57 protein-coding genes and 1 riboswitch (1 of these 58 only partly in view) are annotated in these 55,536 nt (G+C 67.1%); of the genes, 33 read left to right on the forward strand and 24 right to left on the reverse strand.

What is annotated here, in order from left to right; genetic code table 11:
• A partial coding sequence (locus F816_RS0109560) for a transposase family protein (RefSeq protein ID WP_019594547.1) occupies window positions 1-228 on the reverse strand: 228 nt, incomplete at its 3' end.
• A gap of 138 nt (window positions 229-366) precedes the next feature.
• A complete protein-coding gene (locus F816_RS0109565) occupies window positions 367-897 on the reverse strand; it encodes a DsrE family protein (protein WP_018937458.1) in 531 nt (176 codons plus the stop codon).
• 158 nt (window positions 898-1,055) lie between these two features.
• Between F816_RS0109565 and rpsT the strand changes: the two genes are divergently transcribed.
• Window positions 1,056-1,325 (forward strand): 30S ribosomal protein S20, encoded by a 270-nt coding sequence (gene rpsT / locus F816_RS0109570; RefSeq protein ID WP_019612252.1) that lies wholly within the window; start codon window positions 1,056-1,058, stop codon window positions 1,323-1,325.
• Between the two features lie 167 nt (window positions 1,326-1,492).
• Here rpsT and ggt read toward each other — a convergent pair whose 3' ends face one another.
• Genes ggt through coaD form a run of 3 tightly spaced genes read right to left on the reverse strand, consistent with a single transcriptional unit; the run spans window position 1,493 to window position 3,984 of the window.
• Window positions 1,493-3,202 (reverse strand): gamma-glutamyltransferase, encoded by a 1,710-nt coding sequence (gene ggt, locus F816_RS0109575; RefSeq protein ID WP_019594548.1) that lies wholly within the window; start codon window positions 3,200-3,202, stop codon window positions 1,493-1,495.
• An 8-nt stretch (window positions 3,203-3,210) separates the two neighbouring features.
• Window positions 3,211-3,462, reverse strand: a complete 252-nt coding sequence (locus F816_RS0109580; RefSeq protein WP_018145021.1) for a YfhL family 4Fe-4S dicluster ferredoxin — start codon at window positions 3,460-3,462, stop codon at window positions 3,211-3,213.
• Between the two features lie 33 nt (window positions 3,463-3,495).
• Window positions 3,496-3,984: a pantetheine-phosphate adenylyltransferase gene (gene coaD / locus F816_RS0109585; RefSeq protein WP_019594549.1), complete on the reverse strand. Its 489-nt coding sequence runs from the start codon at window positions 3,982-3,984 to the stop codon at window positions 3,496-3,498.
• A gap of 103 nt (window positions 3,985-4,087) precedes the next feature.
• On the opposite strand from coaD, the gene F816_RS0109590 reads away from it, so the two are divergent.
• Entirely contained in the window at window positions 4,088-4,315 is a 228-nt protein-coding gene (locus F816_RS0109590; protein WP_019594550.1) for a hypothetical protein, read from the forward strand.
• 96 nt (window positions 4,316-4,411) lie between these two features.
• Here F816_RS0109590 and F816_RS0109595 read toward each other — a convergent pair whose 3' ends face one another.
• From F816_RS0109595 to F816_RS0109605, 3 genes are all read right to left on the reverse strand, one after another.
• Complete coding sequence (locus F816_RS0109595) at window positions 4,412-5,422, reverse strand: PA2778 family cysteine peptidase (RefSeq protein WP_019594551.1); 1,011 nt, start codon at window positions 5,420-5,422, stop codon at window positions 4,412-4,414.
• A 12-nt stretch (window positions 5,423-5,434) separates the two neighbouring features.
• Window positions 5,435-5,848: a PA2779 family protein gene (locus tag F816_RS0109600; RefSeq protein WP_019594552.1), complete on the reverse strand. Its 414-nt coding sequence runs from the start codon at window positions 5,846-5,848 to the stop codon at window positions 5,435-5,437.
• A gap of 104 nt (window positions 5,849-5,952) precedes the next feature.
• Complete coding sequence (locus F816_RS0109605; protein ID WP_019594553.1) at window positions 5,953-6,390, reverse strand: hypothetical protein; 438 nt, start codon at window positions 6,388-6,390, stop codon at window positions 5,953-5,955.
• 153 nt (window positions 6,391-6,543) lie between these two features.
• Between F816_RS0109605 and F816_RS0109610 the strand changes: the two genes are divergently transcribed.
• Both F816_RS0109610 and merB read left to right on the forward strand, forming a co-directional pair.
• Window positions 6,544-6,768, forward strand: coding sequence for a GDCCVxC domain-containing (seleno)protein (locus tag F816_RS0109610; protein WP_019594554.1), 225 nt, complete (start codon window positions 6,544-6,546; stop codon window positions 6,766-6,768).
• Window positions 6,765-7,400, forward strand: a complete 636-nt coding sequence (gene merB, locus F816_RS0109615) for an organomercurial lyase (RefSeq protein ID WP_019594555.1) — start codon at window positions 6,765-6,767, stop codon at window positions 7,398-7,400. Before F816_RS0109610 ends, merB begins: the two co-directional genes overlap by 4 nt.
• Here merB and F816_RS0109620 read toward each other — a convergent pair.
• Entirely contained in the window at window positions 7,397-8,662 is a 1,266-nt protein-coding gene (locus F816_RS0109620) for a 6-phosphofructokinase (protein ID WP_018168850.1), read from the reverse strand. The genes merB and F816_RS0109620 overlap by 4 nt on opposite strands.
• A 206-nt stretch (window positions 8,663-8,868) precedes the next feature.
• Here F816_RS0109620 and F816_RS0109625 point away from each other — a divergent pair, with 206 nt between their 5' ends.
• Together F816_RS0109625 and chrA are read left to right on the forward strand one after the other, a co-directional pair.
• A complete protein-coding gene (locus tag F816_RS0109625) occupies window positions 8,869-9,882 on the forward strand; it encodes a class 1 fructose-bisphosphatase (RefSeq protein WP_019594556.1) in 1,014 nt (337 codons plus the stop codon).
• Window positions 9,883-10,029: 147 nt separating this feature from the next.
• A complete protein-coding gene (gene chrA / locus F816_RS0109630) occupies window positions 10,030-11,373 on the forward strand; it encodes a chromate efflux transporter (RefSeq protein WP_019594557.1) in 1,344 nt (447 codons plus the stop codon).
• Window positions 11,374-11,422: 49 nt separating this feature from the next.
• Here the strand turns inward: chrA and F816_RS0109635 are convergent, their stop codons facing one another.
• Window positions 11,423-12,418 (reverse strand): 2-hydroxyacid dehydrogenase, encoded by a 996-nt coding sequence (locus tag F816_RS0109635; protein ID WP_019594558.1) that lies wholly within the window; start codon window positions 12,416-12,418, stop codon window positions 11,423-11,425.
• 160 nt (window positions 12,419-12,578) lie between these two features.
• Here F816_RS0109635 and F816_RS0109640 point away from each other — a divergent pair, with 160 nt between their 5' ends.
• Genes F816_RS0109640 through F816_RS0109660 form a run of 5 tightly spaced genes read left to right on the forward strand, consistent with a single transcriptional unit; the run spans window position 12,579 to window position 17,115 of the window.
• A complete protein-coding gene (locus F816_RS0109640; RefSeq protein WP_019594559.1) occupies window positions 12,579-13,691 on the forward strand; it encodes a sulfite reductase subunit A in 1,113 nt (370 codons plus the stop codon).
• Complete coding sequence (locus F816_RS0109645; protein WP_019594560.1) at window positions 13,688-14,161, forward strand: cyclic nucleotide-binding domain-containing protein; 474 nt, start codon at window positions 13,688-13,690, stop codon at window positions 14,159-14,161. The genes F816_RS0109640 and F816_RS0109645 overlap by 4 nt, the downstream gene beginning before the upstream one ends.
• On the forward strand, window positions 14,151-15,011 hold the full coding sequence (locus tag F816_RS0109650; protein ID WP_019594561.1) for an FAD/NAD(P)-binding protein: 861 nt from the start codon (window positions 14,151-14,153) through the stop codon (window positions 15,009-15,011). Before F816_RS0109645 ends, F816_RS0109650 begins: the two co-directional genes overlap by 11 nt.
• Window positions 15,008-15,820: an oxidoreductase gene (locus tag F816_RS0109655; protein WP_019594562.1), complete on the forward strand. Its 813-nt coding sequence runs from the start codon at window positions 15,008-15,010 to the stop codon at window positions 15,818-15,820. Before F816_RS0109650 ends, F816_RS0109655 begins: the two co-directional genes overlap by 4 nt.
• Window positions 15,817-17,115, forward strand: a complete 1,299-nt coding sequence (locus tag F816_RS0109660) for a Ni/Fe hydrogenase subunit alpha (RefSeq protein ID WP_019594563.1) — start codon at window positions 15,817-15,819, stop codon at window positions 17,113-17,115. The genes F816_RS0109655 and F816_RS0109660 overlap by 4 nt, the downstream gene beginning before the upstream one ends.
• 36 nt (window positions 17,116-17,151) lie before the next feature.
• On the opposite strand, the gene F816_RS0109665 is transcribed toward F816_RS0109660, so the two are convergent.
• Together F816_RS0109665 and F816_RS0109670 are read right to left on the reverse strand one after the other, a co-directional pair.
• The gene (locus F816_RS0109665; RefSeq protein WP_019594564.1) at window positions 17,152-17,466 is read right to left on the reverse strand and encodes a hypothetical protein; all 315 of its coding nucleotides are present in this window, start codon (window positions 17,464-17,466) and stop codon (window positions 17,152-17,154) included.
• A gap of 6 nt (window positions 17,467-17,472) precedes the next feature.
• On the reverse strand, window positions 17,473-17,706 hold the full coding sequence (locus F816_RS0109670; protein ID WP_019594565.1) for an addiction module protein: 234 nt from the start codon (window positions 17,704-17,706) through the stop codon (window positions 17,473-17,475).
• Between the two features lie 152 nt (window positions 17,707-17,858).
• Between F816_RS0109670 and F816_RS0109675 the strand changes: the two genes are divergently transcribed.
• Together F816_RS0109675 and F816_RS14585 are read left to right on the forward strand one after the other, a co-directional pair.
• Entirely contained in the window at window positions 17,859-18,335 is a 477-nt protein-coding gene (locus tag F816_RS0109675; RefSeq protein WP_019594566.1) for a hydrogenase maturation protease, read from the forward strand.
• A 120-nt stretch (window positions 18,336-18,455) separates the two neighbouring features.
• Window positions 18,456-18,602 carry a chemotaxis protein CheB gene (locus F816_RS14585; protein ID WP_255349502.1) on the forward strand — a complete coding sequence of 49 codons (147 nt, stop codon included), beginning with the start codon at window positions 18,456-18,458 and terminating at the stop codon, window positions 18,600-18,602.
• A 27-nt stretch (window positions 18,603-18,629) separates the two neighbouring features.
• Here the strand turns inward: F816_RS14585 and gdhA are convergent, their stop codons facing one another.
• Window positions 18,630-19,979 (reverse strand): NADP-specific glutamate dehydrogenase, encoded by a 1,350-nt coding sequence (gene gdhA, locus F816_RS0109680; RefSeq protein WP_019594567.1) that lies wholly within the window; start codon window positions 19,977-19,979, stop codon window positions 18,630-18,632.
• 270 nt (window positions 19,980-20,249) lie between these two features.
• On the opposite strand from gdhA, the gene F816_RS0109685 reads away from it, so the two are divergent.
• Entirely contained in the window at window positions 20,250-21,383 is a 1,134-nt protein-coding gene (locus F816_RS0109685) for an acyl-CoA desaturase (RefSeq protein ID WP_038085739.1), read from the forward strand.
• Between the two features lie 33 nt (window positions 21,384-21,416).
• Here F816_RS0109685 and F816_RS0109690 read toward each other — a convergent pair whose 3' ends face one another.
• The 3 genes from F816_RS0109690 to F816_RS0109700 form a co-directional block, all read right to left on the reverse strand.
• Window positions 21,417-21,734, reverse strand: a complete 318-nt coding sequence (locus F816_RS0109690; protein ID WP_018948258.1) for a response regulator transcription factor — start codon at window positions 21,732-21,734, stop codon at window positions 21,417-21,419.
• A 100-nt stretch (window positions 21,735-21,834) separates the two neighbouring features.
• Window positions 21,835-22,356, reverse strand: coding sequence for a copper chaperone PCu(A)C (locus tag F816_RS0109695; RefSeq protein WP_018948259.1), 522 nt, complete (start codon window positions 22,354-22,356; stop codon window positions 21,835-21,837).
• A gap of 53 nt (window positions 22,357-22,409) precedes the next feature.
• Window positions 22,410-24,392: a TonB-dependent copper receptor gene (locus F816_RS0109700; protein WP_018948260.1), complete on the reverse strand. Its 1,983-nt coding sequence runs from the start codon at window positions 24,390-24,392 to the stop codon at window positions 22,410-22,412.
• Between the two features lie 333 nt (window positions 24,393-24,725).
• Between F816_RS0109700 and F816_RS0109705 the strand changes: the two genes are divergently transcribed.
• The 7 genes from F816_RS0109705 (at window position 24,726) to hypE (ending at window position 31,070) form a co-directional block, all read left to right on the forward strand.
• Window positions 24,726-25,658, forward strand: a complete 933-nt coding sequence (locus F816_RS0109705) for a sigma-54-dependent Fis family transcriptional regulator (protein WP_026289117.1) — start codon at window positions 24,726-24,728, stop codon at window positions 25,656-25,658.
• 146 nt (window positions 25,659-25,804) lie between these two features.
• Window positions 25,805-26,098, forward strand: coding sequence for a DUF3024 domain-containing protein (locus tag F816_RS0109710; protein ID WP_019594570.1), 294 nt, complete (start codon window positions 25,805-25,807; stop codon window positions 26,096-26,098).
• A gap of 60 nt (window positions 26,099-26,158) precedes the next feature.
• Complete coding sequence (locus F816_RS0109715) at window positions 26,159-26,419, forward strand: hydrogenase maturation nickel metallochaperone HypA (RefSeq protein ID WP_019594571.1); 261 nt, start codon at window positions 26,159-26,161, stop codon at window positions 26,417-26,419.
• On the forward strand, window positions 26,416-28,725 hold the full coding sequence (gene hypF, locus F816_RS0109720; RefSeq protein ID WP_019594572.1) for a carbamoyltransferase HypF: 2,310 nt from the start codon (window positions 26,416-26,418) through the stop codon (window positions 28,723-28,725). The genes F816_RS0109715 and hypF overlap by 4 nt, the downstream gene beginning before the upstream one ends.
• A gap of 4 nt (window positions 28,726-28,729) precedes the next feature.
• On the forward strand, window positions 28,730-28,984 hold the full coding sequence (locus F816_RS0109725; RefSeq protein ID WP_019594573.1) for a HypC/HybG/HupF family hydrogenase formation chaperone: 255 nt from the start codon (window positions 28,730-28,732) through the stop codon (window positions 28,982-28,984).
• Window positions 28,981-30,069, forward strand: coding sequence for a hydrogenase formation protein HypD (hypD, locus tag F816_RS0109730; protein ID WP_019594574.1), 1,089 nt, complete (start codon window positions 28,981-28,983; stop codon window positions 30,067-30,069). Before F816_RS0109725 ends, hypD begins: the two co-directional genes overlap by 4 nt.
• Entirely contained in the window at window positions 30,066-31,070 is a 1,005-nt protein-coding gene (gene hypE / locus F816_RS0109735) for a hydrogenase expression/formation protein HypE (RefSeq protein ID WP_019594575.1), read from the forward strand. The genes hypD and hypE overlap by 4 nt, the downstream gene beginning before the upstream one ends.
• 70 nt (window positions 31,071-31,140) lie before the next feature.
• Here the strand turns inward: hypE and F816_RS0109740 are convergent, their stop codons facing one another.
• Window positions 31,141-32,760: a methyl-accepting chemotaxis protein gene (locus F816_RS0109740; RefSeq protein WP_019594576.1), complete on the reverse strand. Its 1,620-nt coding sequence runs from the start codon at window positions 32,758-32,760 to the stop codon at window positions 31,141-31,143.
• Window positions 32,761-33,037: 277 nt separating this feature from the next.
• On the opposite strand from F816_RS0109740, the gene F816_RS0109745 reads away from it, so the two are divergent.
• Entirely contained in the window at window positions 33,038-35,551 is a 2,514-nt protein-coding gene (locus F816_RS0109745; RefSeq protein WP_019594577.1) for an EAL domain-containing protein, read from the forward strand.
• Window positions 35,552-35,601: 50 nt separating this feature from the next.
• Here F816_RS0109745 and F816_RS0109750 read toward each other — a convergent pair whose 3' ends face one another.
• Entirely contained in the window at window positions 35,602-36,681 is a 1,080-nt protein-coding gene (locus F816_RS0109750; RefSeq protein ID WP_019594578.1) for a diguanylate cyclase, read from the reverse strand.
• Between the two features lie 527 nt (window positions 36,682-37,208).
• Entirely contained in the window at window positions 37,209-37,715 is a 507-nt protein-coding gene (locus F816_RS0109755; protein ID WP_038085742.1) for a GNAT family N-acetyltransferase, read from the reverse strand.
• Between the two features lie 170 nt (window positions 37,716-37,885).
• Between F816_RS0109755 and F816_RS0109760 the strand changes: the two genes are divergently transcribed.
• The 3 genes from F816_RS0109760 (at window position 37,886) to F816_RS0109770 (ending at window position 40,870) form a co-directional block, all read left to right on the forward strand.
• Window positions 37,886-38,836, forward strand: coding sequence for a PDC sensor domain-containing protein (locus F816_RS0109760; protein ID WP_019594580.1), 951 nt, complete (start codon window positions 37,886-37,888; stop codon window positions 38,834-38,836).
• Window positions 38,837-38,930: 94 nt separating this feature from the next.
• The gene (locus tag F816_RS0109765) at window positions 38,931-39,767 is read left to right on the forward strand and encodes a PP2C family serine/threonine-protein phosphatase (RefSeq protein WP_026333223.1); all 837 of its coding nucleotides are present in this window, start codon (window positions 38,931-38,933) and stop codon (window positions 39,765-39,767) included.
• 47 nt (window positions 39,768-39,814) lie between these two features.
• Window positions 39,815-40,870 (forward strand): LysM domain-containing protein, encoded by a 1,056-nt coding sequence (locus F816_RS0109770; protein WP_019594582.1) that lies wholly within the window; start codon window positions 39,815-39,817, stop codon window positions 40,868-40,870.
• Here the strand turns inward: F816_RS0109770 and F816_RS0109775 are convergent.
• Window positions 40,867-42,588, reverse strand: coding sequence for a serine/threonine-protein kinase (locus F816_RS0109775; protein ID WP_019594583.1), 1,722 nt, complete (start codon window positions 42,586-42,588; stop codon window positions 40,867-40,869). The genes F816_RS0109770 and F816_RS0109775 overlap by 4 nt on opposite strands.
• A 20-nt stretch (window positions 42,589-42,608) precedes the next feature.
• Complete coding sequence (locus F816_RS0109780; RefSeq protein WP_019594584.1) at window positions 42,609-43,091, reverse strand: FHA domain-containing protein; 483 nt, start codon at window positions 43,089-43,091, stop codon at window positions 42,609-42,611.
• 212 nt (window positions 43,092-43,303) lie between these two features.
• Between F816_RS0109780 and F816_RS0109785 the strand changes: the two genes are divergently transcribed.
• A complete protein-coding gene (locus F816_RS0109785; protein ID WP_019594585.1) occupies window positions 43,304-43,675 on the forward strand; it encodes a DUF5362 family protein in 372 nt (123 codons plus the stop codon).
• 111 nt (window positions 43,676-43,786) lie between these two features.
• Complete coding sequence (locus F816_RS0109790) at window positions 43,787-44,884, forward strand: diguanylate cyclase (protein ID WP_019594586.1); 1,098 nt, start codon at window positions 43,787-43,789, stop codon at window positions 44,882-44,884.
• A 148-nt stretch (window positions 44,885-45,032) separates the two neighbouring features.
• Here F816_RS0109790 and thiC read toward each other — a convergent pair whose 3' ends face one another.
• The gene (thiC, locus tag F816_RS0109795) at window positions 45,033-46,922 is read right to left on the reverse strand and encodes a phosphomethylpyrimidine synthase ThiC (RefSeq protein ID WP_019594587.1); all 1,890 of its coding nucleotides are present in this window, start codon (window positions 46,920-46,922) and stop codon (window positions 45,033-45,035) included.
• A gap of 81 nt (window positions 46,923-47,003) precedes the next feature.
• A riboswitch (TPP riboswitch) is annotated at window positions 47,004-47,101 on the reverse strand.
• Between the two features lie 101 nt (window positions 47,102-47,202).
• Here thiC and F816_RS0109800 point away from each other — a divergent pair.
• Window positions 47,203-47,883 (forward strand): TIGR00153 family protein, encoded by a 681-nt coding sequence (locus tag F816_RS0109800; RefSeq protein ID WP_019594588.1) that lies wholly within the window; start codon window positions 47,203-47,205, stop codon window positions 47,881-47,883.
• 34 nt (window positions 47,884-47,917) lie between these two features.
• Window positions 47,918-49,171 (forward strand): inorganic phosphate transporter, encoded by a 1,254-nt coding sequence (locus F816_RS0109805; RefSeq protein ID WP_019594589.1) that lies wholly within the window; start codon window positions 47,918-47,920, stop codon window positions 49,169-49,171.
• A 69-nt stretch (window positions 49,172-49,240) separates the two neighbouring features.
• Here the strand turns inward: F816_RS0109805 and F816_RS0109810 are convergent, their stop codons facing one another.
• Complete coding sequence (locus F816_RS0109810; protein ID WP_019594590.1) at window positions 49,241-50,749, reverse strand: YdiU family protein; 1,509 nt, start codon at window positions 50,747-50,749, stop codon at window positions 49,241-49,243.
• A 144-nt stretch (window positions 50,750-50,893) separates the two neighbouring features.
• Between F816_RS0109810 and F816_RS0109815 the strand changes: the two genes are divergently transcribed.
• On the forward strand, window positions 50,894-51,397 hold the full coding sequence (locus tag F816_RS0109815) for a hypothetical protein (protein WP_018649594.1): 504 nt from the start codon (window positions 50,894-50,896) through the stop codon (window positions 51,395-51,397).
• A gap of 64 nt (window positions 51,398-51,461) precedes the next feature.
• On the opposite strand, the gene argH is transcribed toward F816_RS0109815, so the two are convergent.
• Window positions 51,462-52,910, reverse strand: a complete 1,449-nt coding sequence (gene argH / locus F816_RS0109820) for an argininosuccinate lyase (RefSeq protein ID WP_019594591.1) — start codon at window positions 52,908-52,910, stop codon at window positions 51,462-51,464.
• A gap of 114 nt (window positions 52,911-53,024) precedes the next feature.
• Here argH and F816_RS0109825 point away from each other — a divergent pair, with 114 nt between their 5' ends.
• The 3 genes from F816_RS0109825 to hemC all read left to right on the forward strand — a co-directional run.
• The gene (locus F816_RS0109825; RefSeq protein WP_019594592.1) at window positions 53,025-54,056 is read left to right on the forward strand and encodes a sensor histidine kinase; all 1,032 of its coding nucleotides are present in this window, start codon (window positions 53,025-53,027) and stop codon (window positions 54,054-54,056) included.
• Window positions 54,053-54,775 (forward strand): LytTR family DNA-binding domain-containing protein, encoded by a 723-nt coding sequence (locus tag F816_RS0109830; protein ID WP_019594593.1) that lies wholly within the window; start codon window positions 54,053-54,055, stop codon window positions 54,773-54,775. Before F816_RS0109825 ends, F816_RS0109830 begins: the two co-directional genes overlap by 4 nt.
• Before the next feature lie 104 nt (window positions 54,776-54,879).
• On the forward strand, window positions 54,880-55,536 hold the 5' portion of the coding sequence (gene hemC / locus F816_RS0109835) for a hydroxymethylbilane synthase (RefSeq protein ID WP_081622691.1). The gene runs 288 nt beyond the window's last position; only the first 657 of its 945 coding nucleotides appear in the window; the start codon lies at window positions 54,880-54,882; the stop codon falls past the right edge of the window.

The following is a 55,536-nucleotide window of genomic DNA, read 5'->3' on the forward strand; positions in this document are numbered from 1 at the left end:
CACCATCAGTACCACCCGGTACTCAAACAGAGGAAGATCCCGCACCCGCCGCAGCGTCGTCTCGTGCACCTGCCGGGTCCGATGACCGCAGCGTTCGCAGTGCATCCACTGCCGCGTCGGCTTCAGGTGCAGCTCCAGCGTGCCGCCGGCCTCCTCCGGCCAAACTGCACGCTCCAGCCGATAGCCTTCCCAGCCGCCCAGCTTCTGCAACGTCTTCTTGTCCAGCATCGCTCTCTCCCGTGTCCTTCCTGGCTCCACGTGAGACTACGATGCCCTTCAGCGGTCGAACACCTCCCCGGTATCCTTCGATGAACCACAAAAAAGCCCCGCCGAAGCGGGGCTTGTGGTCACCGGCACGAAGGCCGATCACTCGATCTTGATGTAGGCGAAGCCTTCCTCGTTCTGCAGCTCGGCCACGCGCACCACACCCGAGGGCACGAAGTTGACGTGATCGTAGATCAGGTCCTCGTCCAGACCGATCTGCGAACGGGTGATCTCGCACAGCTCGAGCTTCACGCCGTGGGTGCTGGCGAGGCTCATCAGGCGCCCACGCAGGGTGTCGCGCTCTTCCTTGAGCTCCTCGTCGGCCTCGAACGGGGTATCGGCCAGGTCGTCATCGGTCAGAAAGCGGATGCCGTGCGCCACGAACACGATGCGCACGTCGGCATCGATAAACTCGTTCTGGTAATGGGTCATCATGTTGTTGATACTGGTCAGCATCGCAGAGAAGCGGCGCGGGTCGGCAAAGTCGGCGTGATAGACGACCTTGGCCTCCGGCTCGAAGGCCTTGGCCTGCGGCATGAAGGCAATGCTGGCCAGCAGGAGCGCCGCGAACAGCAGGGCCATGCCCGATGCTGTCGCCGGTGCGGCCCGAAGGGTCTGGTTAAATCGATTCATCCTGTTCTCCTTTGAATGGCTTTCTTACTTCTACAGTAGACGCATGCACGGCCCCAGGTCATCCCCATCACGCGCACGACCCGGTTGACGCTGGAGTGCCCCGGGGGTATGCTCTGCCGCCTTTCCAGAACCTAGCGATTTAACGCGAGGGAAGTACTTTGGCAAATATTGCTTCTGCCCGTAAGCGGGCCCGTCAGGCGGTCAAGAACCGCGCCCACAACATGGGGCTGCGCTCCCGTTTCCGTACGGCCATGAAGGCCGTGCTGAAGCCGCTGCACAAGGGCGATGCCCAGGCGGCCGCCGAGGCCTACAAAGAGGCCGTTCCGGTGATCGACAAGACCGTGAGCAAGGGCCTGATTCACCGCAACAAGGCGGCTCGCCACAAGAGCCGCCTGAACGCCCGCATCCGCGATCTGGCCCAGGGCTAAGCCCCCGGGTTCCGGGCCGGCAGTGCCGGCCCGGCGGTTGCAGTGAATCGAAAAAAGCCGCGCCCCGATCTCGGGGCGCGGCTTTTTGTGTGGGCGCAATTCGTGAAGGCCAGGGATGCACTGATCCATTCGCGCGCGCCCCTGCGCGCGCTTTCACCAGCGTGTCTTCAGGGCTGGAACACCCGCGCCTCGCCCTCGCCGCGCGGATCGGAAGCCGCCTCCAGGCGACCCGCCCCGCGCTCCCACAGGATGGCGTGCATGTCACCGAACGGGCGCACCTGCGGCACCAGCTGATGCCCACGCGAGACCAGCTCGCCACGCAGTTCGGCATCGAACGCCCCGGTCTCGTGTTCCACCCGATCGGGCAAATACTGGTGGTGGTAGCGAGGCGCCGCGACGACCTCCTCGATGGATTGCCCCTCGAGCACGCCGAACACGCCGTGCAGGACCATGGTAATGATGCGGCTGCCACCCGGCGTGCCCAGGATCGCCACGCGATCCTCGGTCTCGACGAAGGTCGGGCTCATGCTCGACAGCGGGCGGCGCTGCGGCGCGATGGCATTGGCCTCGAAACCGACCAGGCCATAGGCGTTGGGCGCGCCCGGCTTGGCCGAGAAGTCGTCCATCTCGTTGTTCAACAACACGCCCGTCCCGGGCACCACGTAGCCGGATCCGAACGGATAGTTCAGCGTCAGCGTGGCCGCGACCCGGTTGCCCTCGGCGTCGATCACGGAAAAGTGCGTCGTCTCGCGACTCTCGGCCGCGGCCGAGCCCGGAACCTCGGCCTGCGGCTCCACCGACAGCGGCAGGTAGCGGCTGGGGGTGGCCGTGTCGGGATGGATGGTGGCGCGCAGACCGGCTGCGTAGTCGCGTGACAGCAGCCGCTCCAGCGGCATAGCCACATGGTCCGGATCGCCCAGATACTCGGCGCGATCACGATAGGCGCGGCGCATCGCCTCGATGGTCAGGTGGACGCGCATGTCCGGCGCCAGCGCCTCGAGGTCGTAGAACGCCAGGATGTTCAGGATCTGGCCGAGCGCGACCCCGCCGGAGGATGGCGGCGAGGCGGTGGTGATCGTGGCGCCAAGATAGTCCAGACGCACGGGGTCGCGCTCAACGACCGCGTACCCCGCTAGGTCGTCCAGGGTCCAGATACCGCCGGCCTCGCGCACGCCGGCGACCAGGCGCTCGGCCAGGTCGCCGGTATAGAAACCGCCACGGCCTTCGTCCGCCAGGCGCCGAAGGGTCACAGCGAGATCCGGCTGGCGCAGGGTCGCGCCTTCGTCCGGCAGGCGCCCCGCCTCAAGGTAAATCTCTCGTGCATCAGCCCCGTCGCGCAGGGCCTGATGGCGAAAGCCCGCCATCTGCAGGTAGCGGCCGCTGACCGGAACACCGTCCTCGGCCAGACGGATCGCCGGGGCCAGGCTGTCGGCCAGCGAAAGGCGTCCGTATTCCCGCGCCAAGTGATCCATGCCGGCGGGCATGCCGGGGATGCCGGCGGCAAGCACGCCATCCAGCGACAAGCCGTCGATCACCTCGCCGTCGGCATCCAGATACATGTCGCGGTCGGCCGCGGCCGGGGCGGTCTCGCGGGCATCGAGCATCACGCTGCGGTCGGAGGATGCCTCGTACAGCAGGAAGAACCCGCCGCCCCCGAGCCCGGAGCCGTAGGGCTCGGCTACACCCAGGGCGGCGGTAATCGCGACGGCGGCATCGAAGGCGTTGCCGCCGTCGCGCAGCACGGCTTCGCCCGCCTCGGTGGCGGCCGGATGCGCGCTCGCCACTGCGTGCTGCCCCGGCCCGGCCAGCGCCAGCGGCGCCGCCAGCGACAGGGTGACGAGGACCGCGCAGTGCAGTAGCGGGCGGTGCCAATCCATGTCGCGGCCTACTTCGCGGCCATCAGGGCGTCGTACTTGGCCGTCAACTGCTCGCGGGTCTCCTTGTGATCGGGATCCAGCGGGATGCAGTCCACCGGGCAGACCTGCTGGCACTGCGGCTCGTCGAAATGGCCGACACATTCGGTGCACAGCGTGGGGTCGATCTCGTAGATCTCGTCCCCCGGGTAGATGGCCTCATTCGGGCACTCGGGCTCGCAGACATCGCAGTTGATGCATTCGTCGGTGATCATCAGGGCCATGGGCCGTTCCTCGTATCCAGTGGCGGGGCCCGGCTAGCGTGCTGCGCCGTTTTGTTCGGCCAACATGCGCGCCACACCGGGGCTAACGAATTTTGAGACGTCGCCGCCCAGTCGGGCGATTTCCCGTACCAGACTGGAGGAGACGAAGCTGTACTCCTCCGCTGGTGTCAGAAACAGCGTTTCGACCTCCGGCGCTAGCTGCCGGTTCATCGCTGCGAGCTGGAATTCATGTTCAAAGTCGGACACCGCGCGCAATCCGCGCAGGATCACGTTGGCCTGCTGCGCATGAACAAAGTGCGCGAGCAGGACATCGAAGCCCTGCACCTCCACGCCGGGGATATCACCTACCGCCTGTTTGGCCAGGGCCACGCGGGTCTCCAGCGGGAAGGCTGGGCCCTTGTTGGGACTGGCGGCCACCGCGACTACCACGCGATCGAACAACCGTGCCGCACGGCGCACGATGTCCGTGTGACCGTGGGTGATCGGGTCGAAGGTGCCAGGATAGATGGCAGTAACGGACATGGGCGAAAGGCCGGTCGGGAAAGCCCCCATTAGACCGCAAGCACCGCGAACAGACAAAATGCCTTTCGCGCACGCCGCGCCCGCATCAAACAAGGACTGCCCGATGAGTGACGACTACCGCCCCCCGCTCGCCGACTACTGGGACCAGCTCGAGTCCCGCTACGGTGGCGGCTTCAACTTCCATCAGATCTCGCGCGACGAACTGGCGCAATTGGTGGAGCACCTGCGTCAAGCGGTAAAGAATGACCCGCAGGTCACGGACGTGGAGAAGCAAAACCTGGGCCTGGTGCTCAAGCACGCCGAACAGACCCTGGAAAAACGCTCGGCCTGAGTAACAGAGGGCTTTCATTGCGAGCGCAGCGCGGCAATTAACACCCTGCACATCGCCACGTCGCTTCGCGACTCACGATGCCGGAGCCACGTGGTCCTACGGCGTACGTGCCTCGACCGCCACGGCACAGGGCGGCAGGGCTCGACACTCGGCGCCGCCGTCCGGAGCCTTCGCCGCAGCGCCCAGGGTGCGCGCATACGCTCCCGGTCCCGCCAGACCGGCCGCACAGCTCGCGGCCTCGCGTGCCTGCTCACCGCACTCGCGAGCGGTCAGCACGTGCGCGAGGTTGTTCCAGCCCTCGTGGCGGGCCGGATCGCGCTCGATCAGCGCCCGCAGGGCATTCTCCGCCGCCGGCAGATCGCCCTGGGCAAAGGCCACGTTGGCGCGACCCACGTAGGGGATCGGTTCATCGGGCCAGCGATCCATGGCGGTTTCGTAGCCCGTGGCCGCCGCCGCAAAGCGCCCGGTCTGTTCCAGTTCGTTGACCGCACGCAGCCAGCGCAGCGGCTGGGCGGTGGCCGGCAGGGTATCGGGGGGCATCACAAGGAAGGCCCAGCGCTCACCCCGCGCCCAGGTGCGCTCGAAGCGGGCAAAGGAATTCACGTGGCGCTGGATCGGGCCGCTGCGCAGGAAGATCTCCCGGTCCTCCAGGTCGTATCCGATCACCACCGCAAAGTGCCATTCCGGGATCAGGGCCACCCCGAGGTTCTGGAACACCACCACCGGGTTGCCCGCCGCCACCTCGCGCAGGATCGCCTCCAGTTGGGGCTCGATACGGTAGGCCACCTGGTCGCGCGCGCGCACCGCCGCGCGCATCTCGGTCTGCAGGCTGCCCGCGCGGGCGGGGATATAAACCTCCTCGATCAGATCATCCAGCGCGGCATCGATACCCCGGGCATTCAACGCCGTGGCCAGCGCGGCGGGGCCGCACTGGTATTGCTCCTGGGGAAAGAACGGCGTGTCAGCCAGTTCGACGCGCGCCGGCAGGTCGGTCGGACGCTCGCTCGCCAGACCCGCGCTCTGCGGCGCGGTGGCACAACCGGTCAGCCAGAGGAGCGCGGCGAGCGCGAGAAACCCCGAGACTCGCCGCGTCGAGATGAACCCCATGCAGGGCGTGGCTTAGCGGGCCGGCCCGACAAACGAGAAGATGTCGGTCACACCCACTGCATCCAGGATCACGAACACCACGAACACGATGGCGACCACACCCAGGACGCTGGCCGCGCCGGCCGGGTCGGTCTCCATGTGCGCCTCCAGCTGCGCCAGTTCGTCGTCGGTCAGGCGGGCCACACGCTGCTCGGCACGCTCGGGATCAACCCCCATCTCGACCAGCTGCGCGCGAACCTCGGCGTCATTGAGCTGTTCCAGCAACTGGGCGCGGGTGTCGTCCGCGCTGGCCTGCTGGATCATGCTGCCGGTATCCAGCATGCCGACATCGGCGAATGCCGGGGTGGCGGGCAGCAGGGTCAGGGCCAGCGCGACCAGCAGGGCCGCGGGTGCGGACAGAACTCGACGGACCGAATGAACGCTCATGGGCAGACTCCTTGAAATCGGTGAACAGTTGTTTGAAGTGTAGCCCGCCAGAACCGCGAATTGACCGGCCGCACACGAAAATCGCGGCCGGTTTCACACGTCTGTCAGTTTGCCTCGGGGGCGTCGACCACCTTGATCTCGTACTCCAGGACCTCGACACCACGTGCCCAGGCCCCGCCGCACACGGAGTCGTCGCGCGTGCGTTCCTGGGTCTCGCCCGGCCCCAGCGTGCGCCACACGCGGGTCGTCGTGCGCACGTCGTCTTCCAGCTCTCCGGGGCAGTTGTAGGCGGTCTTGGTGACGCGGACTTCCAGCCAGTCATCCGTGTTGTTGGTCGCGCGCCACTGTCCGCGCACGTTGGCGCAGCCGTATTCGTGCATGCGGTATTCGAAGGCCACCTCGTCCGGCGAACCGTCCGCCGGGGCGAAGTAAGCGCCCTGGGCCGCGACCTGGCCGGGCGCGACAAACGCGGCGGCCAGCACACTGGCAGCGGTCAGGGCGAGGGTGCGATTGAGAATGCGCGAGTACATGATTTCCTCCATCCGGGATCCGGTTGTGGGCCCGTCTTGCGCGGGCTTGGCAGAGAATAGACGCTGACCAGACAGCGCTTGTGCCGATTCCTGTTGTCTGGCGGGGTTTTTCCTCGCCAGCCCCGGTCGTTGGCTCCCATCCTCGCAAACCGAGCTGAAACGCATATGAACGAGATCGTGCCCGATTCGACCCTGACCTGCCCGGAATGCGGGCACCAGAAGAAGGAAACGATGCCCACCGACGCCTGCCAGTGGTTCTACGAATGCACCGGCTGCGGGGCCCTGCTGCGGCCACTTCCAGGGGACTGCTGCGTGTTCTGCTCCTACGGCACCGTGCCCTGTCCGCCCATTCAGCAGGAGGGCCCGGGCGGCTGCTGCTCCGCGTCATGAGGCCGGCGCTCGTGACCGCCGCCCTGGGACGCCTGCGCGGCGACTTCCCGCTGGAACAGCGCCTGCGCGATGCCCCCGAAGCCGTGCGCGCCACCTATCTCGAAGTCCTGGAACACTGGCGCCAGCACGGACGGTCACCAGAGGCCCGGGAGCTGGATATCCGCGCGCTGGAGCGACTGGCCGCGCTGGATGCCGTGGCGCATCAGGCCCAGGGTCTGGGCTGCTATCCGTACAGCGCCGCACCGGGCAGCATCACGGTCAGCGTCGCCGATGGCAGCCCGGTCGCCGCGATGTGCGCCGTCGATGCCCTAGCCATCCCGATGCTAAGCGGTGCACATAGCCGGATCGAGGCGGCTTGCAGCCACTGTGGCGCCGCGCTCAGCCTGGAATCCGGGCCCACTGCGGTTGCGGATACGGCCTCCGTGTGGGTGCATTACCGGCCGCGCCGCGCGGACAACACCCCGTGCTGCGCCAGTCTTTGTGACGGCATCACCTTCGTCTGTGCGCGTTGTGCGCCGGCCGAACATGCGGACTATCTGCGCGTCGACGAGGCGGACAGGGTCGCCCGGCAGTTCTTCGCCTTCCAGCGGGCCTGGCTGGACGCCGACGCCCACTCGCCCGGAAAGGACTAGTCGGTCTTGACCTCGAACGGAGGGCAACGCTTGGGCAGCAATTCGCCCCGGATGCGCGGGTAGCAGGGCAGGCCCTGGTCGAACGGCGGGGCGTCCTCGCCCTGGATCAGCGGGCGCAGGTAATCGCGCGCGGCCTGGGTGATGCCGTAGCCGTCCGGGGTGATGTACTCGCGCGGCATGCCCTGCTCGACGTCGGCCACGGTCTCCAGCGGGGTAAAACCGATACTCCAGCGGTAGGGATCGTTGGAATCGCGGCGGATGATCGGCATGAAGGCATCCTCGCCGGCCACCACGCCCTCCACCGCCGCACGGCCACAGGCATAGGCCTGCTCCACGTCCACCTTCGACGCGATATGCCGCGCGGAGCGCTGGATATAGTCGACCACCGCCCAGTGCAGCTTGTGTCCGGTCTGTTCGCGAATCAGCTCGGCCAGGCGCGGGGCGGCGCCGCCCAGCTGGGTGTAGGCGTACACATCATGGCTTTGCGCCACCGAGAACAGGGTGCCATCCGGGTTTTTCAGACCCTCGGAGACGACCACCACACAGTAGCCGTGACGCTCGATCGTCCGGTTCAGGTGCTCGAGAAAGTCGTCCTGGTCAAACAGGGTCTCGGCGAACAGAATCAGCATCGGCGGCTGGCCGTCAAACTCCTGTGCCAGCGCGGCGGCAGCCGCCAGCCAGCCGGCATGCCGCCCCATCACCTCCAGCACGAACACCTTGGTGGAACTGGTGTGCATGGATTCGACATCCAGGCTGGCCTCGCGCACGACCGTGGCGATGAACTTGGCGGCGGAGCCGAACCCGGGGCTGGAGTCGGTCACGGCGAGGTCGTTGTCGATCGTCTTGGGTACCCCGATCGCCTTGATCGGGAAGCCCATGCGATCCCCCATCCGGGCGATCTTCAGTGCGGTGTCCATGGAACCACCGCCGCCGTTGTAGAAGAAGGTGCCGATGTCATGGGCGCGGAAGACCTCGACCAGGCGTTCGTACTGCTCCGGGTCCTGGTCGGGATCGCCCAGGTCGAAGCGGCAGGAACCGAACGCCCCGCCGGGGGTATGACGCAGGGCCGCCAGGGTCAGCGGGTCCTCCTGATCCAGGTCAATGATCTCCTCGCGCAGGACGCCAAGAATGCCGTCGCGCGCCGCATAGATCTTCCCAAAATGGGCCGGATGCGCGCGTACCGCCTCGATCACCCCCCAGGCGCTGGCGTTGATGACGGCGGTAACCCCGCCGGATTGGGCGTACAGCGCGTTTTGCGGCATGCGAGTCTCCTGTTTCGGTTCGATCCCGGATGCCATGCAGACACAGTGCCAGGCTAAAGGATGCGGCGGATCGGCCCATCCGGGTGCTTTTGCTACACTATGCCGGTTAAGACACCCGGCGCACCGGGGCCGTTCGCCCCGTCATGGTGCTCACGCACCTCGATTGCGCGGTGTCACCCGATTCACAACAGCATCAGGATTGCATCATGCATATCGGCACGACTTTGACCAACTACATTATCGAAACCCAGCGCGGTATCCAGGGCGCGACCGGCGAATTCACCGGCCTGCTGAACGATATCTCGGTGGCCTGCAAGAAGATCTCCGACCTCGTCGACAAGGGTGACCTGGTCGGCGTTCTCGGCTCCGCCGGCTCCGAGAACGTGCAGGGCGAGACGCAAAAGAAGCTCGACATCATCACCAACGAGGTGTTCATCGAGGCCCTGGGCCACAACGGCCACGCCGCCGGCCTCGCCTCCGAGGAGATGGACGAGATCTGCGAGATGCCGGCTGGCGCCCCGCGCGGTCATTACCTGGTCCTGTTCGACCCGCTGGACGGCTCCTCCAACATCGACGTGAACGTCTCCGTCGGCACGATCTTCTCCATCCTGAAGGCGCCGGAAGGCGTCTCTGATCCGAAGACCGAGGACTTCCTGCAGCCGGGCACCAAGCAGATCGCCGCCGGCTACTGCCTGTACGGTCCGTCCACCATGATGGTGCTGACCACCGGGAAGGGCGTGCAGATGTTCACCCTGGACAAGGACTTCGGCGAGTTCCTGCTGACCAAGGACAGCGTGCAGATCCCGGAAGACACCGAGGAATTCGCGATCAACATGTCCAACAGCCGCTTCTGGGAAGCCCCGGTCAAGCGCTACATCGACGAATGCCTGGCCGGCAAGGAAGGCGCTCGCGACAAGGACTTCAACATGCGCTGGGTGGCCTCCATGGTCGCCGAGGTGCACCGCATCCTGTCGCGCGGCGGCGTGTTCATGTACCCGATGGACTCCAAGATGCAGGCCAAGGGCACCGCCGGCAAGCTGCGCCTGATGTACGAGGCCAACCCGATGAGCTTCATCATCGAGCAGGCGGGCGGCGTCTCCACCACCGGTCGCGAGCGCATCATGGATATCAGCCCCACGGGCATTCACCAGCGCGTGCCGGTGGTCCTGGGCGCGAAGAACGAAGTGGAGCGGATCACCCGCTACCACAACGAGGGCTAACAACGCCTCGCGCATCGGACACCCCGATGCGGTCCCAAAGGCCCGGTCCCGCAAGGCGCCGGGCCTTTTTGTTGCAATCTTTGTTGCAATCAGGACGACGCGGATGGGCTCGGACGCGCGTGGCCCAACCCGAACGGACGTTAATGAATGACGCAACCCACAGATAAACGACCAGACGCCCCAACCCGGGGCGAGGCCTTTCGTTACTGGCTCAAGCTCGGCTTCATTTCGTTCGGGGGTGCCGCCGGGCAGATCGGGATGATGCACGAGGAGCTGGTGGAACGACGTCGCTGGGTCTCCGAGAACCGCTTCCTGCATGCGCTGAACTACGCGATGGTCCTGCCCGGCCCGGAGGCGCAGCAGCTGGCGACCTATCTCGGCTGGCTCCTGCACGGCACCTTCGGCGGCCTGATGGCCGGGCTGCTGTTCATCCTGCCCTCGCTGGTCCTGATCACCGGGCTGTCCTGGGTGTACCTGGCCTTTGGCGACGTGCCGGCGGTGGAGGCGGTGTTCTACGGCATCAAACCCGCGGTAATCGCGATCATCGTCTATGCCGGGTGGCGCATTGGCGGACGCGTGCTGAACAACGGCCTGCTATGGCTGATGGCCGTTGCGGCGTTCCTGGCGATCTTTGTGCTCAACATCCCGTTCCCGTACATCATCATCGCCGCGGGGCTGTTCGGCTGGCTGGGCAGCCGCGTCTGGCCGGAGCGCTTCCGAAGCGGCGAATCGCACAGCGCCAGCAGCCACAAGGCCATGGGGCCGGCCGTGGTGGACGACGACACCCCACCCGCGCCCTGGATGCAGTTTCGCTGGTCGCGGGTGATCCGCTTCCTCTTAGTCGGCCTGGGCCTGTGGGCCGCGGTGTTCGGTCTGCTGCTCGCGGTATTTGGGTGGGACGCCACGCTGACCCGCATGGGGCAGTTCTTTACCCAGACCGCCCTGGTGACTTTCGGCGGCGCTTACGCGGTACTGCCGTACGTGTACCAGGGCGGGGTGGAGACCTACGGCTGGCTGAGCCCGACCCAGATGATCGACGGGCTGGCACTGGGTGAGGCGACGCCGGGGCCGCTGATCATGGTCGTCACCTTCGTCGGCTTCATCGGCGGCTGGACCCAGGCCTTCCTCGGCCCGGATCAGGTCCTGCTGGCCGCCTTGCTCGGGGCGCTGGTCGCGACGTTCTTCACCTTCCTGCCGTCGTTCCTGTTCATCCTGATCGGCGCGCCCCTGGTCGAGCGTACCCGGGGCGATCTGCACTTCACCGGCCCATTGACCGGGATCACCGCCGCCGTCGTCGGCGTGATCGTGAACCTGGCCGTGTTCTTCACCTGGCACGTCCTCTGGCCCGCCGGTTTCGACGGCGCCTTCGAGTGGTTCTCCGCCCTGCTGGGGATCGCCGCCTTCATTGCCCTGGCCCGTTTCCGGATGGGCGTCATCCCTCTGATCCTCGTGTGCGCCGCTCTCGGCGCCGGGTATCAACTGCTACTGTAGAGGGCCGACACCCGTATCGCGCGGGGCCTGCCACGCGCCGACGGAGGCGTCACACAATCCGCCCCTCCGGCTGTGCTTCCGGGTCCCGGTACAGTGCGGTCAGGTTGGCAACCGTAGTGTCGGCGATGTTGCCCAGGGCCTCGCGGGTCAGGAAGGCCTGGTGGCCGGTGACCAGCACATCGTCGCGCTGCATCAGTCGCGCCAGGCGCCGATCCGGCAGGCCCGACAGCGACCAGTCACGGAAGAACAGCCCCGCCTCGTCCTCGTAAACATCAAGCGCAAACCCGCCCAGCTGACCCGACTCCAGCGCGGCCTCGGCGGCGTCGGTATCCACTAGCGCACCACGAGCGGTATTGATCAGCACTGCCCCGTGCGGCAGCAGTGCCAGGCGCTCGGCGTTGATCAGGTGGTGGTTGTCGCGGGTCATCGGGCAACTGAGGCTCACAACCTGCGACGCCTCCAGCAGGGGCTCCAGTTCCAGATACGTCACACCGGCCGCCTGCAGATCTGCATTCGGGTAGGGGTCATGCGCCAGCACGCGGCAGCCGAAGCCCAGCATGATGCGCGCAAAGGCCTGCCCGATGCGCCCGGTACCGACGACCCCGACCGTGCGCCCGACCAGATCGAAGCCAGTCAGGTGATCCAGCCGGAAGTCGCCGCGTCGAGTGCGATCCCAGGCGCGGTGGGTCTTGCGGTTCAGGGTCATCAACAAGGCCACTGCGTGCTCGGCAATCGCGTTCGGCGAATAGGCCGGGACCCGGGCCACGCGGATACCCAGGCGTTGGGCGTGCTCCACATCCAGGTTGTCGTACCCAGAACAGCGCAGGGCGATCACCTGAATGCCATGACTTGCCAGCGCATCGAGCACCGGCCCATGCAGATCGTCATTGGTAAACACACACACTGCCCGCGCCCCCGCGGCCTGGTGGGCGGTTTCGGCAGTCAACCGCTCGGTAAACAGGCGCGGCGTCATGCCCGCGGCCTCGAGCGCCGGAACCAGGCATTCTCGGTCGTGTTGCTGAGTGCTGAATACGGCAACCTGCATGACCCTGTCCCCAAGCGAAGTGGAATTTGAGGATAACGCAGGCAACCCGGGTTCGGTGGTCCCGGGGCGGTGGATCACCTGTCACGCTTGGCGCACTATGGGAAACGTCCCCGTCCGGAATCGGATTGTGCCCCGGCGGGACTGACGTCCGGGAGTTCCGATGGAAGTGATCGCACCACAAGCCGTGGATACGCTGATCCGTCTGCTGGCCGGGGACGGCTACGAGGTGGTCGGACCGACGCGGCGCGACGGCGCGATTGTCTACGACCGGGTGGGCGGTCTCGAGGACCTGCCGGTGGGCTGGACCGACGAGCAGGCCCCCGGGCACTACCGCCTGCGCGAACGCGACGACGACGCGCTGTTCGGCTACGTGGTCGGGCCGCATTCCTGGAAGAAGTACCTGTTCCCGCCCGAGGAGACCCTGTTCCGGCTGACCCGCCAGCCGGACGGCAGCTTCGTGACCGAGCCCGGCACCTCCGGCGCGCCGCGCCGTGCCTTCATCGGCATGCGCGCCTGCGAGCTGGCGGCGATCGACGTGCAGGACCGGGTATTCCTCGGCCAGGCGGTGCAGGACCGCGGCTATGCCGCCCGCCGACGGGACCTGTTCATGGTCGCGGTCAGCTGCGCCGAACCGGGCGGAACCTGCTTCTGCGCCTCCATGGATACCGGCCCGCGCGCGCGCGCGGGCTTCGACCTGGCGCTGACCGAGGTGATCGACGCCACCCAGCACTTTCTGGTCGCCGAGGCGGGATCCGAGGCGGGTCGCGCGATGCTCGACCGGCTCGATCCGCGCCCGGCCAGCGATGCCGAGCAGGCCGCCGCCGAGCGGGTGTGGGCCGAGGCACCGAAAAAGATGGGCCGGCAGATGCCGGCGGATGCCCGCGAGGTGCTGAACCGGGCCTTCGAACACCCGCGCTGGGAGGAGACCGCCGAGCGCTGCCTGTCCTGCTCCAACTGCACCCTGGTCTGCCCTACCTGCTTCTGTTCGCAGGTCGAGGAGGTCCCGGATCTTGAAGGCCAGCGCACCGAGCGCGTGCGGCGCTGGGATTCCTGCTTCAACCAGGAACACTCGCACCTGGTCGGCGGGCCACACCGCGAGTCCGTGGCCGCGCGCTATCGCCAGTGGATCACCCACAAGCTGGCCACCTGGCATGACCAGTTCGGCACCTCCGGCTGTGTCGGCTGCGGGCGCTGCATCACCTGGTGCCCGGTGGGGATCGACATCACCGAGGAAGTCACCGCGGTGCGCCGCGACCCGGAGGGCCGGGGATGAACGAGCTGCTGGCCATTATCGAGAAACAGCCCTTCTTCGAGGATATGGCGCCGGAGCACCGGCGCCTGCTGGCGGCTTGCGCGGCGAAGTGCAGCTATACGGCCGGCACCCGACTGCTGCGCGACCACGAGCCGACCGAGACCTTCTGGCTGATCCGCGAGGGCCAGGTCGCGCTGGAGAGCCCGCTGCGGGAAGGCACCGTGGCGTTCCAGACCGTCGGGCCCGGGGACATCCTCGGCTGGTCCTGGCTGCTGCCTCCGTACCGCGCCAGCTACGACGCGCGGGCGGTGACCGACATCCATACCCTGCGCTTCGATGCCGGCGTGCTGCGCGACCGCATGGAGGCCGACCCGGCGTTCGGCTACGTGCTGATGAAGCACTTCGCCGCGCTGATCGTACAGCGCCTGCAGGCGGCGCGGTTGCAGGCGCTGGATATCTACAGCCACGGAGGGCCCGGCCATGGCGCCTGACGCTGTCGCAACCCTGCCGGATCAGGCAATGGCACCAGAACCATGGCGCATCCACTCGGTACGCCGCGACGTGGCCAGCAACGAGGTCTTCAGCTGGACGCTGTACCCCGAGCCGGGGGTGGAGCCCGGCGCCATGCCTGCGCCCGGGCAATTCAACATGCTCTACCTCTTCGGCGTGGGCGAGGTGCCGATCTCGGTCTCCGCGATCACCGACGGCGGCGGCATCGTGCACACCATCCGCGCGGTGGGCAGCGTGACCCGCGCGATGCAGGATCTTGAGACCGGCACGGTGGTCGGCCTGCGCGGGCCGTTCGGCACGGCCTGGCCGCTGGAGCAGGCGCGCGGGCGCGACCTGGTCCTGGTGGCCGGCGGCATCGGCCTGGCGCCGCTGCGGCCGGTGATCCACGCGGCGCTCCAGAGGCGTTCGGAGTTCGGGCGCGTGGTGGTCTGCTACGGCGCGCGCTCGCCCGGCGACATGATCTTCCGCGACGAGCTGGACGCTTGGACCGAGCGCGATGATGTGGATCTGCGCATCACCGTGGATCGCGGCACCGCCGCCTGGCGCGGCGATGTCGGCGTGGTCACCCAGCTGGTGGATCGTGGCGGCTTCGACCGGCGCAACACCCTGGCGATGACCTGCGGCCCGGAGGTGATGATGCGCTTCACCGCGTCCGCGCTGGAGCGCCGCGGCCTGAAGCCGGAGGACATCTATGTCTCCATGGAGCGCAGCATGCGCTGTGCGGTGGGCTTTTGTGGCCACTGCCAGATCGGGGCGCATTTCGTCTGCCGCGACGGCCCCGTGTTCCCCTACCCGGTGATGGAGCCGGCCTTCCGGGTACGCGAGCTATGAGTCGGGAAAAGCCCACCCTGGCGGTGTTCAAGTTCGCCTCCTGCGACGGCTGCCAGCTCAGCCTGCTGGACTGCGAGGACGAGCTCCTGGCGGTCACCGACCGCCTGCGGATCGCGCATTTCCCCGAGGCCTCCAGCCAGCGGATCGACGGCCCGTGGGACCTGACCCTGGTCGAGGGCTCGATCACCACGCCGGAAGCGGCCGAACAAATCCGCGAGATCCGCCGCGCATCGAAGTTCCTCGTGACCATCGGCGCCTGCGCGACCACCGGCGGCATCCAGGCCCTGCGCAACTTCGCGGATGTCGAGGAATTCACCCGCCAGGTCTACGCCCACCCGGAATACATCCAGACCCTGGCCACCTCGGATGCCATCAGCCAGCACGTGCCGGTGGACTTCGAGCTGCGCGGCTGCCCGATCGACAAGTACCAGTTGCTGGAGGTCATCAGCGCCTTCCTCTACGGTCGGCGCCCGCAGGTCTCCAGCGCCAGCGTCTGCGAGGAGTGCAAGCGGGCGGGACAGGTCTGCGTGATGGTCGCCCATGGCACGCCCTGTCTCGGCCCGGTCACCCACGCCGGCTGCGGCGCGTTGTGCCCCGGGTGCAACCGCGGCTGCTATGGCTGCTTCGGGCCGAAAGAGACGCCCAACGCACCGGGCCTGTCCGGCCAGCTGGAGACGCTGGGGATGGATCGCGCCACGCGCGTGCGCTTCTATCGCACCTTCAACGCCGGCGCCGACGCCTTCCGCGAGGAGAGCGAACGTCAGGAGAGCGGCGCGGCACCGCCCGAAGAATCAGGAAACCGGACATGAGCGAGACCCGCACCATCGAAGTCGACTACCTCGCCCGCGTGGAGGGCGAAGGCGCGATGTACGTGCGCACCGAGGGCGACCGCGTGGAGGAGGTGAAGCTGTCGATCTTCGAGGCGCCGCGCTTCTTCGAGGGCTTCCTGCGCGGGCGGGACTTCCGCGAGGCTCCGGACATCACCGCGCGCATCTGCGGCATCTGCCCGATCGCCTACCAGATGGGTGCCTCGCTGGCGATGGAGGACATCTGCGGCATCACTGTGGACGGCGTGCTGCAGGACCTGCGGCGGCTGGCCTACTGCGGCGAGTGGATCGAGAGCCACGCCCTGCACGTGTTCATGCTCCACCTGCCGGATTTCCTCGGCTATCCGGATGCGATTACCGCCGCGAAGGACCACCCGGATATGGTGCGCAACGGCCTGCGAATCAAGAAGATCGGCAACTCGATCCTGCGCCTGCTGGGCGGGCGCGAGATCCACCCAGTGAACCTGCGCGTCGGCGGCTTCTACCGCGCGCCGTCGCCGGCCGCGGTCGCCGGGCTGCGCGAGGACCTGTCCTGGGGCCTGGAAACCTCCTGCGAGGTGGCCGACTTCCTCGCCACCCTCGACTACCCGAACCTGGAGCGCGACTACGAGTTCGTGTCGCTCGTCCACCCGGACGAATACCCGATCACCCACGGACGCCTGGGCTCCAGCAGCGGCCTGGACGCGGCCATCCGCGACTACGACGACATCTTCACCGAGGAGCACGTCGCCCACTCCAACGCCCTGCACAGCCACCGTTCGGACTCCGGCGAACCGGTGTTCATGGGCCCGCTGGCGCGCTTCGCGCTGAACCGCGAACGCCTCACCCCGCGCGCCGCCGAGCTGGCCGAACGCGCCGGGCTGGGCGCCGCCTGCCGCAACCCCTTCCGCAGTATCCAGGTGCGCATGATCGAGATCGTCCTCGCCTTCGAGGAGGCCCTGCGCCTGGTCGAAGGTTACCGCGCCGCACCGGCCGAGCCGGCCCTGCCGGTCACCCCGCGCGCCGGCACCGGCTTTGGCGCCACCGAGGCCCCGCGCGGCATCTGCTACCACCGCTACACCATCGACGACGCGGGCCTGATCACCGACGCCAAGATCGTCCCGCCCACCTCGGTCAACCAGCCCACCATCGAGGCCGACCTGCGCGAACTGGTCCAGAACAACCTCGACCTGCCGGACGACGAACTGCGCCACCACTGCGAAGTCGCCATCCGCAACTACGACCCCTGCATCTCCTGCGCCACCCACTTCCTCGACCTCACCGTCGACCGAAAGTGAACGCCGCTTGCGAGAACCGAAGGAGCAGCACGATGGCTATCGTTGCAGTCGAGCGCGCCAGTAGCCGGGGCGGCACGCATGATGTGCAAATGCCAGAACGATGATGCGACGGGAAGTGCGAAGGAAGACGATGTCGAACGGAAAGCGGCGCAACCCCAGCCGGCGCACGCCTTTCCGGCCCAGGCGGCCAGGCATGGGACTGCCGGAGACCCAACCTTCTTCCAGCAGCTCCAGGCCCGCGTTCAGCGCCTCGCGAAACGGCCACCCGAGCCCGGGCAGTTCATGTTCGTACCAGTCGGTCGCCGCTTCCGCTTCATCTGCCGCGGCGGAGACGATCTCCAGTGTGGGCATCCATGCTCATCCAGTGCGGTCCCGCAAACGCCGATTCAATTCCTCACGCGAGAGGGTCCTCTCATCCCCGCTCTCGACCTCTGCAAGGCGGCGGGAAATCTCCTGCACCCATGCCGAGGCGGCCTCCTTGTCCGGTGAACCATCCAGGGTTTCCACCAGGTCATGCACCAGCCGTGCACGCTCCGATTCCGGGAGCGCACGAGCCTGGTCCAGTATTTTTTCAAAGTCGACGGCCGCCATATCCATCACCAACCACTTGGCAGGGTGCCCTTCAGATTACGCCTGTACCTGTTGCTGTTCCAGCCAGCCCCATGCCCGGGTAGGTGGCCGATGAGAATCGCCACGGTCATCGACGATTCACGCCAGTGGACGATCCCACGGAAGCATCCCCAGTGACTGCCACCAAGGGCCCTCTCGTCATCGGCATCGGGAACCCCTGGCGCGGCGACGACGGCGTCGGCCACGCCGTCGTCGCCGCACTCGCCGGCACGCCAGGCCTCACAACCGCCGCCTGCAGCGGCGAACCCGCCGAGCTCATGGAGCTGTGGCAGGGCCACGACCCCGTCATCCTGGTCGACGCCATCGTCACCGGCGCCGCCCCCGGCACCCTCCACCGCCTGGACGCCCGCGACCCACTGCCGCGCGGCGCCCGCTACTCCTCGCACGGCATCGGCCTCGCCGAGGCCGTCGAACTCGCCCGCGCGCTCGACGCCTTTCCGCCCACCCTTATCGTCCACGGAATCGAGCCCGCACACCTGGAAGACGGTACCGGACTCTCGCCGCAAGCCATCGACGCCATCCCAAAATCCGCCCGCCGAATCCTCGACGACCTCACACTAGCGATGCCCCCGGACCGCTGTGCCCGGTAACGGCTTCCACACATTTGCAGATTCGGGGTCGTAGCTCGCCTTTCCCATTCAGCGAGGCGAGACGGAGAAGGTAAAAACTGACCCCGTTCGCGCTTCGCGTGCCCCTTTTTGCGATTGCAGATGGTCATCGTCTTTGGGGCATCCGCTGGGGGGATGGCTGCATTAAAGACTCTGGTCGCGCAACTTCCGAAGGGTTTTGGGGCACCCATTTTCATAGTCAATCACATGAGCGCGGACAACTCCGGAGAAGCTCTGGTCGACGTGTAGCTCCAGGCGAATCCGGCGTCGGTAGGCTCAAATGTGGCCCAAGGCCTCCATGGCGCGTGCGACCTTCACGAAGCCGGCGATGTTGGCGCCGACGGTGTAGTTGCCAGGAGAGCCATATTCCTCGGCGGTTTCGTGGCAGGTGCGGTGGATGTTGGCCATGATCTCCTGCAGGCGCGCCTCGGTGTATTCGAAGGTCCAGGAGTCCCGGCTCGCGTTCTGCTGCATCTCCAGCGCACTGGTTGCCACGCCGCCGGCATTCGCGGCCTTCCCGGGGCCAAAGGCGATCCCGGCCTCGCGGAAGGTCTGGATACCCTCCGGGGTAACCGGCATGTTGGCGCCCTCGGCGACCGCGATGCAGCCGTTTTCGACCAGGGCCTTGGCGTCCTTTCCGGTCAGTTCGTTCTGAGTGGCACACGGCAGGGCCACATCGCAGGGGATCTCCCAGATACTGCCATTCTCGCTGTACTTTGCGCCCTTCTTGCGTTCCGCGTAGGCACTGATCGGGCCGCGCTCGCGTTCCTTGATCTGGCGCACCAGGTCCAGGTCGAGCCCGTCCTCGTCGAGGATAACCCCGCGGGAGTCGGAACAGGCGATCACCCGGGCGCCCAGCTGCTGGGCCTTCTCGGTGGCATGAATCGCCACGTTGCCGGCGCCGGAGATGATCACGCGTTTACCCTCCAGCGAGTCGTTGCGGGCCTTGAGCATCTCCTGGGTAAAAAAGACCGCTCCGTAGCCAGTGGCCTCGGTACGGGCGCGGCTGCCGCCCCAGTCCAGCCCCTTGCCGGTGAACACGCCGGACTCGAAGCGGTTGGTGATGCGCTTGTACTGGCCGAACAGGTAGCCGACCTCGCGCTGGCCAACGCCGATGTCGCCCGCGGGCACATCGGTGTACTCGCCGAGGTGGCGGTACATCTCGGTCATCATGCTCTGGCAGAACCGCATGATCTCGGAATCGGAGCGCCCCTTCGGATCAAAGTCGCTGCCGCCCTTGCCGCCGCCGATCGGCAGGCCGGTCAGGGCGTTCTTGAACACCTGCGAGAAGCCGAGGAACTTGATGATGCCGAGGTACACCGAGGGGTGGAAACGCATACCCCCCTTGTACGGCCCCAGGGCGCTGTTGAACTGGACGCGGAAGGCCCGGTTGATGTGCAGCTCGCCCTTGTCGTCCTGCCAGGGGACGCGGAAGATGATCTGCCGCTCGGGCTCGCAGATGCGCTGGATGATCTTGAGTTCGGCGAACTCCGGGTACTTCACCAGTACCGGCCCCAGCGTGTCCAGCACGCCATGGACGGACTGATGGAATTCCGTCTCCCCGGCGTTGCGGTGCAGCACTTCCTGGTAAATGGGTTCGAGCTTCTCGTCGAGGCTTCCGTTCATGGATCGCATCCTGATGGTCTGATTCGGACGCATTTAGGCATGCGGGTGCCGAGAAGACAATCCCGATCGCCCCATGATGGTGCATTCCGTCACCGACCGTGCAGCACCGGAAGGGAGCCAGGGAGCAGCGCCTCCGATGGAAACCATCGACCGGCAACGCTCTGGGGCCGACCGTCCGGAACGAGGGCACTTTTACTCGCCGGTCGCGGTCTCATCTGCTATGAATAGGTGAGCATCTTCGCTCGCCCCGGTCGCCTGCAGGTCTCCACCATGTCCGAACGTGCCCCCCCGATTGCCTGGACGCCGGCCGTTTTCTTTGCATTGACCAACCTGGCCGCGGTCACGCTGGTGCCGTGGTGGTGGCTCACCCAGGGCTTCAGCGGCGCGGCCTGGCTGTTTTTTGGCCTGTTCCTGGTGCTAAGCGGCCTGGGCATCACGGTGGGTTATCACCGGCTCTGGGCGCACCGCACCTTCAAGGCGCGGGGGCCATTGCGCGTTCTGCTGGCGCTGAGCAGTGCCCTGGCGCTGCAGAACAGCATCTACAACTGGGGCGCGCGGCATCGCGTGCATCATCGCTACGTGGATGATGTGGAACGCGACCCGCATTCCATCAAGCGCGGTTTCTGGCATGCCCACATGGGCTGGATGCTGCGCAACTGGCCCACCAGCGAGCCCGACTATTCGCGGGTGAAGGACCTGGCGAAGGACCCGGTGGTGATGTGGCAACACCGGCATTACTGGACCCTGGCATGGGGACTGAACCTGGGCCTGCCTCTGCTGCTGGGGCTGGCATTCGGGGATGTGATCGGCATGCTGCTACTGGCCGGCATTCTGCGCATGGTGCTCAGCCACCACTTCACGTTCTTCATCAACTCCCTGGCGCATTGGTGGGGCCGTCGTCCCTACAGTGACGACAGCACCGCCGTGGACAACGGACTAGTCGCCCTGCTCACCTGGGGCGAGGGGTACCACAACTTCCACCACGCCTTTCAGGCGGACTACCGCAACGGGGTGCGCTGGTGGCAGTACGACCCCTCGAAGTGGCTGATCAACCTTTTTGCCTGGACGGGACTGGTGTATGACCGGCGCTGGACACCGCGCTTCAAGATCATGCGCGCACGGCTGCACACCGAGTTTCGCCGGCTGCTCAATGCCGACCAGGCCGAGCCAGCGCACGACTCCTGGCGCGCAACCGTGGAGCGGGAGTATCAGCGTTTCCGCGATACCGTGAACCAGTGGCAGAAGGTGCAGGCGCGCAAGATGCGGGCCGGGCGCGAGGCCATGAACGATCGCTGGGTGCGCACGGAACTGCGCACCCAGTTCAAGGAGCTGGAGTATCGCCTCAAGATGCAGCGCCGCCGCCTGCGCGCCCTGTCGGCCTCTCGTCGCGCGACCACGGCGTGAACGCGGGCCCCGGATTGCGGGGCCGGAGCGCCTTCAGGCGCGATCACCCCCCAGCTTGGCTGCGACCCGGTCGGCCACCTTGCCACGGACCACGACCTCGTCGGCGCCCGCCTGGCGCGACGCCTTGAGCATCGCCCCTTCCACGTGCGGGCCAAAGGCGAGAATCTTTGCGTCCGGGTAGCGCTCGCGCCAGGTCGACACCGCTTCCACGCCACGACTGCCGAGGTCGACTACCACCAGGTCGGACTGCTCCGGCGCCTGACTGCTAGAAACCGATGCGCCGGCCGAACGCCAGCGCGACTCCAGCCGCACGCGGGTCATCAGGTCGGGGGTGTCGAGGTGGATATGCATAGTCGGACCCGGGCACGAAGCGAAGGCGTGGAACGAACACACTTTAGCCCCTCTCTGGCTCAGCGTCAGTCATTCGAGCGCCGAGAACACACCCGCCATGTCAGTGTTGATGATGCCCGCCTGCTGCGGGACGCTCCGCCCGCCGCACCACGGCCTGAAGATGCAGGTCGCGAAGGCCCTCCAGCTTCAGGCGGATCGGCACCTGCTGTCCTTGTTCGAGCGGCTCCAACAGATCGATCAGCATCACATGCAAACTGCCGGGCTGCAGCTCCACACGATCGTTGGCGGGAATGGTGATTGATGGAACCTCGCGCATGCGCATGACGCCGTGCTCGTCCTCGACGTGGTCGTGCAACTCGGTGACCGCAGCCACCGGCGACTCAGCGGAAACGATCTCGATGTCGCGATCGGTGGTGTTGCGCAGGGTCAGATAGGCCGCAGTACTCGGCATCATCGGCGGCATCAGCCGCACCCACGGCTGGCCCTCGAGTTTGATGCCGTCCGGGCAGTCGCAGGCAGCATGCTCTGCAGCGTCATGGGTCGGCTCGGAAGCCACCGGGGTTGCCGCGCACAACAGGCCCACAAGCGCCAGTCCGCTCAGCGTTCGGTACAGAGGGATCATCGTTTTTCTCCTTGGGTAAGGCCGGACCAGCCGGAGCCGCGTCCGGCGATCGATCAAAATTCCACGGTCCACTTCGCCCAGAGGGTGCGGCCTGGCTCGTTGATCGGCTGGGTGCTGGCTCCGAGATCGGCCGTACCGCGCTGGATGTGTTCGCTGTAAGTGCGATCGAACAGGTTGTCCACACCCAGCATCACCCGCGATCCGGAGGACACCTCCATGCCAGCGTACATCGCGGCGGTGGCAAAACCGGGGGTTTCTTCCTGGTCGAGGCTGTAGATGGTTCCATGGCCGGGATGAATCCGGTCCTGACGTGCGACACCTCGTACCTGGGCCCCGGCAAAGCGCCCGCCGGACTGGTACTCCAGGGCCAGGGTCATTTCAGCCGGCGGCGTCTGCGCGAGGGGCACACCATCGGTATCGTTGCTGGAGCGAACCCAGGCGGCACTGGCGCGCGCCGTCCAACGTGAGTTCATGGCCCAGGCAAGATCCATCTCGGCGCCATAGGTGGTGGCGTCCACGTTGCGCGCAGCCGGGGCCTCGTTGGCGATCAGGATGTAGTCGTCGTACTGGCCGTAGAACACGGCAACCGAGCCGGTCAGATCTCCGTGATGAACCTGCAAACCCGCATCCAGCTGGGTCAGATTCTCGGTGTCGAGGTCGAACACGCGGCGACGTTCCCAGAAATCGGCAGCACGCTCGGCGCGCCCGAGACCAATGTGCCAGCTTATCGGGGCCGCGTGGAGATCCTCCTCGTAGCGCAGAAACCCGCTGGTCTGGTGTGTACGGTCGTGTTCCCCGGGCCCGGCGCCGCCGAAGCCATCGGCGTCCTGTGCGTCGGCCCGCGACCGGTCGACACGCAGCCCCGTGACCAGGCGCTGGGAGTCCGAGAATGGGTACTCCAGTTCCGCGAACACGCCGGTATCGCGGAATCGGGCGGTATCCTGGCGCGGGACATCGCGCCAGACGAAAGCGTCCATTCCCATCAGGCGATTGCCCCGGTGCCGGTTGCGCTGGTGCTCGATTCCGGCGTGTAGCAGCATATCTCCCGGCAGGGCGAAATCGGCGGCGATGCGCGCGCCGGTAGTCACGCGATCGGGGTAGCTGACCATTGGCATGTTCGGCGGCTCGCGCAAGCTATAGTTGTCCATCACATGGTCGATCTCGTTGTAGAACACCCGGGCCTCGACCTGATCCAACCACGGCGTGATGCGCTCGCGCGTCAGCGCTAGGCTGTAGCCGGTTCGCTCGAACTGCGTGCCGTCCATGCCGCGGTCGTCGTAGGCCGCCTCAGCATCCGAGCGGTCGAGGGTGAGTTCCACCAGGGTGTCGGCATCCGGCCGCCAGCCGAGGATCCCGGTGCCGCTCCAGCGCGAGTACTGCGAGTGCACCGTGTTGCCGTCGCCGTCCTTGTAATCGGCCTGGTCGGACAGGGTGCCGATGCCGCGGATGAAGCCCTGCTCGCTGCCAGTGGCAACATCGGTGATCAGGTCGAAACGGTCGAAGCGCCCGACGGTGATCCCGGCAAAACCGGTCACACCGCCGTCGGCATCGAACACCGGGGCATCCCGCTCGAAACGCACCGTGCCGGCGGGATTGGCGCCATACCGCACGGTCTGGGGACCCTTGCGCACCTCAATGCGGTCGAAGGCCTGCGGATAGGCGTAGGCGGTGGGCGGATCCATGCGTCCGCCGCAGCCGCCAAGGATTAGGTCATCGTCCAGCAGGATGGCCAGCCGCGAGCCACCCAGACCGCGCAACTCCGGATCGCCGCTGGTGCCACCCTTGCGGCTGACCGCGAAGCCGGGGATGGACGCTAGGTACGAACCTCCATCGTGTGCCGGCAACGGCAGGCGTGGCTGGCGTGGGTCGGTGGTGACCACGCCGGGCCCTTCCATTGCCGGTGCGGTGATCACCACCGGCGGCAGAAGGACGGCCGCTGGTTCGGACGTCCCATCAGCCAACGACGCACTGGGCCACATGGGTACACTGGCCCCAAGTACCATAGCCAGTGCGCGACGCAGCGTTACATTCAGCATTACTACCTCTCCCTTGTCGTGATATCGAAGGCATCAGAGCAAGGGCCAGGCCAAACCGGTCAAGCGGCGGGCCATCGAATGCAGCGCTATGAATTGGCATGATTTTTTGGCGAACGGGTAACCGCAGGGGCTATAACCGGGTTCACCCGCGTGTGGCATTTGCCACAGGGCATGGGTTATATCGCACATGTGCCAGCGATCTGGTTTGTCAGTACTCGCGGGGTTAGGCAGGCTATATTGAAGGCAATCCACAGGAACTGCCGGCCAAGGCGGCTGGCTGAATAGGTACGGACGGTGGGGATAGAAACCAGATCCGATCAGACGGGCGCTGAAATCATCGGCAATTCCCCGGAACTGCAGGCCGTGCTGCGCCAGGTCAGCATGGTGGCGGCCACCGATGCCACCGTGTTGGTGCTCGGCGAAAGTGGTACCGGCAAGGAGCGACTGGCGCGGCGCATTCATGCACAGAGCCGACGGCCGGACGGGCCGCTGGTAACGTTGAACTGTGCGGCCCTGCCCGCAGAACTGGTCGAATCGGAGCTGTTCGGCCACCGGCGCGGGGCCTTTACCGGTGCCAACTCCCACCAGACCGGGCTGGTACAGCAAGCGGCTGGGGGCACGTTATTCCTCGACGAGATCGCCGAGCTGCCGGCTGGGGCGCAGGCCAAGCTGCTGCGGTTCCTAGAGGCCGGGGAATGCCAACCCCTGGGCGCGGGGACGACCGAACACGTGGACGTGCGCGTGATCGCCGCCACCCATCAGGACCTGCATGCGTGGGTCGGTGCCGGACAGTTTCGCGCTGATCTCTATTACCGCCTGCAGGTGGTGCCACTGGAGATGCCGCCGCTGCGCCTGCGCCAGGGCGATATCCCGCTGCTCACCGAGCACTTTCGCAACACGCTGGCCGCCCACCATGGACTGACGCCGCCGACCTTTGCCCCAGCGCTGCGCAGGTGGCTGGCCCAGTGGCCATGGCCGGGCAATGTCCGCGAGCTGAAGAACCTAGTGGAGCGCTGCGTGATCTTCATGCCGGGCCAGCAGGTGGCGCCGGGCGACATCCCGGACCACTGGATGCAGCTACCCCCGGGTCAGGCGGGCGGGCCGTGGATTATCCCTCCGGACGGCCTGAGTCTGGAACGGGTGGAGATGGAACTGATCCGCCAGGCACTGGAACAGACTCGCGGCAATCGCTCGCGCGCCGCGCGCCTGCTGGGCCTGACCCGCGACACCCTGCTGTACCGTATGAAGAAACACGCCATCAGCTAGGGAGACATGGACCGGTGTCCACGCCCACGCTGGTGCCCCGTTTGTTCCGAGACAATGTGTTTCCCTGGGTGACTTGATGTTCGGGAGTCATGGATGCCATTAAGTGAGTTCGAACGAAAGCGGATAGAAAAGCCGTCGACGCCGTCGTGGAACGCCGCAGGCCTCCCGCGCATCTCCGGGATCAGGTCGATCTTGCCTATCGCATCGAGGGTCAGAGCGTGCTGCTGTTCGAGCGGTGGCCTGCCTGGGACGACTCGGGGCATACGCTGGAGATACCTATTGCCAAGACCACACTGGTCAAAAAATCGGGCGCCTGGAAGATCTTCTGGCTGCGATCGGATCTCGCCTGGCACCGCCATGATCCGAAACCGGAAGCCTCGTCGCTGGATGAGGCCCTGAAGATCATCGGCGCGGACGACCACGCCTGCTTCTTCGGGTAGCACCACGGACGCCGGTGAGACCGGCAACCGGGACCACGACGAGTCCCCGGAGGAGGATGCATGCACGAGTTTTCGCTGATGGCCGATCTGATGCGCAAGATCGAGCAGGTGGCGGCCGACAACAACGCCCGGCGCGTGACCCGCGTACGGGTATGGCTGGGCGCGTTGTCGCATATCACGCCCGAGCATTTCCGCGAGCACTTCGAGGACGGCATCCGCGGCACCGTCGCCGAGGGGGCCGAGCTGGAGGTGGAGACCTCGGACGACGAGGCCCACCCCGAGGCCCAGCAGATCCTGCTGCGGAGCCTGGACGTGGCGTGAGCGCCGCCGCGACACGCGCCCCGTCGCCTGCGCGCTGGCACCTGGTGGTCACCGGCCGGGTTCAGGGCGTTGGCTTCCGGCCGTTTGTCGCGGAGCGGGCCCGGCGGCTCGGCATCACCGGCTCGGTGGGCAACACGCCGTCCGGCGTGGTGATCGAGGCCGAAGGACTAGAGGCCGCGCTCGTCGCGCTGCGCGCTGCCCTGGAGCAGGAGGCCCCGCCGGCCGCGCGGGTCGATGCGATCACCGTGACGGCATCTCGCCCCGTCGGCGCTGCCACCTTCCGCGTGGTTCAGGGCCCCGGGCAGGGCGGCGCGCCGGCCCTGGCGCCGGACCGTGCAGCCTGCCCCGACTGCCTCGCCGAGATCCGTGACCCCGCGGCAAGACGCCACCGCTACCCGTTTACCGCCTGCACGGCCTGCGGACCACGCTGGAGTATCGCGACGGCCCTGCCCTGGGACCGCTCGCAGACCACCCTGGACGAGTTCCCGCTGTGCGCGGCCTGCCGGGCGGAGTTCGAGGCCCCGGGGGACCGGCGCTTTCACGCGGAGGCCATGGCCTGCCCGGACTGCGGGCCGCAGGTAACGCTGCGCGGCCCGGACGGAGGCGAACACGCCACCGGCGATGCGGCCCTGCACGCGGCGGTCAACGTGCTGCGCGAGGGGCAGATCCTGGCGCTGAAGGGTCTGGGCGGGTTCCAGCTCCTGGTGGACGCGACCCGCCAGGATGCGGTGACCCGCCTGCGCGCGCGCAAGCAGCGCCCGGAGAAGCCGCTGGCGGTCATGCTGCCGGATGGCGACTGGCTGGCCCAAGTGGCGCGCGCCACCAGCGCCGAACGTACGCTGCTGGATGCGCCGGAGGCACCGATCGTGCTGGTGGACCGCCGGCCGGGCGCCCCGCTGGCAGAGGGCGTGGCGCCGGGGTTCAACCGTCTGGGACTGATGCGGCCGGCGACGCCACTGCATCACCTGCTGCTGGAGACCTTCGCCGGCCCACTGGTCTGCACCTCGGGCAACCGCGGCGGCGAGCCCCTTTGTATCGACACCGCGGAGGCGGTGACCCGACTGGGCATGATCGCGGACGGGATCCTGGACCACGACCGGCCGATCGCGCGGGCACTGGACGATTCGGTATTTCAGATCGCCGCGGGCCGGCCTCAATGCCTGCGACTCGGCCGCGGGTATGCGCCGCTGCGAGTGCCCCTGCCAGACGCCGGGCCCGTCACCCTTGCACTGGGGGGCCACCTGAAGGCCGCCCCGGCCCTGGCCCTGGAGACCGAGATCGTCGTCGGCGCCCACGTCGGCGACCTGGACAGCGACGCGGCCCTGTACCGGCTGGCTGGCGAGGCCCGCGCACTGGGCGAACTCTGTGGCGTGGACATCGCGCGCGTCGCCTGCGACCGGCATCCCGACTACGCCTCCACGCCGCTGGCCGGGGGCTGGGGGCCTCCGGTCGTCGCCGTACAACACCATCATGCCCACGCGGCGGCCTGCCTGGCGGAGCACGGGGTGCTCGGACCGGCCATGGCGCTGGTCTGGGACGGCATCGGCCTCGGCGAGGACGACATACTGTGGGGCGGCGAATGCCTGGCAATGGACGCCGACGGGGGCTTTCAACGGCGCGGTCATCTGCGGCCCTTCCGCCTGCCCGGGGCCGAGGCCGCGATCCGCGAACCCCGGCGCGCCCTGCTGGGCCTGCTGCATGCCCACTTCGACGGCGATCCGGCCGCGCTGGAGGCGAGCCCCGCGCGGGCCTTGTTTACCGCTGCGGAATGGCACCCGCTGCTCGCGGCACTGGAGCGAGGGATCAACGCCCCCTGGACGTCCAGCGTCGGGCGGCTGTTCGACGCGGTCGCGGCGCTGGGCGGGCTGCGCACCGGTGCCGGCTTCGAGGGGCAGGCGGCCATGCTCGTGCAGCAGGCGGCGGAGGCTGCAGGGGGCGGGGTCGACGCCTCCGGCATTTCGCTGAGTACGGCCACCATACCGTGGCGGGCCGATTGGGGCCCGCTGGTCGCCGCGCTGCTGGCCGATCATGCCGGCGTGGCGACACCCGGACGCATGGCGGCCCGCCTGCACGGGGCGCTGGCCGGATTCGCGGTCGACGCTGCCCGGGCCGGGGGGCATGAAACCGTGGCGCTGACCGGCGGATGCTTCCAGAATCGGTGGTTGCTGCAACAATGCGTGGATGCACTGCAGGCCGCCGGCTTCCGTCCGCTGTGGCCGCAACTTATCCCGCCCAATGACGGCGGGCTGGCGCTGGGCCAGGCGGTGATCGGGCGCCGGGCCGCGGTGCCCCCGAACGGAGACTGAACCCATGTGTCTTGCCATCCCCGGTCGTATCGACAGCGTGGACGGTGTCGACCCGCTGTTCCGCCAGGCGCGCGTAGCCTTCGGTGGCGTCACGCGCGTGATCTCGCTGGCCTGCACCCCCGAGGCCGGGCCCGGCGACTACGTGCTGGTCCACGCCGGCATCGCGATCGCCACCCTCGACGAGGCCGCTGCCGAACGCACCCTGGCGGCCCTGCGCGAAATCCCCGCACACGACCCGCCCGCCCCGGAGGGCCCGTGAAGCACCTGGACGAATACCGCGACCCGGCCCTGATCCTGCGCCAGGTGGAAGCGATCCGCGCCACCTGCACCCGGCGCTGGACACTGATGGAGGTCTGCGGCGGCCAGACCCACGCAATCCTGCGCCATGGCCTGGATGAACTGCTGGCGGACGCCGTCGAGCTGATCCACGGGCCCGGCTGCCCGGTCTGCGTGACCCCGGCCGAGACCCTGGACCAGGCGGTACTGCTGACCCGACGCCCAGAGGTGATGCTTTCCACCTTCGGCGACATGCTGCGCGTGCCCGGGGCGCTGGGCGACCTGAACGCGGCGCGCGCAGCCGGGGGCGAGGTGCGCGTGATCTACTCGCCGCTGGATGCGGTAGCACTGGCACGCGAACACCCGGAGCGCGAGGTGGTGCTGCTGGCGGTGGGCTTCGAGACCACCGCCCCGGCCGCCGCGATCGCCGTGCTGCAGGCCGAGGCCCTGGGCCTGGCCAACCTGTCGCTGCTGGTCTCGCACTCGCTGGTACCGCCGGCGATGGAGGCCCTGCTGGCCGACCCGGACAACCGCATCCAGGGCTTCCTGGCCGCCGGGCATGTCTGCACGGTGGAGGGAGCGGCCGCCTATCACGCGATCGCCGAACGCTTCCGGGTCCCGATCGTGGTGACCGGCTTCGAGCCAGTGGACCTGCTGGCCGGGATCCACGCCTGCGTGGAACAACTGGAACGCGGCGCGGCCCGGGTGGAGAACCGCTACGACCGGGCCGCGCCGGACGACGGCAACGCAGCCGCGCGCGCTGCGGTCTCTCGCGTCTTCGAGCCGGTCGAGCGCGAATGGCGGGGCCTGGGACGCCTGCCCGCCAGCGGCCTCGGGCTGCGCCCGGAATACGCCCGGTTCGACGCCGTGGGCCGTTTCGGGCTCGTCACACCCGAGGCGATCGGGGATAGCCCCTGCATCGCCGGCGAGGTGCTGCGCGGGCTGCGCCGCCCCACCGACTGCCCCGCCTTCGGCCGCGATTGCACGCCGGATACCCCGCTGGGCGCGCCCATGGTCTCCTCCGAGGGGGCCTGCGCGGCCTACCTGCACTATCGGGGCGAGGCATGACCACCGACGTCGTACGCCTCGCGCATGGCGGCGGGGGGCGGATGCAGGCGAAGCTGCTGGACGAGGTAATCCTGCCAGCGCTGGGCATCCCGGCCCTCGCCGCCCCCGATGCCGCCGTGCTCGACGCCCCGGGCGGGCGCCTGGCAATGACGACGGACAGCTTCGTGGTGCAGCCGCTGTTCTTCCCGGGTGGCGACATCGGCCGGCTCGCGGTGCACGGTACGGTCAACGACCTGGCGATGGCCGGGGCGCGCCCGCTGTGGCTGACCCTGGGGCTGATCCTGGAGGAGGGGCTGCCACTGGACGACCTGCGGCGCGTCCTCGCCTCGGTGCAGGCGGCCGCAGAGGAATGCGGCGTGCGGGTGGTCGCCGGCGACACCAAGGTGGTGGAGGCCGGGCGCGGCGACGGGGTCTACATCAGCACCAGCGGGGTGGGCGTCGTGCCCGAAGGCGTGCAGATCACGCCGGGCGCGATCCGGCCCGGTGATGTACTGCTCGCCAGTGGCGATCTTGGCCGCCATGGTGTCGCAATCCTCGCCGCCCGCGAAAACCTGGGCCTGGACCCGCCGATCCCCAGTGACAGCGCATCGGTCGCCGGGGCCGTGGCCGCACTACTGGCCGCCGGCGTGCCAGTCCGCGCGCTGCGCGACCCGACCCGCGGCGGTGCGATCGCCGCCCTGCAGGAGCTGGCCGATGCCTCCGCCTGCCGCCTGGTGCTGGACGATACCGCGATACCGGTGCGCGACGATGTACGCGGGGCCTGCGAGATCCTCGGGCTGGATCCCCTGCATTCGGCTTGCGAAGGGCGCTTCCTGGCCGCCGTTCCGGAACCCGCGGCAACCCGGGCGCTGGCGATCCTTCAGGCGCGTCCGGACACGGCCGGCGCCGTCGCCATCGGCCGTGCCGAGGCGGGCGAACCGGCGGTGATCCGGCGCCTGGCGACGGGGGTGGAACGCCGCGTCATCCTGCCGGCCGGCGAACAGCTGCCCCGGATCTGCTGAAGTCGTCGTACGCGACTCGCAATGACAGGGATCTCAGGCGCGAGCCCCAGCGGTGCCAAGGCCGCCTGCCCTAAACGCGGAACTGCCCCACCAGGCGCTGCAACTCGGCGGCTAGGCGGGCCAGCTCGTCGCCGGCAGACTGCGTCTGGCGCGATCCCGTCGAAACCTCGGTGGCGATGTCGTTGATATTGGTAACGTTGCGGTTGATCTCTTCGGCCACGGCGGATTGCTCCTCCGCGGCACTGGCGATCTGGGTATTCATGTCGCGGATCTGGCCCACGGCCTCCTGGATGCGAGACAGTGCAGCCTGAGCCTCCCCGGCCTTGTCGACGGACTGCCCCGCCTGGGTCCGGCTCTTTTCCATCACACCGACCGCATGACGCGTACCCGACTGCAGGCGCTCGATCATGCCCTGAATCTCCTGAGTCGATTGTTCCGTGCGGCTGGCGAGCGAGCGCACCTCGTCGGCCACCACCGCGAATCCACGGCCCTGATCACCGGCGCGGGCCGCCTCGATCGCCGCGTTCAATGCCAGAAGATTGGTCTGCTCCGCCACTTCCTTGATGACCTCGAGGACCTTGCTGATGGACTCGGAATCCCGGCCTACTTCCTCGATCGCCGCCCCAGCTGTTTCCACCTCACCGGCAAGTTTCTCGATCGCACTGCGGGTTTCACTAACCACGGCCGATCCGGAGCGCGTCTCGTCGTCCGCCGAGTTGGCGGACTCCGAAGCCCCCATCGCGTTCCGGGCGACCTCCTGAACCGTGGAGGTCATCTCGTTCATCGCAGTGGCCACCTGGTCGGTTTCCGAACCCTGGCGCTGCACGGCCGCATCCGACTCCCGGGTGACTGTGGCCAGTTCCTCGGCGGCTGCGGCCACCTGAGAAGTCGAACCCGACACCTGACGCACCAGCTGGTGCACCTTGTCGACGAACGCATTGAAACTGCGAGAAAGCTCCGCCAGCTCGTCCCGGCCTTCCACCTCGATGCGTTTGGTCAGGTCGCCGTCTCCCGCCGCCAGGTCGTCCGCCATGCCCTGCACCTTGCGCATACGCCGCGCCAGCATCATCGCCATCCACAGGCTGATACCCGCCGACACAACGACCGCCGCCACACCGGCCCCAAGACCGCTGATAAATGCCGCCTCCACCTGGGATTGCACACGCTCCCGGGCGGCCTCGGTGGCGGCCTCCTCGGTCTCGGTCAGCGCCTGGATTTCCTGACGGATCGGCCGCCATGCCGGGTTCTCGATTTCGGCGAGCAATCGCGAGGCCTCGTCCACCTCACCGGCACGCGCCAGATCGAGCACATTCAGACGAGCCCGTTGCACCTGAGCCCAGTTCGCCTCGATCGTGTCCAGACTGGCAATGACGTCCTGCCGGACCGCGACATCCCGCAGGAACGAAAGCGCCCCTTCAAAACGTTCGGCCGTGCCCGCCACCACCTGCGGCGGTAATTCCAGGTCCGGATTGAAGATCTGGTTCCGCGTGGCAATACCCCCCAGCAGGCCATCCCCGAACATGGTGTTCAGGGCGGACATCCGCGCCTCGTTCTCGTCCAGGTACGTCGTGAATTCAGCCTCGACGTTCTGCACGCCTCGCAGCGTCACACCGACCGCAATGGCAATCAGGGCCGTGGTAATCAAGACCGTCGCGATCATGCGACCGCGAATCGTCTGCAGAGAGATCATGGTGTTGGCATTCCTTGGCTGTGCGAATAAACGTGGCGATAAAACCGCCTTCTACCTTATCGGCCGTCGGAACGAATACTGAAGATCAACCGCCCCGCTCCGGGCTCACGCCTCAGGGCGCGCGATCTTGCCATGCCCGATCGTGACACTTCCCGCCGAGCGCCCGTAGCCAGGCGGCTCGTGCGGGCCTCCAGCCAATGCTTAGGGAAAGGCGACTGAGCCATTACCCGTTGCGCCCTGGCTGGCGTTTGACCCGGGACGTCCGCAGAATGCCGCGATGAATTTCGCCACCACAGACGCGCTTGGAGAGCTAGCCTATCGTGGCAGTCACTCGGCGCCCCTGGTGGTGGTATCGCTGGCTATCGCGATCCTGGCGGCTTACGCGAGCATCAGCCACGTTGACCTGATCCGGAACACCACCGCGCGGGCCGCGCGCATCGGCTGGCAGATCAACGGCGCCATCGCCATGGGGGTGGGCGTCTGGACCATGCACTTCATCGGTATGGTGGCGTTCCAGCTGCCCCTGGAAATCGAATACCACCTGGGCATCACCATGGCTTCCGTGCTGCCGGCCATCGCGGCCGGTTACGTCGCCCTGCAGGTATTGCGCTCGCCCTGCGTCTCGGTACAGGCAATTGCGCTGGGCGGGAGCCTGATGGGGGTCGGCATCGGCGCCATGCACTATATCGGCATGAGCGGCATGATCGTGGATGCCGACATGCTGCACCAGCCCACGCTTTTCGCCCTGTCGATCGCCGTGGCCATAATCATGGCCAGCATGGCCCTGGCCATTCCGCGCTTGCTGGATCGCTTCCTGGAAAACGGAGAACGGTATCAACCTACCCTGTTCAAACTGGGCAGCGCAGTCCTTATGGGGCTGGCCATTTCCAGCCTGCACTATGTGGCCATGTCGGCCGCGCGTTTTGTCCCTGGCGACGGTCAGCACTCCAGCCTCGCGGGCCTGACTGTACAACCGGGGCTGATCGCCGGCCTGGCCGTGGGTGCTAGCCTGTTCATCCTGATCACCTCGACCATCACGGTGACCCTGCGCCTGCGCATCGAGGGCGCGCAACTGGACGCAGACATCCTGGCAGCACGGGCCCGACAGCTGGATGACCGCTTCCAGAAGATCGCTTCCCGCCTGCCTGGCGTGGTGTATCAGTTCCGCCTGGGGCCCGATGGAAGCCTGTCCTTCCCCTATGCCAGCCATGCGATCGAAGATATCTACGGGGTGACCGCCGAACAGGTGCAGGAGGATGCCTCGGAGCTCACCAACGTCATTCACCCGGCGGATCTGGACGGGGTTCTGGCCTCCATCCAGGCCTCCGCCAACGATCTGTCGGTATGGCGCCACGAGCATCGCGTGCGACACCCCGAACACGGCGAACGCTGGCTCCAGGGCAACGCGACCCCGGATCGCGAACCGGACGGGGGCGTACTCTGGAACGGCTTCATCACCGATATCACGGACCAGAAGCGCACTTCGGCACGCATCCACCAACTGGCCTTCTATGATGAACTGACCGGACTCGCAAACCGGCGACTGCTCGAGGAGCGCCTCGAACATGCGCGGGCTCTTTCCGCACGTCACCGGCATTACGGGGCCGTGCTATTCCTCGACCTGGACGACTTCAAGCGCCTCAACGATACGCTGGGGCACTCGGTCGGGGACGCACTCCTGAAGACACTGGCGCGCAGGCTGGAGAATCGCGTGCGCAGTGCGGACACGGTGGCACGCCTTGGGGGTGACGAGTTCGTCATCGTCCTCGAGGAACTCGGCGAGCGGGAAGAACTCGCCGCCCAGCAGGCCGTTCATGTAGCCGAGGAAGTCCAGGCCCTCGTGACCGAACCGGTGCAACTGCGGGGTCACGACTATCAGTGTGCCGTCAGTATCGGCCTTACCGTGTTCTTGGGCGACGAGCATACCCACGAGGAGCTCTTGCGCCGCGCCGACGCCGCGATGTACCAGGCAAAGGCGGCCGGCTCCAACGCGATCCGTTTCTTCAATCCGACGCTCCAGGCAGAGATGGAGGAGCGTTTCCGGCTGGAAGCGGACCTTCGGGCCTCCATGGGTAGCGATCACTTCGTTCTGCACTTCCAGAGGCAGATCGACCCCGAAGGCCGCACCGTGGCCGCCGAAGCGCTGCTACGCTGGCATCACCCGGTACGCGGGCTTGTCGCCCCCCTGGACTTTATGCCGTTGGCGGAGGATACCGGGCTGATCCGGCCACTCGGGCACTGGGTCCTGAATGAAGGCTGCCGACAGATCCAGCGCTGGCAACAGGACCCGGCTACCGCGCATTTGAGCCTGTCGGTCAATGTCAGCGCCGCGCAGTTCCATCAAGACGACTTCGTTTCTCAGATCGAACGTCTCCTGGAAGGCTGGCCGATCCCGCCTGAACGGCTCAAGCTCGAACTGACCGAATCGCTGGTACTCGCCGATCTGGAGGACAGCATGTACAAGATGGAGCAGATCCGGGCACTGGGTATCCGGTTCTCCATGGACGACTTCGGTACTGGATACTCCTCGATGGCCTACCTGTCCCGTCTCCCGTTCGACGAGGTCAAGATAGACAAGGCCTTCGTGCAAGCGGCCGGACAGTCCGGTCACGGACGAGACCGGGTCATCATTGAGGCCATCATCAACCTGGCCCAAAGCCTGGATATGCGGGTCGTGGCCGAAGGCGTGGAAACCGCCGAGCAATTCGAGTTGCTCGCCGAGCTCGAGTGCCACTACTTCCAAGGCTATTATTTCGGGCGCCCGGGACCGGCGACAGCCATCATGGGCTAAGCCACCCTCCGGCCGGCGAGCCACACGTCCCGCCTTCAGGAATGCCCTGGCTACTCGTTGGGCGCCTGGAGCTGGTCGCTGCACACTTGATTGCGGCCGTTGGCCTTGGCCCGGTACAACGCCTTGTCTGCGCGGCCGTACAGGGACGCCTCCGTGTCATCGGGCCGCACGGTCGCCACCCCCGCGCTGAGCGTCACAGGCCGAGCTTCGACCCGCGCGAACCCGCAGTCCGCGATCCGTAGCCGCAGGCGCTCCGCCACTTCCCCGGCGGCGGCGGCGTTCGTCGCCGGCAGGATCAGGGCGAACTCCTCGCCACCAATCCGCGCGATCAGATCCACCTTGCGCACCAGCGGTCCCAGCCGCTCGACGACTTGTTGCAGAACCAGGTCTCCCACGTCGTGCCCAAAGCGATCGTTGATCAACTTGAAATCATCGAGGTCGAGCAGGACGAGGGAGAAAAGCTCCGTATTGCGCCGGAAACGGTGCAACTCGTTCTTTAGCACAGCATCGAAGACCCGACGATTACCAATGCCGGTGAGGGAATCCGTGGTCGCCAGCTGGGTCAGGTCCTCGTTGAGCGAGAGCAGTTCTTCCTGCTTGTCCTCCAGCCCCTCGCGAAGCTTCTCGTTGCTTGCGAGCGCTTCCTGAAGCTCACGCATTTGCCGGCGCAGTTCGAGATTCGCCATCACCTGGCGCGCCAGCACTTGCAGCGCATCTTCCTGCTCGGCCGTCAGTTCTCGTGGCTTGTAGTCCAACACGCATAACGTCCCCAACGGCAGACCGTCGGCGCTTTCGAGCAGGGCACCGGCATAGAACCGCAAATGGGGAGCCCCCGTGACCAGCGGGTTGTTCATGAAACGCGAATCCCGTGTGGTGTCCGGCACCACGAACACACCCTTTTGCAGGATGGCGTGCCGACAGATCGAGATATCCAGCGGCGTCTCGCGCACGCCCAAACCAATCTCGGACTTGAACCACTGGCGGTCGCGATCCACCAGGTTGATGGCCGCGATCGGTGCATCACAGATGTACGCGATCAGGCGCGTGAAGTCGTCGAACTGGGGCTCCGGCGGGGTGTCCAGGATGTCGTAGGCCTTGAGCGCCGCGAGCCGAGCCGCTTCATCGAACATCAGGCGACCCCGACGACCCGCATCGGACCGCCACCAAAAGAGCCGTCTTCTCGCATTCCATCAAATCCTCCTGCATCCGGGACGCCCCGAGAAAGGAGGGCCGCCCACAAACCCTTCACGGATCGGCACTTTTATCCGGAAACACGGCTCCACGCCAAAACCACCCTTCGAACACTGGATACCGCCGCGGCTGGCGACAGGCTAGGGTCCGACGCCAAGACCTTAGGGAAACACTGATCAATGAACGCGTTCGCGCTCGAGTCGCTTTTGCGTGCGAACAAGGCGCGGTGACTGCCGTGCAGTCATTCTGCACAAGGGAGCCACAACGCTGTGCGCGCGCCCGTTTTCGTCAACAACGGGCGGCCGACCCCCTCCTTTCAATAACGTGCGGGGTTGGCACCCCAGGTTCCCCGATCCTGCGTTGCGCCGCTTACAGGTAGAACCACTACCTGTTGCACGACGCGCCTTGTCTCGGAAAACCTGGGGTACCAACGCGAACGCGTTCATTGATCAGTGTTTCCCTAAGGCTAATTGCCGCCGCCACCGCTGGGCAGAGACGGGAGCCAGTAGCGCTGTTCGTAGTCGCGGTCGCGATCGCGCACGGGTACCGGGACGAAGCCCATCGCCGCGAAGAAGCTGGACGCCGAGGCCTGGGCCTTGACCAGCACCCCGGCCACCCCGGCCTCGCGCGCGGCGCTCCGGCAGGCCTCGACCAGTTGCCGGCCCGCACCCTGCCCGCGAGCGGCTCGCCCCACGTAGAGGCCATGCAGCAGCAGCCCGTCGGCGACACCCTCCGGCAGCTCGCGGGTCTCCGCCGCCTCCCAGGCGGCGACGCCGACCACCTCGCCCGCGCGCTCCAGCACCGTCACCTCGAGGAACATCAGATCGGCCTCGGTATAACGGTAGGCCGGCAGGGCGAGCCGCCGCACACGTTCGGGCAAGGGCCAGTCCTCGATCGCCTCGGCCACCAGATGGTTGATGGTGTCGAGATCGCCGGGGCGGGCCGGGCGGAGAGATTCGGTAGATTTCGTCATGGTCGGGTTCGCAGTATCGGGCACAGTCGGGCTCGTCGTCGGCATGGTTCCTGCTCGGACCTGTTCGACAGGCCGAAGTGCCGGGACAAACGGCGCGCGCGGGCCGTCACGACAACGCCATCCGCGATCGGGGATAATCGCAGCGCACTGAAAGGAGACGACACCGCACCATGACGGAACTGAAAAAGGCGATTGAGCACCAGCGCGCCTACCTCGAGGACAAGCTGCATGAACCCCTGGCGGAGATCGCCGGCCGGCTAAGTGCCGCCTGGCCGCGCCGCGAGGCGCTGGACTCGATCCTGGAGGAGGCGATCCGCCAGATCCCGGAAGCGACCTTCGTGTATGCACTAAACACCGAGGGGGTCCAGCTTTCGGACAACATCTCGCGCACTGGCGTACTGCCGGAACACTTCGGGCGTGATCGCTCGCAGCGCCCATACATGAAGGAGGCCGTGCCCGCGGACGGCTTCCTGCTGTCGGATGCCTACATCAGCCTGCTCGGACGCCGGCCATCCCTGACCTCATTGCAGCTGGTGCGCGACGGCCAGGGCAACGCGCTGGGCTTTCTCGGTGCGGACTTCGATCTGCGCAACCTGCCCGACTTCTCCGAGGACCTGTACGAGGAGCCGAGCGAGTGGCGCCAGATCAAGGGCGATCCGTCGATTCGCGGGACACTGTTCCTGCAGAGCCGCACCGAGAGCCTGATGGACCAGAACATGGACACCGCCCTGGCCATTCTGGAAGAACTATTCACCGAGCGCGGCGTGTTCCAGGGCGTGTTCCACTTCTCCAGTTCGCGCGCCACACTGTGGACCACCGAGGACCCGTACCGCTACCGCATCCTGACGCACGAGTCCCTGGGCGACCCGGACGTCTGCCTGGCGTTTCCGCACGAGCCATATCCCGCGGAGGCGCTAATCCCGAAGGAGGACGTCGGCCGCGTGCTGGAGGCGCTGCGCGCGCTGCGCTATGCCGACGAGACCGTGTACCTGCGCTCCGCCTCGATCAACCTGTTCAACGGCATGATCAGCCTGACTTTCTCCTGCGACGGCTCACACTACATGACCTGGGACGACTTCCTCGGCCGCTCCATCCAGTTCTGGATCGGCGCCACCGGCTAGGGAGACGCGGATCGATGCGCGGCTCCCCCCAGGGGCTGTCACACGCCGATCAACTCGGTCATCATGGTCACGGGATCACCGGGGCCACACGCACATGGAAACCGGATACGCCAGGGAGATGGGTGGCCGCGCCGAGCAACAGGACGCGGTGACCGTGCTACAAAACGCGGACGGGCAGAGTGCCCTGCTGCTGGTCGCGGACGGAATGGGCGGCCACGAGGGCGGGGCACGTGCCTCGCACGCCGCGATCGCGACCGCCGAACGCCTGTGGACCCGCTACGCGGGGCAGGCTGCCGATGCCCGTGCCCTGCTCCACGCTCTCTTCCACGAGACCCATGCAGCCTTGCTGGAGACCGGGGGTACCGATCCGTCACAACGCCCCGGCACCACGCTGGTGGCACTGTATGTGACCCCGAACACCGCCTGCTGGGCCCATTGCGGCGACAGCCGGCTGTACCACTTCGAGGGCGACACCCTTCAGCGGCGCACGCGCGATCACACCCGGGTCCAGCAGCTGGTTGACGAGGGGGTAATAAGCGAGGCGCAAATGGCAACGCACCCGGAGCAGAACCGGCTATTGCGAGGCCTCGGCGTGGTCGACCCGATCGAGGTGGACTACGGCGAGGCCCCCGTCACCCGTCACACGCGCTTCTTGTTGTGCTCGGATGGCTTCTGGGAACAGATCGGACCGATCGAGATCGCGGAACTGCTGGACAGCCCGGACCTCGACACGGCCACCGCGAGCGCAGCCGTCGAAGCGGCGCGACGCGGCGGACCCAAGGGTGACAACGTGGCCCTGGCAGCATGGCGGAGCGGGCCGCCGCGCGGGCGTTTCTGGCGCCGGCACCTGAAGGCGCGCATCGGTCCCACGCTGGGCCTTCTGGCGCTACTGGCCGCGGCCCTTGCGATCCTGCTGTGGCCGCTGGACTGATGCCGACCGTATACTCGCGGACTCGCCGAGCCACACCAGTCCTTGCCATGATGCCAGCCCACACCACGCTGCTTCGCCTCGTCCTGCTTGTCGTACTGACAGTGTTCCTGTCCGGCTGTGCGCAGCTACAGGGCTTGTTCGACCCCGAGGCGGAGTCCACCGAGGACGTGGTCGTCGCGACCGACGACGCCCCGTCCGACCCGATCGCCCGTGAGAAGCAGGACGAGCGCCTCAAGATCGCCGAGATCGTGCAGCTCCTGCAGGGCGGCGAGATGGACCGGGCACGCTCGGCACTGGACCGGATCCTCGCAGATGATCCGGACAACCGCGCCGCCCGCGGCCTGCGCGAACAGCTCTCCGGGGACCCGCAGGCGACCCTGGGCGAGGCCTATTTCGTTCACACGGTGGAGCCGGGCGACAGCCTGGGCGGGCTGGCGCGTGAGCACCTCGGCGACGCCACCCGCTTTGTGATCCTCGCACGCTACAACGACATCGAACGCCCGGACCGACTGCTCGTCGGGCAACGGCTGCGCATCCCGCGGGATGTGGCGGGGCTGCAACGTGGCGAGACCGATCTGGACGAACAGCTGATGGCTCTCGACCCCGACGCCGCGCCCGGCGTCAGCGAGGACGGTTTGCGCCGCGCAATCGAGGCCGACCTGGCAGCCGGGCGTTATGGCGCGGCGCTGGAGGTCGTGGAGTTGGCCCGCGAGCACCCCGAGGCACAGAACGAATGGGCCAGCTGGCTGGACCCCCTTGCGCGCGACGCGGCGATCGGCTACTGGCACCGGCGGGGCGTGGAGGCACGCGCGGCAGGCGCGACCGAAAACGCGCTGGAGGCCTTCGGCCGGGTGCTCGAACAGGACCCGCAACACGCGACCGCGCGCCAGCACCTTGACGAGCTGGGACAACAGCGCAAGGAGGCCCTGCACGCGGAGGCCATCGTGCGCTACCGCAACCAGGACCTGGAGACCGCCATCGCATTGTGGGACGAGGCCCTGGCGATCGACCCCGGGTTCGAGGCGGCGCGCGGCTATCGCCTGCGAGCCCTGGAACTGCAGCGTCGCCTGGATGCCCTGGACCGCGAGAACGGCCGGAGTTAATCCGTAGCGGTGCGCCTTGAAGTGGCTTCGGTCGGCAACTCGTCGGATGCAAGCTCCTGGGTGCGGTCGCCGTCAGCAACCGGCCCGGCAGCGCTGCGCTCGGGCGTCCCGGCGACCCGGCGCTTCATGCGCGCCTCCAGCGAGTCGGCCATCGCGTTGTAAGCACTGAAGACCCGCTCGAAGTCGTCGTGTCGACGGGCACGGATCCGGGTATCGAGCCGCCCCTGACCGATCTGGTCCAGCGCCCCGCGCAGGCGGTCCAGCGGCGCCTGAAGACGCCGGGCGAGCACGTAGGCCCCCAGGAGCACCGCGAGGAGGGTGACCAGCGTGAGCATCAGCAAGGCCATGAAGGTGGCCTCGTTCGCCGCGCGCAGGGACCCCGTGGACAGCCCGACCTGGAGTTGCCCGATGTGATGATCCTGGTAGCGAACCGGGGCCTCGAACATGAACAGCTCTGCGCCATCCCGCCCGGTGATGGACCACACGGCCTGGCCGTCGCGACGCTGAAGCAGGCGGTCCCTGGAAGGCGGCTCGTAGGGCTGGCCCAGGGCCTCCGGGTCGCTGCTGGCCACCACCTCGCCGCGGTGGTCCACGACGCTCAGCAGGGCAATCTCCCGGTTCGCCTGCATGTCGCGCAGGCGGCCCTGGACCGCGATGGTGTCCTCCAGCAACAGGTCCTCGGCACTCTCCACCGAGATGATCTGCGCCAGCGTGGCCCCGTAGTCAAACGCCAGGTCGGTCATCACCTCGTTCTGCTTCTGGTGTACCAGCGTACCGCCGACAACCAGGGTGACCGCCACCAGTGCCCCCATGACCGCGGCCCAGCGCAGACGCAGCGGGATGATCCGACGCCCGGCTCCTGCCCGTTCGCGCTCGGCGCGTTGCTCGTCGATACGCTCGAGATCCACCAATAGCTCGCCGGCCGACTGGTAGCGCTCGTCCGGTTCCTTCGCCAGCAGGCGCAGCACCAGCTCAATCAGGTCGTGCGGACAGTCGCGCACGATGACCCGCGGTGCGGGGACCGGATCCTTGACCACCCGGGTCAGCAGGGTCTCGACATCATGCCCGCGAAACGGGGTGGCCCCCGTCAGGAGCTCGTACAGCACCACGCCGACGGAATAGAGGTCGGCACGAGCGTCGGTATCGCGGCCACGGATCTGCTCCGGCGCCATATAGTGCGGCGATCCTGCGATATAGCCGTCGTCGTCCTCGGCAAGCCAGTCGTCGTCAGCGCGCCAGTCGGGGTCCCTGAGGGTGCGGGCGATGCCGAAGTCCATCACCTTGATGTTCGCCGTGGCGCTGGTGACGATGATGTTCTCGGGCTTGATGTCGCGATGCACGACGCCATGCCGGTGGGCATAGTCCAGGGCCTCCACCAGCTGGATGGCGATCTTCAGGACATTGCGCAGCAGCAGCGGGCGGAACTGTTCCGCGAACTCCGTGAGGGTGATGCCGTCCAGCAACTCCATCGCGATGAACGGCTGCTGATCCGACTCGCCGACATCGAAGATGGTAACGATGCCCGGGTGGGTCAGGGTGCCGGCGGCACGCGCCTCGGCCAGGAAGCGCCGGCGGTACTCGGGCCGGCAGGCGTAGTCCGGCTGCAGGCACTTGATCGCCAGCGGACGCCGGATATCCGGGTCATAGCCGCGATGGATCACGGCCATGGCCCCGCGACCGATCTCCTCGCCGACCCCGTAGCGACCGATCCGCTGCATGGGGGTGCCGGCCCCGGACCTCAGGCCGTCTCGAGCAGAATGCGCGCGACGGCCGCCAGCAGCAGGACCGCAACCGCGATGCCCAGCCAGCGCCAGCGTGAACGAGGTCCACGACCGGGGCGGGCATCGGAACCGTCGTCGCGGCGGCGGAACACGAACTCGGCCCGCCCGAAACGGACGTGGTCGCCGTCCTTCAGCGCGGCCTCGTGCACCTTCTCGTCGTTCACCCAGGTGCCGTTGGTGGACAAGAGATTGACCACCCTGCATTCGCCGCCGTCGTTGACCAGCCAGGCATGCTGCGAGGAGACGCTGCCCTCTTGCAGAACGATGTCATTGGTCGCCTGACGGCCCACCGAGCGCTTGCCCGGTTTCAAGGTCAGGCGCTGCTGGCCGAAGGGCTCGGAGATCCCCACCAGCACCGGGTGACCGCCGGGGGGCGCCCCCTCGCTGGCGGTGTCCGGGGTCGTGTCTCCGTCGGGCACGGCCTGCCCCTGAAACAGCATCGTTCCCTGCGGCCCGCTGCGGCCGGCATCCCTGCGTCGTCCCTGATCGCTCATACATCCCCCTGCTTCACGAGCCTTGCGTGGCCCTGTTTTTCGGGTTGGCACTTGCTCGAGTATGCACGGGCGGCGCGCACCAAAACAACGAATGCGTCACAGCATGAAAGGGCCTGCTATGCTTCGGCCATCCGTCCATCACGACAAGGAGTCTGAACATGGAACAGGGCACAACCAACGGGGCCGACCTCCGTGGACTGATCGAACCGCTCGTTCGCGGGAAGTTCTGGATGCAGTTGATCGGGGTGATGATGATCATCTCGGGCGTGCTGACCGCCCTGTCGATCATCGGCATCATCATCGCCTGGATCCCGATCTGGGCCGGCGTGGTGCTGATGCAGGCCGCCGGGGCCTCGCAGCGCGCCTTTGAGAGCGCCGATCCGGAGGCGATCAAATACGCCCTCGGCCGCCTGCGCATCTACTTCACCATCTTCGGCGTACTGCTGCTGATCTATCTGATCCTGATGGTCCTGGGCATGATCTTCGGCATCGGTGCCGGCCTGATGGGCGGCTTCGGCCACATGCAGTAGTCCCGGCGGGCGCCACGTTCGATTAACGTTTCGCATACCCCGTTCGCGGGGCCGCCGCGCCGACACTCAGGATCCGTACGCTGCAGCCTGAACGGCTTTAGGAGTCAGGGTTTGGACATCATTAGGCGCCTGCGGGTCCTGGGAAACCCGTTGCACCAGGAAGACGCAGACGTTCGAAAGGCTTTCGCGGCCTGGCATCGCCAGGTGCGGGTCCCGCAGGTCCGCTACATCGCGTTCCTGACGGCCCTGCTGTATTTTCTGTACGCCATCCTCGAGCAATCGGTGGCCACCGACTTGCACACCTCGAGATGGATAGCCCATGCCCTGCTGGTGCCGGGGTTGCTGCTGGCGGTCGGGCTGATGAGTTTCGCGCGGCGCCTGCAGCCGATGATGTGGGTGCTCCTGACCCTGGCACCGGTGGTAGCGAACGCCGCCAACCTGCATCTGAACGTTGGTTCGGCGCAGTTTCTGATATTCGCCCCCGAGATCTATCTCAGCATCATGTGGACGTTTGCGATATCCGGACTGGCCCTGCGCCAGGCCGTGATTGCCGCAACCGCCATCATCGCGCTGGTAATCGCCGCCACCTTCCGCCAGCCACTGGAGGCGGGTCTGCTGCAGCTCCACCTGATGTGGGTCCTGGCCGCGTTCTCCTTCGGCTGCTTGAGCGCCTTCATCCTCGAGAAGGCCCACAAGCACACCTTCCTGCAACAACAGCAGCTGGCCCGTGCCGCCCGGATCGACGAACTGACCTCATTGTGGAACCGTGCGCATATCGAGCGCCTGTTCGATGAGGAACGCGCACGGGCCGAGCGCTACGGTGAACCGTTCGCGGTCATCCTGATCGACATCGATCACTTCAAGTCCGTGAATGACACCTGGGGACACAGCACCGGCGATGCCGTGCTTCGCCAGTTCGCCGGCCTGCTGCGGCAGAACCTGCGCAAGGTGGATGCCGTCGGTCGGATCGGGGGCGAGGAGTTCTTCGTACTACTACCGCAGACGCGCGGCGAACAGGCGCTCGTCGCTGCCCGTGAGCTGCAGGCGCGAATCACCGCCTTCGACTTCGAGACAGTGGGGCGGCAGACCGCGAGCTTCGGTATTACCGAGTACCGCCCCGGCGAGGACCGGGTCGACACCTTTAATCGTGCCGACCTGGCCCTGTACACCGCCAAGAAGAACGGCCGTAGCCGGATCGAGGTGCGCTAGGTGTGGAGTCTCACGAGGTTGTCCACGGGGCGTCCTCCTGGGGTTCGCTAAGTCGGCATCCTTCGGAGTCGCCCCGTGGACAACCTATTGAGAGATCACAGCTAGGGAGACGCTGATCAGCGTCTCCCTAGCGTCTCTCCCGGTCGATCTACACCTCGCGGTAGAGGCGCGCACCCTTCTCGACGAACTCGACCGCCTTCTCCTGCATCCCCTTCTTCAGGGCCTCGTCTTCGGAGACGCCCTGGGCCGCCGCGTAGTCGCGCACGTCCTGGGTGATCTTCATGGAGCAGAAGTTGGGGCCACACATGGAGCAGAAGTGGGCGACCTTGTGCGCGTCCTTCGGCAGGGTCTCGTCGTGGAACTCACGCGCCCGCTCGGGATCGAGTGCCAGGTTGAACTGGTCCTCCCAGCGGAACTCGAAGCGCGCCTTGGATAGCGCGTTGTCCTGCAGCTGCACGCCGGGGAAACCCTTGGCAAGGTCGGCCGCATGGGCGGCGATCTTGTAGGTGATGATGCCGTCGCGCACGTCCTGCTTGTTCGGCAGGCCCAGATGCTCCTTCGGCGTCACGTAGCAGAGCATCGCGGTGCCATACCAGCCGATGTTGGCCGCGCCGATACCAGAGGTGATGTGGTCGTAGGCCGGGGCGATGTCGGTGACCAGCGGCCCGAGGGTGTAAAACGGCGCCTCGAAGCAGTCTTCCAGCTCCTTGTCGACGTTCTCCTTTACCTTCTGCAGCGGCACGTGGCCGGGGCCCTCGATCATCACCTGCACGTCGTGCGCCCAGGCCTTCTGGGTCAGCTCGCCGAGGGTCTCCAGCTCACCGAATTGCGCGGCGTCGTTGGCATCCGCAAGGCAGCCGGGGCGCAGGCCGTCGCCCAGCGAGAACGAGACGTCGAACGCCTTCATGATCTCGCAGATCTCGTCGAAGCGGGTGTAGAGGAAGTTCTCCTCGTGGTGCGCCAGGCACCACTTGGCCATGATCGAGCCGCCACGCGAGACGATCCCGGTGACCCGGTCCGCGGTCAGCGGCACGTACTGCAGGCGCACGCCGGCGTGGATGGTGAAGTAGTCCACCCCCTGTTCGGCCTGCTCGATCAGGGTGTCGCGGAACAGCTCCCAGGTCAGGTCCTCGGGCTTGCCGTCGACCTTCTCCAGCGCCTGGTAGATCGGCACGGTGCCGATCGGCACCGGCGAGTTGCGCAGGATCCACTCGCGGGTCTCGTGAATGTTCTTGCCGGTGGACAGGTCCATCAGGGTGTCGCCACCCCAGCGCGCGGACCACACCAGCTTCTCGACCTCTTCCTCGATCGAGGAGGAGACCGCCGAATTGCCGATGTTGGTGTTCACCTTCACCCGGAAATTGCGGCCGATGATCATCGGCTCCAGCTCCGGGTGGTTGATGTTGGCCGGGATGATCGCGCGGCCGCGGGCGATCTCGTCACGTACGAACTCGGGCGTGATTTCCTCGGGGATGGACGCGCCGAAGGACTCGCCGGCGTGCTGGCGCAGCAGCTTCTTGTAGCGCGGGTCGGCGCGCAGCTCCTGCAGGCGGTTGTTCTCGCGGATGGCGACGAACTCCATCTCCGGGGTGATGATCCCCTGACGGGCGTAGTGCATCTGCGAGACGTTGGCGCCGGCCTTCGCCCGGCGCGGCGGGCGGATGTGTTCGAAGCGCAGGCTGGCCAGTTCCGGATCGGCGGCGCGGGCGCGGCCGTATTCGGAGCTGGGGCCATCCTGCCATTCGGTGTCGCCGCGCTCGTCAATCCAGCTGCCGCGCAGATCTGCCAGGCCCTGGCGCAGATCGATGGTCGCGTCCGGATCCGTGTACGGGCCCGAGGTGTCGTAGACCGGGATCGGCGGGTTCTCTTCCGGGGTGCCGGAGGTCAGCGTGGGGCTTTGTGCGACCTGGCGGAACGGCACGCGGATATCCGGGCGCGAACCCTGCACGAAGACCTTTTCGGAATTGGGAAACGGGCGCGTGACGTCGGCGGAGACCTGGGCGGTCTTGCGGGCGAAGGACTCGGGGATGGCGCTCATACAGTGACCTCTGCGGTGCGGGCATGGCAGCAGAGGGAACGGAACGGGCCGGACAGACTGCGAACGGAGCGCGCGCGGACTGGATCGAGCACCGAGCTTCCCTCCGCCAGCGTTAACTGGTTCAGGTTCAAGGGGACTCTCTCAGCTCGCATCCATCGCGGGCACCCCCAGCTCTGACGGATGAGTGTACCGCACCGAGGGCGTCGGCGGGGCCAACAAGACCGCGCGCGCTGCGGTGTTTTGCGTTAGATTAAGGCTTTGTGACAACCTTCGCGCCGCCATGTCCCCCAAGAACTTCGTCTTCGAGCTGTTTGGCCGTTCCCCGGTACGCCCGCTACAGGCGCACATGGAGAAGGTGCGCGCCTGCATCGCCGAGCTCCCGCCGTTCATGGAGGCCATGGCCCGCGACGACTGGGAGACCGCGCGGGCACAGCAGAAGAAGATTTCGAAGCTGGAACGCGAGGCGGACCGCCTGAAGAAGGACCTGCGCCTGCACCTGCCCAAGGGCATGATGCTGGCCATGTCGCGCCGCGACGTGCTCGACACCCTGCTGATCCAGGACCGCATCGCCAATATGGCGAAGGACATCGCCGGGCTGATGCTGGGCCGTCAGATGCAGTTTCCCGACAACATGGGCGAGCCGCTGAAACGCTTCCTGGACCGCAGCGTGGATGCGGTCGACCAAGCCGGACGGGCCATCAACGAACTGGATGAACTGGTCGAGGCCGGCTTCCGCGGCCACGAGGTCGAGGTCGTCAACGGCATCCTCACTGAGCTGGACCAGATCGAGCACGAGTCCGACGAGGCCCAGCGCGAGGTGCGCGAGATCCTGTTCGCGCAGGAGGCCGAACTACCGCCGGTCAACGTGATGTTCATGTATCGCGTGATCGACTCCATCGGCGAACTGGCCGACCTGGCCCAGCGTGTAGGCAGCCGCCTGCAGCTGATGCTCGCCAAGTAACCACCGGCACCCAGGCACAGGCACCGAGAACGGCATGGAATACAGCACCCTGTTGCTCGGGCTCGCAGTGATCTTCGGCCTGTTCATGGCCTGGGGCATCGGCGCCAACGACGTTGCCAATGCCATGGGCACCTCGGTGGGCTCACGCGCGCTGACGATTCGCCAGGCGGTGTTTGTAGCCGCGATCTTCGTATTCTCCGGGGCCTGGCTGGCCGGCGGCGAGGTCACTCAGACCATCCGCAGCGGGATGGTCGATTCCAGCCTGATGGCCGACAACCCCGAGTTGCTCGTCTACGGGATGCTGGCCGCGCTGGCAGCCGCCGGGACATGGCTAATGGTCGCCTCCTACTTCGGCTGGCCGGTCTCCACCACCCACTCCATCATCGGCGCGATCGTCGGCTTCGCCGTGGTCGGGCTGGGTTTCGAGGTGGTGCGCTGGGAACGCGTGGGTACCATCGCGATGTCCTGGGTGGTCTCGCCGCTGGTGGGCGGCATGATCGCCTTCGCCCTGTTCCGCTCCGTACAAATCCTGATCCTCGACACCGTCGATCCACTCAAGAACGCCAAACGCTGGGCCCCGCTGTACATCTTCCTCACGGCCTTCGTGACGGCCCTGGTAACGATGTTCAAGGGCCTGACGCATGTCGGTCTGAACCTCACGCCCGTCCAGGCCTATGGCTTTGCCATCCTGATCAGCGCGATCGTGGTCGTGCTCGGGATGATGGCCATTCGCCGCGTGCGCTTCGACCAGGTCGAAGGAGAAGACGGCTCCCATTTTGCCAACGTCGAGAAGGTGTTCGGCGTCCAGATGGTAGTGACCGGCTGCGCGATGGCATTTGCCCTCGGCTCGAACGACGTGGCCAATGCCGTAGGCCCGCTGGCCGCAGTGGTCGATGTGATCCAGACCGGCGACGTAAGCGCCGAGACGACCGTGCCGGTGTGGGTCCTGTTGCTGGGCGGGGTCGGTATCGTCTTCGGCCTGTTTACCTACGGCCACAAGGTGATCGCGACGGTCGGGACCGGCATCACCCAGCTCACCCCCAGCCGGGGCTATGCCGCCACTGCGGCGGCGGCCGCCACCGTGGTGCTGGCCTCCGGCACCGGGTTGCCCATCTCCACCACCCACACCTTGGTGGGCGCGATCCTCGGGGTGGGACTGGCGCGCGGGATCGCCGCGATCAATCTGGGCCTGGTGCGGATGATTTTCCTGTCCTGGATCGTGACCCTGCCGGCCGGCGCGATCCTCGCAGTGGTCTACTTCTACATCCTGCGCAGCGTCCTCGGATAGACGCACACCCGGTCTCCGGGCGCTCCAACCTTCCGGCTCCCGAGAAGGCCGTTCGTGGCTACCGCGCCCTCAGGACGAACAGCTTAGCTGGATGCCGCTGGCCCAGGCCGGAGGCAGGTCCGCGTAGGACTCGAACTCCGTCTGCTCGTCGAACGGCCGGGCCAGGATCTGCTGCAGGCGCAGCACCTCGGACGCGTCTCCCGCCTCGGCCCGCTCGATGGCGGCCTGAGCCAGGTGGTTGCGCAGGATGTACTTCGGATTGACCCCATTCATCGCCGCCCGGCGCTCGCCAGGCGGCAGCCCCTCCAGCGCCAGCCGCGCCTGATAGCGCGACCACCAGGCCTGCCAGGCGGCCACGTCCTCCAGCTCCGATTCCAGTTGTGCGCGGATGTCCGCCTGCTCCACTTCCGGCAACTGGCGGAAGAAGCGCGTGTAGTCCACGCCCTCAGCTGCCATGCGGGCGAGCAGATCCTGGATCAGGGCCTCGTCATCATTCTGTGGTGTCTGCAGCCCAAGCTTCGCACGCATGCGCGCCAGCCAGGCCCGCCGGTACTGGGGCTGGAAGTCCTGCAGCAAGGCCTTGGCACGTTCGATCGCTTCCTCACGGGTGGCGTCGGCGAAATAAATCACCAGGGTCTCGGCCAGGCGGATCAGGTTCCACTGCGCGATCTGCGGCTGCTGGTCGAAGGCATAGCGCCCGCCCTGGTCGGTGTGGTTGCAGATGTAGCCGGGGTCGAAGGCATCCATGAACGCGAACGGGCCGTAGTCGATGGTCAGGCCGGCCAGGCTCATGTTGTCGGTGTTCATTACGCCGTGACAGAAGCCGATGGCCTGCCAGTCGGCGACCATCTCCGCGGTGCGGGCGATCACCGCCTCCAGCATCGCGGCCACGGGATCGTCGGCCCCCGCCACTTCCGGATAGTCATGCGCCAGGGCGTAGTCAATCAACTCCTGCAGGCGGGCGCTGTAGCCGTTGTAGTGGAAGTACTCGAAATGGCCGAAGCGCAGGAAGCTCGGCGCGGCGCGCAGCACGATGGCCGCCGGCTCGACGCGCTCGCGGTACACCGGCAGGCTGGACCCGAACAGCGCCACCGCACGGGTGGTCGGCACGCCAAGGGCGGCCATTGCTTCGGAGACGAGATACTCGCGCACCGAGGAACGCATGACCGCACGGCCGTCCGCGCCGCGCGAGAAGCGCGTCGGACCGGCGCCCTTGACCTGCAACTCCCAGGTCTCGCCCGTGGGCGTGCGAACCTCGCCCAGGAGCTTCGCGCGACCATCGCCCAGTTGCGGCACGAAGACCCCGAACTGGTGCCCCGCGTACACCGAGGCCCGCGGCTCGGCCCCCGCCAGCTCGCTACCGTGAGTGCAGGCCCCAAGCCACGGGTCGCGCCCCAGGGCCGCGGCCTCCAGGCCCAGACGCTCGCACATGGCCGGGCTGCTCGCCAGGCAGGTCGCATCCGGAAATGGGGCGGGCGCCGGGCTCTCGTGAAAGGCCTCCGGCAGCCGGGCAAAGTGGTTGATCCACTCCAGCTGGCTCTCGGAGGCGGCGGCGTTGACGGGGTCGGGGACCGACATGGGGCATTCTCGGCAGGTTGCGGTGTCAGGGGTTATCATGCGCGTCGCATCGACCCGGGTTCAGGAACCCACGGCGGTCGCGCGTTCATTTTCCGGCCGGATGCCCCACGGCAAACGGCACCCTGCATTCCGGAGGCAAGCCCCGTGTCCGAACAAGACAACCCCAAGCCGCAGAACCTGAAGACCAACGAACGCCTGGTCTGGCTCGGCTTCATGCTGTTTTTCGTGGTCGTGCTGGCGATCTACATCGCCCGCGGCAACGGGCTCGAACAGGATCTTTCGGAGGCCAACCGCGATCTGCTGCAGGCGCAGATGCAGCTGCAGCAATACACCCGCCACGAGATCCCGCGTCCGGTGGAACTGGGCCTGACCAATGCCCACCTCCAGGACCTGCAGCGCCGCGGCATGGTGCGCCCGAACGAGCGTCTCGCCGATGACCTGATGCAGCAGACCGGCCTGATCCCGCACGAGGCGCCGGAAGGCGACGCATACGCGTTCCGCCGCGACGGCATCCACGTTCTGAACCACCAGTGGGTCCTGGCGAACTTCGAGGGCGATTCGGCGCACGGCCAGCTATTGCTAGCCTACGAGGTCGTCCACGGCAACGTCCACTGGGAAGTGCTGGAGTCCACGCTGGACCGGATCTGAAGGCGGGCCAGGCTGCACACAGACGCGCCCCGCCCCCGGGAACCGGAGCGCGGGGTGAACTAACTCAGCGGTCGGCGCGGGCCAGCGCGGCCAGGTGCTCGCGGGCGGCCGCAGCCTGGCGGCGCACCTGCTCCGGGGCGGTCCCCCCCGTGAGGTTACGCGCGGCGGCCGAGCCCTCGGGCGTCAGTACCGTGAACACGTCCTCGCCCACCGCCGGGCTGATCGCCTGCAGGTCCGCCAGCGGCAGCTCCGCCAGATCCACCCCGCGCTCCTGCGCAATACGTACCGCCCGCCCGACGACCTCGTGGGCATCGCGAAAGGCCACACCGCGCCCGACCAGGTAGTCGGCCAGATCGGTCGCCGTGGCGAAGCCCTTGCGCGTCGCCGCCAGCGTATTCTCCCGCCGCACCTCAAGGTTCGGCACCATGTCGCCGAACGCACGCAGCGAGCCCAGCAGGGTGTCGACGGTGTCGAACAGCGGTTCCTTGTCTTCCTGATTGTCCTTGTTGTAGGCGAGCGGCTGGCTCTTCATCAGGGTCAGCAGCGACATCAGGTGGCCATAGACCCGGCCGGTCTTGCCCCGCACCAGTTCGGGTACGTCCGGGTTCTTCTTTTGCGGCATGATCGAGGAGCCGGTGCAGTAGCGATCCGGCAGCTCGATGAAGGCGAACTGGGCGCTGGTCCACAGCACCAGCTCCTCGGCCTGACGCGACAGGTGCATCATCAGGGTCGCCGCGGCCGCGGTGAATTCGATGGCGAAGTCACGATCGGAGACGGCGTCCAGGGAGTTGCGGGTGACACTGTCGAAACCCAGCAGTTCGGCGGTGTATTCACGATCCAGCGGGTACGGCGTACCGGCCAGCGCGGCGGCGCCCAGCGGCAGGATGTTCACCCGGCGCCGCGTATCACGCAGACGCTCGGCATCGCGCTCCAGCATCTCGTACCAGGCCAGCATGTGATGGCCGAAGGTGACCGGCTGCGCGGTCTGCAGGTGGGTAAAGCCGGGCATCACGGTCTCCGCCTCACGCTCGGCCAGGGCCACCAGGCCATCCTGATAGCCGCGGATCAGGCGCAGGACATCGTCGATAGCCGCACGCAGCCACAGGCGGATGTCGGTCGCGATCTGGTCGTTGCGCGAACGCCCGGTGTGCAGCTTCTTGCCGACATCGCCGATGCGCTCGATCAGGCGCGCCTCGATGTTCATGTGCACGTCCTCGCGCCCGACCTGCCAGTCGAACTTGCCGGCGGCGATCTCGTCGCGGATCGCGTCCAGCCCCGCGAGGATCTCCCCGGCCTCGGCCTCTGTCAGCACCCCGACCTTGGCCAGCATGCGCGCATGCGCCTGCGAGCCCTGGATGTCCTCGCGGTACAGGCGGCGGTCGAAATCCACCGACGCGGTGAAGCGCTCGACGAAGGCATCGGTCGGCTCGGAAAAGCGCCCGCCCCAGAGCTTGGCCTCACCGGAGGCGGCAGGCGTGGCGGCTGGCTTGTCGTGCGGGGAATCCTGCGTCATGGTGCATCCTGAAGCGGGTGGGGAAAGACACGGAAGTATACGGGCACAGCCGGGGAGTGAACATGGCACGGGCCCGCGCCCGTTTGTGCACGGCAACAGGGGAGAGTGTTACGCATGGCCCAGGGGGAAACCACCAGGGACTCCACCGGGGAGCTCTCGCCGCTGCCCGATTTCTGCAGTGCGGAGACCTTGCTGCGCGTGCTCATGGTGGCCGTGCTGCTGGCACTGGCCGTGGCCCTGTTGCGCGGCGGCGGCCAGGACTGGTTGTCGGCCCTGGCGCTGCACGCGCTGTTCATCTTCTGGGTGGCGCTGACCAGCCTGTTGATCCTGTGCGGGCTCAAGAGACCGCTGCACCGACTGCCGCTGACCGCGCAGATCGTGCTGCCGCCCCTGGTTCCCATCGCCAACACCGCCATCGTCTATCGCCTCGCGGAAGAACTGGTGCTGGCCGACCCGGCGCTGCGCTGGCCGGTGATCGGTGTCGCCACCATCCTCAGCCTGATGGCCATGCACTACCTGTACCTGCAGGCGGCCTGGCAACGCGAAACCCGGGCCGTGGCAGCGGCCCGGGAACAGGCCATGCGCGCCCGCCTGCGCCCGCATTTTCTCTACAACAGCATGAACACCATCGCCGGGCTGTGCCGCAGTGACCCTGCGCGTGCGGAACAGGTCACCCTGGATCTGGCGGATCTGTTCCGCGCCACATTCGCCACCGGCGACCGCCACTCGCTGCGTGAGGAGCTGGACCTGGTCCGCGCGTTCCTCGCGATCGAACAGACCCGTTTCGGCGAACGCCTGGTACTCGACTGGGACTGCCCCGACCACCCGGGCCTGGATCTCGATGTGCCCACGCTGATCCTGCAACCGCTGGCAGAGAACGCGATCCAGCACGGGATCGCACCCGCACGCGGCGCAGGGCGCATATGGGTGCGTTGCCGCATGGATTCCGGACGGGTCACGGTGACCATCGGCAACACCGTGGATCCACACGCATGCGGCGCGGGGACCGGCACCGCCACCGATGCGGTACGCCTGCGGCTGCAGCACGCCTTCGGCGGGCAGGTACACTTCGAGGCCGAGGCCGAGGCCGAGCGGTTCGAGGTCCGGATCCGTTTGCCGCTCGCGAACCGGGGGGAAACCAGATGAACAACGGTCGACTGGAGTTATTGATTGCCGACGACGAACCGATTGCCCGTCAACGCCTAACCGCGCTCGCGCAGGAGTTGGGGCATCGGGTGGTGGCGCAAGCGGCGCATGCCGGCGAGGTCGAGATGCAATTGCAGGACCACGCGCCGGATGCCCTGCTGCTGGATATCGACATGCCCGGGGAAACCGGGCTGGAACTCGCGCGGCGTCTGCATGCAGAAGATCCCGCGCTGACGGTGATCCTGGTCACCGCACACGATCGCTTTCCGCTGGAGGCGTTCGAGGCCGGGGTGCGCGACTACGTGCTGAAGCCGGTGCGCCGCGAACGGCTGGAACAGGCGTTGCAGCGTGCAGTGCAGCAAAAACAGGACCGGCCCGAGACCTTCCCGAACGAGGTCCACATCACCATGGGCCGGCGCGAGGAACGCGTACCGCTGGAACAGGTGGACATCTTCATCGCGGAGGGCGGTTATGTCATGGCGCGCTCGGCGCGCCTGGCCGGCTTCGTCGACGCCCGCCTGCGCGAACTGGAGGGTCTGTACGGCCCCGCCCTGTTGCGGGTGCACCGCGGCTGCCTGGCGGTTAAGGCCTCGATCAAGGGCGTCGAAAGCCTCGGCCAGACCGACCACCGCCTGCTGTTCCACGACGCCCTGGACCCCATCCCCATCAGCCGCCGCCAGCTGCCCCGAGTGCGCGATTACCTGCGCAACGGGACCTGAGAGGGCCGCACCACCCCTGCGGGATTCGGGGCGCGAAGCATTCGCCGTTATACTAGTCGGTTTGAACGCCCGGCCGCTCGCGCCGTGGCTCGCCCGGACAATCCATGAAGCCTGTACGCATCGCCACCCGAAAGAGCCCGCTTGCCATGTGGCAGGCCGAACATGTCGCCGCCCGTCTGCGCGCCCGTGAGCCGGAGCGCCCGGTTGAACTGGTGGGCATGACCACCCAGGGCGACCGTGTCCTGGACTCCCCGCTGGCGCGGATCGGCGGCAAGGGCCTGTTCGTGAAGGAGCTGGAGATCGCGCTGCTGGAGGACCGCGCCGACATCGCGGTGCACTCGGTGAAGGACGTGCCGATGGAGCTGCCCGAGCAGCTCGAACTGCCGGTGATCCTCGACCGCGAGGATCCACTGGACGCGTTCGTGTCCAACCAGTACGCACATGTCGACGAGCTGCCGCAGGGGGCCCGGGTTGGCTCCTCCAGCCTGCGTCGGCAGTGCCAGCTGCGCGCGCGGCGACCGGACCTGGAGGTCCGGGACCTGCGCGGCAACGTGAATACCCGCCTGGGCAAGCTGGATGCCGGCGAATACGACGCCATCCTGCTCGCCGCAGCCGGGCTCAAGCGCCTCGGGTTCCATGAGCGGATTCGCAGCTGCCTGGGACCGGATGTCAGCCTGCCGGCGGTCGGCCAGGGCGCCATCGCCATCGAGTGCCGTGCCGGTGACGCAGCCATTGGCGCGCTGATCGCACCGCTGAACGAT

Source organism: Thioalkalivibrio sp. ALM2T (assembly GCF_000381505.1).
Taxonomy (GTDB): domain Bacteria; phylum Pseudomonadota; class Gammaproteobacteria; order Ectothiorhodospirales; family Ectothiorhodospiraceae; genus Thioalkalivibrio; species Thioalkalivibrio versutus.

Bases quoted from the DNA above. Each gene is read 5' to 3' on its own strand.
- F816_RS0109565 (WP_018937458.1), bottom strand. From the start codon at position 897: ATGAATCGATTTAACCAGACCCTTCGGGCCGCACCGGCGACAGCATCG.
- ggt (WP_019594548.1), bottom strand. From the start codon at position 3,202: ATGGATTGGCACCGCCCGCTACTGCACTGCGCGGTCCTCGTCACCCTG.
- F816_RS0109580 (WP_018145021.1), bottom strand. From the start codon at position 3,462: ATGGCCCTGATGATCACCGACGAATGCATCAACTGCGATGTCTGCGAG.
- coaD (WP_019594549.1), bottom strand. From the start codon at position 3,984: ATGTCCGTTACTGCCATCTATCCTGGCACCTTCGACCCGATCACCCAC.
- F816_RS0109590 (WP_019594550.1), top strand. From the start codon at position 4,088: ATGAGTGACGACTACCGCCCCCCGCTCGCCGACTACTGGGACCAGCTC.
- F816_RS0109595 (WP_019594551.1), bottom strand. From the start codon at position 5,422: ATGGGGTTCATCTCGACGCGGCGAGTCTCGGGGTTTCTCGCGCTCGCC.
- F816_RS0109600 (WP_019594552.1), bottom strand. From the start codon at position 5,848: ATGAGCGTTCATTCGGTCCGTCGAGTTCTGTCCGCACCCGCGGCCCTG.
- F816_RS0109605 (WP_019594553.1), bottom strand. From the start codon at position 6,390: ATGGAGGAAATCATGTACTCGCGCATTCTCAATCGCACCCTCGCCCTG.
- F816_RS0109610 (WP_019594554.1), top strand. From the start codon at position 6,544: ATGAACGAGATCGTGCCCGATTCGACCCTGACCTGCCCGGAATGCGGG.
- merB (WP_019594555.1), top strand. From the start codon at position 6,765: ATGAGGCCGGCGCTCGTGACCGCCGCCCTGGGACGCCTGCGCGGCGAC.
- F816_RS0109620 (WP_018168850.1), bottom strand. From the start codon at position 8,662: ATGCCGCAAAACGCGCTGTACGCCCAATCCGGCGGGGTTACCGCCGTC.
- F816_RS0109625 (WP_019594556.1), top strand. From the start codon at position 8,869: ATGCATATCGGCACGACTTTGACCAACTACATTATCGAAACCCAGCGC.
- chrA (WP_019594557.1), top strand. From the start codon at position 10,030: ATGACGCAACCCACAGATAAACGACCAGACGCCCCAACCCGGGGCGAG.
- F816_RS0109635 (WP_019594558.1), bottom strand. From the start codon at position 12,418: ATGCAGGTTGCCGTATTCAGCACTCAGCAACACGACCGAGAATGCCTG.
- F816_RS0109640 (WP_019594559.1), top strand. From the start codon at position 12,579: ATGGAAGTGATCGCACCACAAGCCGTGGATACGCTGATCCGTCTGCTG.
- F816_RS0109645 (WP_019594560.1), top strand. From the start codon at position 13,688: ATGAACGAGCTGCTGGCCATTATCGAGAAACAGCCCTTCTTCGAGGAT.
- F816_RS0109650 (WP_019594561.1), top strand. From the start codon at position 14,151: ATGGCGCCTGACGCTGTCGCAACCCTGCCGGATCAGGCAATGGCACCA.
- F816_RS0109655 (WP_019594562.1), top strand. From the start codon at position 15,008: ATGAGTCGGGAAAAGCCCACCCTGGCGGTGTTCAAGTTCGCCTCCTGC.
- F816_RS0109660 (WP_019594563.1), top strand. From the start codon at position 15,817: ATGAGCGAGACCCGCACCATCGAAGTCGACTACCTCGCCCGCGTGGAG.
- F816_RS0109665 (WP_019594564.1), bottom strand. From the start codon at position 17,466: ATGCCCACACTGGAGATCGTCTCCGCCGCGGCAGATGAAGCGGAAGCG.
- F816_RS0109670 (WP_019594565.1), bottom strand. From the start codon at position 17,706: ATGGCGGCCGTCGACTTTGAAAAAATACTGGACCAGGCTCGTGCGCTC.
- F816_RS14585 (WP_255349502.1), top strand. From the start codon at position 18,456: ATGGTCATCGTCTTTGGGGCATCCGCTGGGGGGATGGCTGCATTAAAG.
- gdhA (WP_019594567.1), bottom strand. From the start codon at position 19,979: ATGAACGGAAGCCTCGACGAGAAGCTCGAACCCATTTACCAGGAAGTG.
- F816_RS0109685 (WP_038085739.1), top strand. From the start codon at position 20,250: ATGTCCGAACGTGCCCCCCCGATTGCCTGGACGCCGGCCGTTTTCTTT.
- F816_RS0109690 (WP_018948258.1), bottom strand. From the start codon at position 21,734: ATGCATATCCACCTCGACACCCCCGACCTGATGACCCGCGTGCGGCTG.
- F816_RS0109695 (WP_018948259.1), bottom strand. From the start codon at position 22,356: ATGATCCCTCTGTACCGAACGCTGAGCGGACTGGCGCTTGTGGGCCTG.
- F816_RS0109700 (WP_018948260.1), bottom strand. From the start codon at position 24,392: ATGCTGAATGTAACGCTGCGTCGCGCACTGGCTATGGTACTTGGGGCC.
- F816_RS0109715 (WP_019594571.1), top strand. From the start codon at position 26,159: ATGCACGAGTTTTCGCTGATGGCCGATCTGATGCGCAAGATCGAGCAG.
- F816_RS0109725 (WP_019594573.1), top strand. From the start codon at position 28,730: ATGTGTCTTGCCATCCCCGGTCGTATCGACAGCGTGGACGGTGTCGAC.
- hypE (WP_019594575.1), top strand. From the start codon at position 30,066: ATGACCACCGACGTCGTACGCCTCGCGCATGGCGGCGGGGGGCGGATG.
- F816_RS0109740 (WP_019594576.1), bottom strand. From the start codon at position 32,760: ATGATCTCTCTGCAGACGATTCGCGGTCGCATGATCGCGACGGTCTTG.
- F816_RS0109745 (WP_019594577.1), top strand. From the start codon at position 33,038: ATGAATTTCGCCACCACAGACGCGCTTGGAGAGCTAGCCTATCGTGGC.
- F816_RS0109750 (WP_019594578.1), bottom strand. From the start codon at position 36,681: ATGTTCGATGAAGCGGCTCGGCTCGCGGCGCTCAAGGCCTACGACATC.
- F816_RS0109755 (WP_038085742.1), bottom strand. From the start codon at position 37,715: ATGACGAAATCTACCGAATCTCTCCGCCCGGCCCGCCCCGGCGATCTC.
- F816_RS0109760 (WP_019594580.1), top strand. From the start codon at position 37,886: ATGACGGAACTGAAAAAGGCGATTGAGCACCAGCGCGCCTACCTCGAG.
- F816_RS0109765 (WP_026333223.1), top strand. From the start codon at position 38,931: ATGGAAACCGGATACGCCAGGGAGATGGGTGGCCGCGCCGAGCAACAG.
- F816_RS0109770 (WP_019594582.1), top strand. From the start codon at position 39,815: ATGATGCCAGCCCACACCACGCTGCTTCGCCTCGTCCTGCTTGTCGTA.
- F816_RS0109775 (WP_019594583.1), bottom strand. From the start codon at position 42,588: ATGCAGCGGATCGGTCGCTACGGGGTCGGCGAGGAGATCGGTCGCGGG.
- F816_RS0109780 (WP_019594584.1), bottom strand. From the start codon at position 43,091: ATGCTGTTTCAGGGGCAGGCCGTGCCCGACGGAGACACGACCCCGGAC.
- F816_RS0109785 (WP_019594585.1), top strand. From the start codon at position 43,304: ATGGAACAGGGCACAACCAACGGGGCCGACCTCCGTGGACTGATCGAA.
- thiC (WP_019594587.1), bottom strand. From the start codon at position 46,922: ATGAGCGCCATCCCCGAGTCCTTCGCCCGCAAGACCGCCCAGGTCTCC.
- F816_RS0109800 (WP_019594588.1), top strand. From the start codon at position 47,203: ATGTCCCCCAAGAACTTCGTCTTCGAGCTGTTTGGCCGTTCCCCGGTA.
- F816_RS0109805 (WP_019594589.1), top strand. From the start codon at position 47,918: ATGGAATACAGCACCCTGTTGCTCGGGCTCGCAGTGATCTTCGGCCTG.
- F816_RS0109810 (WP_019594590.1), bottom strand. From the start codon at position 50,749: ATGTCGGTCCCCGACCCCGTCAACGCCGCCGCCTCCGAGAGCCAGCTG.
- argH (WP_019594591.1), bottom strand. From the start codon at position 52,910: ATGACGCAGGATTCCCCGCACGACAAGCCAGCCGCCACGCCTGCCGCC.
- F816_RS0109825 (WP_019594592.1), top strand. From the start codon at position 53,025: ATGGCCCAGGGGGAAACCACCAGGGACTCCACCGGGGAGCTCTCGCCG.
- F816_RS0109830 (WP_019594593.1), top strand. From the start codon at position 54,053: ATGAACAACGGTCGACTGGAGTTATTGATTGCCGACGACGAACCGATT.